This is a genomic window from Rhodococcus sp. UNC363MFTsu5.1 (assembly GCF_000686785.1).
GTDB classification, from domain to species: Bacteria; Actinomycetota; Actinomycetes; order Mycobacteriales; family Mycobacteriaceae; genus Rhodococcus_G; species Rhodococcus_G maanshanensis.
In genome coordinates this window covers 124,572-182,242 of the sequence record NZ_KK366015.1, presented here as the reverse complement: position 1 = coordinate 182,242, position 57,671 = coordinate 124,572, and the positions used below count along the sequence as shown (strand labels likewise).

Genomic DNA, 57,671 nt, shown 5'->3' with positions numbered 1-57,671 from the left:
AGATCTGCTGAATGTGAAGTGGCCCAGGCCGTTTTCGGCGAACAGGTCGGGGAGTTCGCGCAGCACTGCGGTCCACAGTTCTTCCGGATCGGTGCCCTCCTGCGCCTCCATGCGGATCTGCATGTGGCTCGGCGAGACCTGCTCGAGCTGAATCAGCCGTATTCCGCCGACCCGCCTGCGCAGGGCCAGCAGGATGAACTGTGCGAGCGCCACCGGTCGGCCGTCAGCCGTTTCGAGAATGTCCCACGTTCGGCCCTGGACACGGAACGCGGGGTAGCGACTGCCGCAGGGGCACGGGTCCGGCCGCTGCAGGACGGAGTCGGCGAGTTCGTACCGGAGAATGGGTTGCGTGCGCCGGTACAGGACCGTCAGCAGCACGGCGTGGGAACGCTCACCGGGAGGCGTGGGGCGGTGCAGCGAATCGACCGGCTCGAAGATCACCGAATCCGTGTGAACGTGGTGCCAGCCCTCGGTGCAACTGTGGCTGAGCCCGGGCGCCTCGGTGCACGCATACGTATCGACGGTCACGGCGCCGAAGGCCGATTCCACCTTCGTGAACTGATCCTCTGGCAGGCCTTCCCCGAGTAGCTGGATGAACCCCGGGTCGATCTTCAGGCGCCCGGCTTCCTTCTCGTTCGCCAGCATGTAGACGGTTCCGGCGCATCCGACGAGTCCGGCGGGCCGGAACTCGTTGAGCGCGTCGACGATGTCCGGCAGCGGGTCTCCGGCATGGATGGCCCGCCGTTTCGTCTCGGTGCCGTCGGAACCGGACTTCCAGACCGAGTACATCGCGAAATGCCCACCCGTGGGGATGACGCTCGCGATCCGCCTCCTTCCGCGCAGCAGACGCACGATGACGGCCGATCGCACGAGGCGGCGGATGAGCTGACGATTCATCTCCCCGCCTGCCACCGCACTGGCCGTGTGCATTTCGTCTCGGCTCATCAAGAAGACGCCGGGACGGCCCGACGAACCGGATGTTGTCGCGACGAGGTACTTCCCGAGGAAAGCCTCTCCGACCCGAGCGGAGTCGGCGATGAACTCATCCGTCTCGGCGCGCGTGATCGCCGGGTCGGTCACCCACTCGTCGAAATGTTCCATCAGCGTTGGCTTGTCGGTGACCGGAAGGATCTCGACATCCGAGACATTCTCGGGCAAGCCGTCGTACAGCTTGCGGAAGTAGGGCGAATTCGCTCGCGCGAAGGCGACGGCCTCGGCGAGGCGGAGCCGTTGCAACTCGTCGACGGAGGGCTGTTCCGGGTTGGTCCGTCCTGGCAGCAGCTTCGTGAATACGTTGCCCACCCCCGCGGGCAATGTTCGTCCACCCATCGGCACAGCCCTGCCCCTCCAGTCCGCATTCCTACAAAATGAGTGTGGCGCTACGCCTTGAGTTCGTCGCCGAGTAGCGCGCCGCCCGCCACCGAATCCCGCGCCAGCGCGTTCAGGAACGACTTGGCCCAGCGGTCCACGTCGTGCGCGAGCACCTGCCGGCGCATCGCGCGCATCCGGCGTCGACCCGCCTCACGGTCCTGGGTGAGCGCCGCGACCATCTCGTCCTTGACGCCGTCGAGGTCGTGCGGGTTGGCCTGATATGCCTGACGCAATTCGGCTGCGGCGCCGGTGAATTCACTCAGCAACAGCGCACCGCCGAGGTCGCTGCGGCAGGCCACGTACTCCTTGGCCACGAGGTTCATGCCATCCCGCAGCGGGGTCACCAGCATGACGTCGGCGGCCACGAAGAAGGCGATCAGCTCCTCGCGGGGGATCGGCCGGTGCAGGTAGTGCACGACCGGCCTGCCGACCTGACCGAACTCGCCGTTGATCCGGCCCACCTGCTGTTCGATGTCGCCGCGCATCTGGATGTAGCTCTCGACCCGCTCACGGCTGGGGGTGGCGAGCTGGACCATGATGTTCTGGGCCGGATCCATCCGGCCCTCCTCGAGCAGCTCACGAATGGCGTTGAGGCGGACGTCGATTCCCTTGGTGTAGTCCAGCCGGTCGACGCCGAGCATGACCTTTTCCGGGTTGCCGAGCTCCTTGCGGATCTGCTTGGCACGGTCCCGGATCGACTTCTTGCGGGAGAGCTCGTCGAGCTGGCCCGAGTCGATGGAGATGGGGAACGCGCCGACCCGCACGTTGCGGAAGCCGACCTGGACGACACCGAGCTTGGACCGGACCCCGACGTTGCCCCGCGACGTCGGCTGGCCCGCCAGCCGCCTCGCCAGGTACAGGAAGTTCTGTGCGCCGCCCGGCAGGTGGAAGCCGATGAGATCGGCGCCGAGCAGGCCCTCGACGATCTCCCGCCGCCACGGCATCTGCATGAACAGCTCGACCGGCGGGAACGGGATGTGCAGGAAGAACCCGATGGTCAGGTCAGGGCGCAGCATCCGCAGCATCTTCGGCACCAGCTGGAGCTGGTAGTCCTGGATCCACACCGTCGCGCCGTGTGCGGCTGCCGCCGAGGTGGCCTCGGCGAACCGGCGGTTGACCTCGACGTACGCGTTCCACCACGAGCGGTCGTAGACCGGCTTGACGATCACGTCGTGGTACAGCGGCCACAGGGTGGCGTTGGAGAAGCCCTCGTAGTAGTCGGCGACCTCCTCTGCGCTCAGGCGCACGGGGTACAGCTCGATGCCGTCCTCGACGATCGGGCCCAGATCGGTGTCGGGCACGCCCGGCCAGCCGACCCAGGCGCCCTTCTTACCGCGCAGGATCGGCTCGAGTGCGGTGACGAGGCCACCCGGACTGCGCTTCCACCTGGTGCTGCCGTCGGGCAGGGTCTCGAGATCGACGGGCAACCGGTTGGCAACGACAACAAATTCCGAGGCGGAGCCCACAATCTTCCTTTGTTCGGATGCCGCCGCGACCGCGGCCGGCGCCGGCTGACTAGTCGATCTTGGCCGAGGGGCCGATGCCGAGCATAGACAGCAACATCCGGCATTCGTCGGCATCTGTCGCATATGCCGCGACAACTCGCTGTGCCTGGCGGGCGGTCTCGTCCGCTACCGGCTCGAGCTCCTCGTCGGCGATGTCGTTCTCGGTGGTCGTCTTCGCGGCCATGTCGCTTGTTCCTCTCGGGCGGAGTACGCCGGCTACGGCAGGTCGTACTTGTCCGCGACTCTATGAGAACCGGGCGGTCCGGCGCTACTTCCACGTCAGTTAGGGTGTACTAACTTCAGCGGCATCGGATCGCCGCACACGATCGGGAGGCTTGATGGTGCGCACATCTGCGCGCGGCGGCGGTGCCGCCAATAGGCGCGGCGGCGGTGCCGGCATTCTCCGGCGGACCGTCGCCAGGAACAGGGGACGGCTGGCGATCGGTACGGCGCTGCTGGCCGTGCACCAGATCGCCGAGACGATGGTGCCGATCGCCATCGGCATCATCGTCGGCCGCGCGATCACCACCGGTGACACCGGAGCGCTCGTCGTCTCCGTGCTGGGGCTGGCGGCGCTGTTCCTGGTGCTGACGGCGGCCTGGCGGATGGGCGCCCGATTCATCGTGTTCGCGATGCAGAACGAGGCACACCTGCTCCGGGTGGAGGTGGCAGGCCGGATCCTGCACCCCAGGGGTGTGCGGACGGACCTGCGCTCGGGGGAACTGCTCACCGTCTCGACCTCCGATGCGGATCGGGAGGCCTGGATCCTCGACGTGATCCCGCGCATCGTCGCGGCGCTCGTCGCGGCGGTGGCCTCCGCGGTGACCCTGCTGGTGATCGACGTCCCGCTCGGGCTCGCCGTCCTGATCGGCACGCCGGTGATCCTCGGTCTGATGCAGCTCGCGGCGCCGCTGATCACCCGTCGTGCCACCGCGGCGCAGGCGGCGACCGCCCGCGCGTCGGGCTCGGCCACCGACCTGGTGAGCGGGCTGCGTCCGCTGCGCGGGCTCGGCGCGGAGCGGGCCGCGGCGGCGCGCTACCGCGGTGCCAGCGCCGACGCGCTGCGTTCGACGCTGCACGCGGCCAAGGCCACCGGGGTCTTCGTCGGCACCTCGGTGACGGTCAGCGCGCTGCTGGCCGTCGGCGTCGCGGGCGTGGCCGGCTGGTTCGCGCTGCAGGGTCGGATCTCGATCGGCGAACTGATCACCGTGGTCGGGCTGTCCCAGTTCATCATCGAGCCGCTCGGCACCCTCGCGCGGATGCCGGGCTTCCTCGCCACCGCGAGGGCCTCCGCTGATCGGCTCGCGCTGGTGCTCGATGCCGACCCGATGGTCCCTGCCGGGTCGCAATCGTTGCCGCCCCTGGTGACGCTGGAGCTGGCCGATGTCGACTACCGGTCGCTGCGCGGGCTCGACCTCCGCGCGCACCCCGGCGAGCTGGTGGGGGTGCTGGCGCATCGCCCGCAGGACGCGGAGGCGCTGGCGCACCTGCTGTCCGGGCATGTCGCGCCCGACGACCACGGCGGCACCGTGACCGTCGGCGGGGTTCGGTTGGCCGACATCGAGCTGGCGCAGGCGCGCGGCGCGGTCCTCGTGGAACCGCACAACTCGGACCTGTTCGCGGGGACCGTCGGCTCCAATGTGGTGGCGGGCAGCCCGGGCGCGGACCACACCGAGGTACGCCAGGCGCTGACCGCCTCCGCGGCGATGGACGTCGTCGACGCGCACCCCGACGGACTGGACCTGCCGGTCACCGACCGCGGCGCGAGCCTGTCCGGCGGGCAGCGGCAGCGGGTGGCGCTGGCAAGGGCGCTGCTCTCGCAGGCACCCGTGCTGGTGCTCCACGATCCGACCACCGCCGTCGACGCGGTGACCGAACAGGCCATCGCGGAGGGCATCTCCCAGATGAGGCACGAGGCCCCCGAACGGGCGCACACCACCGTGCTGATCACCAGCAGCCCCGCGCTGCTGGCGGTCGCGGACCGGGTGCTGGTGCTCGACGAGGGCCGCGTGGTCCGCGAGGGCACCCACGCCGACCTCGCCACGGCCGACGAGAACTACCGAAAGGTGGTGCTGCGATGAGCGTCACCGCAGAGCACCGACCCCTGCTCCCGATCGCGACGGCGGGGGAGAGCTGGGCATGGCTGCGAGCCGAGTTCGCGCGCGTCCGGCGCCTGACGGGCCTCACCCTCGCAGTCGGGACGGTCGGCGCGGCCGTGTCCCTTGTACCGATCTACGTGTTCGGGATCCTGGTCGACCGGGTGTCGGCGCAGGCGCCGACCGAGATCATCGTCGGGGTGGTTGCGGTGATCGCCGTCGCCGCTCTGCTCGGCGGGCTGTTCGCCGGCTGGGGCTCGGTGCTGATCAGCCGGCTCGGCGAGGGCATGCTGGCACGGCTGCGGGAGCGGACGGTCGAGCGGGCGCTGACCCTGCCGATCGCGACGGTCGAGCGGGTGGGCAAGGGCGACTTGCTGTCCCGAGTCGGGGACGACATCTCGGTGATCGGCAAGGCCGTCTCCGATGTGGTGCCGAACCTGGTCTCGGCCGTGTTGCTGGTGGCGCTGAGCATGATCGCGATGCTCGGCATCGACTGGCGACTCGGGCTTGCCGGTGCCGTTGCGCTGCCGATGTACGCGCTCGCGCTGCGCTGGTACCTGCCGCGGTCGGGCCCGATGTTCGCCGCGGAGCGGGTCGCGATGGGGGAGCGGTCGCAGGCGCTGATCAGCAGCATGCAGGGCGCGCGCACAGTCCGCGCCTACGGGCTCGAGGACGCGCACCTGGCGGAGATCGACAGGGCGTCCGGTAAGGCCAGGGACATCGCGACCGGGGTGTTCACCCTGTTCACCCGGTTCGCGGGCCGCGGCAACCGGGCCGAGTTCGTCGGGCTCTCGGTGATCCTCGTGGTGGGATTCGCGCTGGTGAAGGGCGAGATGGTGACCGTAGGCGAGACCACGGCCGCCGCGCTGCTGTTCCACCGGCTGTTCAACCCGATCGGAATGCTGATGTACACCTTCGGCGAGATCCAGTCGGCAGGCGCCAGCCTGGCGCGACTGGTCGGCGTGGTGAACATCCCGGCGGAGAGCGCGGCCGCATCGGGGGCGGTGCCCGCCTCGGCGGAACTGCGCCTGGCCGGGGTCCGGCACAGCTACGACGGAACCAGGGAGGTGGTGCGCGGCATCGACCTTCGCATCCAGCCGGGGACGCGCGTGGCGCTGGTCGGTTCGACCGGTGCCGGAAAGACGACAGTCGCGGCGATCGCGTCCGGCTCGGTCATCCCCACCGCGGGCGAGGTGTCCATCGGCGGGGTCCCGCTGGCGGAGCTCGGCGAGAGCCTGCGCGAGCAGGTGGTGATCGTGAGTCAGGAGGTGCACGTCTTTGCGGGCCCGCTGATCGAGGACCTGCGCCTGGCCCGGCCGGACGCGACGGCCGAGCAGGCGCGGGCGGCGCTCGCCACCGTCGGCGCGCTCGGCTGGGCGGATGCCCTCGACGACGGGCTCGACACCGTGGTCGGCGAGGGCGGACACACCCTGACCGCGGCCCAGGCGCAGCAGTTGGCCCTTGCCCGCCTGGTGCTGGCCGATCCCGCGGTGGCGGTGCTCGACGAGGCCACCGCCGAGGCGGGCAGCGCGGGGGCGCGGGACCTCGAGGTGGCGGCGGAGGCGGCGACCAGGGGCCGCACCACGCTGGTGGTGGCCCACCGGCTCACGCAGGCGGCCACCGCCGATCGGGTGCTGGTGCTCGAGCAGGGCGAGGTCGTCGAGGAGGGCACCCACGGCGAACTGGTCGCGGCGGGCGGGCGGTACGCGCAGCTGTGGTCGGCCTGGGCCGGGCGTTAGGCGACGTCAGCGCGGGGCGGGGCGGGCCGCCCCGCGGTGGAAGCCCTTCCTGTCGTAGAGCAGGGTCACCGTTGCGCCGAGAGCCAGCCCGATCACCAGGCCGATCAGCGTCATCATCACGGCGTGGGCGAGGTCGCCGCCCGCGCCGCTCGTGAAGTAGAGCAGGGCCCTGACCCCGAGGAACACCTGGTGCATGGGCTCGAAGTTCGCCAGCCAGCCGTAGATCGGTGGGGTGGCTTCGATCGGGATGGTGCCACCCGAGGACGGCAATCCGAGGATGACGAACAGGATGAGGTTGACCAGCAGCCCGACGGTGCCGAACACCGCGAGCACCGACAGCGCGGTGATGCCGACCGCGGCGATGGCGAAGGTCCCGTACATCCACAGCGCGAGTTGGTTGGGGATCGGCATGCCGAGGGCATGGCTGATGGCCAGGTACAGGCCCGAGACGAGCGGGGCGAGCAGGACCATCACGGTCCATTTGGCCAGCAGGGTCCGGAACCGCGAGATCTCGACCGCCGGGTTGTGCACATACCGCGGACCGAATTCGGTTGGCGCGAAACCCAGCATCCCGTCGGCCAGCGAGTTCACGATCATGCCCCCGGTGAACCCGGCGAGCACCAGCAGGAGCGCGTAGTAGAACGCGGACAGGCCGTTACCGGTCCCGTCGGGCAGCGGGTTGTGCGCTGTGGTGAGCACTTTGATCGGTTCGGCCAGGCTCAGCCGCGCGGCGCCCGAGAGCGCCGGTGCGTCCGCGATCGCGGCGAGCTGGGCGTTGACCTGCTCGGTCAGCTGCGCGCCGACCTTGTCGTTGACCGCGTTGAGGGCGGGCCAGGTGATGCCCGTGACCAGCCCGACGCCGAACGTCCCGGCGCGGGGATTGGTGTAGACGGTGATGATCGGCTTCTCGACGTCCCCAGGGATGACGCCGGCCTTGGCCAGGATCAGCAGTCGCTTGGTGAAATCGCTCGGGATGACGATCGCGCCGTAGATCTCGCCGGAGTCGAGCCGGGACTGGGCCTGCGCGATCCCGATCTGCTGCAGGTCGACCTTGTCGGCTGGGACATTCGCCACCAGGCCCTCGGTGATCTGGTTGCCGAAGTTCTCCGGCTTGTCGCCCTCGGGGCTGGGCACCGTGTCGCCCTCGTCCTGGTTGACGATCGCGAGGGGGAAGTCGTGCAGGTTCTTCCGCGCGTCGAGGATCCCGCCCAGGTACAGCGCCGCGAGCAGGGACATCATCAGGGACACCACGACGAGCGGCGCCAACCAGAATCGGGGCGTGCGCACGATGTGCCTCGGACGGTCGGTCGCACCACGCCCAAGCGATGTCACAGTCGCCACTCCTCCTCCGCCGATACCCGTGTGCAGATTGTCGCAGCAACGACGGAGGCCGGCAGCGCATCGCGCCGCCGGCCTCCTCGATTCGATCCGGGTGTCGCCGCCGCTAGCGGGCGGCCACCGTCTCCTCACCCTCGAGCGCATGAGCGGGCAGCTCGCGCTGCAGCTTCTCGCCCTCGATGTCGACGTTCGGCAGGATCCGGTCCAGCCAGGCCGGGAGCCACCAGGCCTTGTCGCCGAGCAGGGCCATCACCGCGGGGATGATCACCATGCGGACCACGAAGGCATCGAAGAAGACCGCCGCCGCCAGGGCGAAGCCGATCGACTTGATGAACGAGTTCGGCTCCGCGATGAAGGCCGCGAACACCGACATCATGATCAGCGCGGCTGCGGTGACCACCCGAGACCCGTGGGTGAACCCGATCGTCATCGCGTCCTTGGCCGAGGCGCCGTGCACGTATTCCTCGCGCATCCGGGTCACCAGGAACACCTGGTAGTCCATCGCCAGGCCGAAGACCACGCCGATCAGGAAGATCGGCATGAAGCTGACCAGCGGCTGCGGGTTCCCGACCAGCCCGCCCCAGCCGTTCTGGAAGATCGCGACCGTGGCACCGAAGGTGGCCGCGACGCTGAGCAGGAAGCCGAGGGTCGCGGTGAGCGGCACGAGCAGCGACCGGAACACCAGGGTCAGCAGGATGAACGCCAGGCCGACCACCACGAGCAGGTAGGGGATCAGGGCGTCCTGCAGCCGGTCGGAGATGTCGGTCTCGAGCGCGGTCTGACCGGTGACGCCGTAGTTGACGCCGATCTGCTCGTGCATCCCGGCCTCGCCGTCGCGGATGGACTGCATCAGGTCGACGGTCTTCGGGTCGGTCGGTCCGCTGGCAGGCGTGACCAGGATCTGCGCGGTGTCGCCCGCCTGGTTGACGCCGACCACCTGGGCGTTGGCCACATCGGGCTGCTCGGAGATCGTCGTGACGACGTCGCCGAACGCCTGCGTCGCCGGGACGGTGGCGTCGCGTGCGTCGACGACCACCACCAGCGGGCCGTTGCGGCCGGGGCCGAAGCCGTCGTCGATCAGGTCGTAGGCCTGTCGGGCGCTGGTCGCGGGGTCGGCGGTGGCCTGGCTCGGCAGGGCCAGCTTGAGGCCCGCCGTCGGCACCGCGAGCACGGCGAGCAGCAGGACGCCGCCGATCAGGGGGACCAAGGGGACACGGGCGATCCAGCGGGCGTAGCGCATGGACGCTCCCGGCTGCATCGAGCCGGACTCGGGATCCTTGGCCTTGACGAACGGGATCCGGCCCGCGAACACCTTGCTACCGAACAGCCCGAGCATCGCGGGCAGGAAGGTCAGCGCGATCAGCACCGCGATGAACACGGCGAAACCGGCGGCCATGCCCATGTCGGTGAGGAACTTGATACCGACCACCCGCAGTGCGACGAGCGCGATGACCACGGTCAGTCCGGCGAAGACCACGGCCGATCCGGCGGTGCCGACCGCGCGTCCTGCCGCTTCCTCGCGGTTGTCGGTGACGGTCAGTTCGTGCCGGAAGCGCGAGACGATGAACAGTGAGTAGTCGATCGCGACGGCCAGCCCGATCATGATCGCCAGCGTCGGCGTCATCGATCCGAGTTCGGTGAATCCGGTCGCGATGGTGATGCCGAGGCTGCCGATGCCGACGCCGATGATCGCGGAGATCAGCGGCAGACCGGCGGCGACGAGCGAACCGAAGGTGATCATCAGGACGACCGCGGCCACGGCCATACCGATCAGCTCGGTTGTCCCACCGGGAGCCTCCTGGACCTGCGCGGCGCTGCCGCTGAGCTGGACGTCCAGCCCGGCGTCCCGGCCGACCTGGGCGGCGGCGTCGATCTCGGCGGTCAGTTCGTCGGTGACGTCGGTGACCTCGCCGGTGAAGGGGACGTCGACGTAGCCGACTGTCGCGTCCGCGCTGAGCGAGGACAGGGCCTGTGCGTCGGCGAGCGCGCGGTCGAGCGGCTTGCCGGACTGCTGTGCCTGCTGGGTGACCATCTCGATCAGGCCGTCATGGGCCACGACGGGGTTGACAAGGGCTGCACTCCGCTCGCCCGCGGCCGGCGGGGTGGCGGGGTCGGCCTTCGCGGCGGGCTCGACCTGCTCGATCTCGCGTACCCGGTCGAGCACCGCGTCCATCGCGGCCTCGTTCGCCGGGTCCGTCAGCGCCTGGCCGTCGGGTGCGGCGAAGACGAAGCGCGCGCTGAGCGAGTTGAAGGGATCGTTGCCCGCGGCCTCGGGGAAGCGCTCGGCCATCAGGTCCTGCGCCTGCTGCGCGGGGGTGCCCGGGATCGAGAACGAGTCGTTGGTCGGCCCGGAGAGGGTCGCGGCGCCGACACCCATCAGGACGAGGAGGGTGAGCCAGATGGACAGGACCGTGCCTTTTCGCCGATAGGCGAACTTGCCGATCCGATAGAGATAGGTGGCCATGGAGGACCCTTCGTTCGAGGTGGGACGGGTCGGTCAGTTCTGCGTGGCGTGGGGAGGCTGCGGGATGCCCGCGCGGAGTTGGCGGAATGCCTCGGAGACGAGCCCGCCGGGGGTCTCGTAGTCGGAGGTGCCCTGCATCCAGAGTTCGATCGCGGCGCGTGCGGCGGCGCCTGCGGCCATCTGGAGCAGGTTCGGGTACAGGTCGCGCTCGACGTCGGTGCCGGTGCGTTCGGCGATCGCCTCGCCGAAGATGCGGGTGACGCGGCCGTGGATTTCGGGCCTGCGGGCGAGCAGCGCGGGGCTTTCCTCGACGAGCGCCATCACGGCGAAGGTGTCGGTGAGGTCGCGCTCGGGATCCATCACGATGCCGACGACCAGCGCCTCGAGCGAGTCCCAGATGGGCTCCTCCGCCGGGCGTTCGCGGAGCTTGCGCACCCACTCGGTCACTTCGGTCTCGAAGCGGAAGAGGATGGCCTCTTCCTTGGACGGGAAGTAGTTGTGAAAGGTGCGCGTGGAGACGCCCGCCTCGGACGCGATGGCGTCCGCCGTCACGCCGTCGACGCCGAGCGTCCTGGCGAGCCGGACCGCGGCGTCGCTCAGTGCCTGTCGGGTGGCGGCCTTCTTGCGGTCGCGTAAGGGCAGTTCTTGGATCACTCCATCGAGTGTACGAATTTTGCAGACCTCTGCAAGGTTGCAGAGGTCTGCAAAATTTGTGTGGTTGCCCACACTCGACGCGGCTCGGTGACGGCCGTCACCGAGCGGGGTCGTCAGCTCAGGTAGCCGCCACCGTGCGGGAAGAACTCCTTGCCGGTCATTTCGGTGCCGTCGTCGAGGCGAACGCGCTCGATCGACAGGCCCCGGTTGCGGCCGCTCCACGCGTCGGGCCCAGCGACGATGACCATGCCGTCGCCCTCGTGGATGAAGACCCGGCCGGGGGTGCCGCCGTAGCAGCCCTTGGACACCGAGGACTCGAGGACGCGGATGCGCTGGCCCTTGAAGTGGGTGAACGCGTTCGGGTACGGGTCGGACTGCGCGCGGACGAGTCGCTCGATGACCTCGGCGGGCCAGGTCCAGTCGATCAGGCTGTCCTCCGCGGCGCGCTTGTGGAAGAAGGTGGCCTGCGACCGGTCCTGCGGCGTCCAGTCCGTGCGGCCGGACTCGATCAGGTCGAGCGCGTCGACGGTGATCGGGCCGATCATGTCGACGGTCCGGTGGAACAGGTCGGTGACCGTGTCCTTCGGGCCGACCGGGGTGCTGCGCTGCAGGACGATGTCGCCCGCGTCGAGCTCCTCGTCCATCAGGTGCGCGGTGAGGCCCACCTCGGGCTCGCCGTTGATCAGGGCCCAGATCAGCGGGGAGAACCCGGTGTACTTCGGCAGCAGCGAGTCGTGGATGTTGAGGGTGCCGTAGCGGGGGGCGTCGAAGACGTCCCGCGGCAGCCAGGTGCGCCAGTTGTTGGCCACGATGATGTCGGGGTCGGCCTGCTTCAGGGCGGCCTTGAAATCCTCGTCGGGCTTGTTGGCGATGTGCACCGGCACCCCGTGCTCGGCGGCGAGGTCGGCGACCGAATCGGCCCACATCCGCTCGTACGCGTGGTCGCTCTTGGGGTGGGTGATCGCAAGTACCACCTCATGTTTGGAATCCAGCAGCGCCTGCAGGGTACGGTGACCCCAGGTCTGGTATCCGAGCGTGGCGACTCTCAACGGGTTCCTCCTGGACGAGCGCGACATTTGCCGTCGAGTGATCGACGCGGGGCTAGCTTAGGCTATCCATAGCGCTGGCACCGGGCCGTGTCCCGGTTCTCGCCAGAAAGGCTCGTCGATGCCCCTCGCCACGATCAATGGGATTCAGCTGAATTACCAGGTCAAAGGCTCAGGAGACCTGGTCGTCATGATCATGGGGACCGGCAGCCCCGGTCGGGTGTGGGACCTCCACCAGGTTCCCGCGCTGCTGGCCGCGGGATATCGCGTGTGTACCTTCGACAACCGTGGCATCGCCCCGACCGACGAGTGCGCGGACGGCATCACCATCGAGGACATGGTCGCCGACACCGCGGCGCTGATCGAGCACCTCGGGGGCCCGGCGCACGTGATCGGCACCTCGCTCGGCGCGCGCGTCGCGCAGGAACTCGCGCTCTCGCGTCCCGAGCTGGTTCGCAAGGCCGTCTTCCTCGCCGCGCACGGTCGCCGGGTCGCGCTGCAGACGGCGCTGTCTGAGGGGGAGCGGGAACTCGACGCGCAGGGCATCACGCTGCCCGCGAGCTACCGGGCCGCGATCACCGCGGTGCTCAACCTCTCGCCCGCCTCGCTGGTCGATCAGATGGCGGCCCAGGACTGGCTGGACATCTTCGCCTTCTCCAAGGCGGAGACCAGCCGCGGTGTGCGAGCCCAGCAGAACCTGGACGACTTCGGCGACCGCCTCGCGGCCTACCGTCAGATCACCCGGCCCTGCCTGGCGATCGGGTTCGCCGACGACCGGTTGGTGCCGCCGTACCTGGCGGCCGAGGTGGCCAAGGCCATTCCGGGGGCGAACTACGTGGAGCTGCCCGACTGCGGCCACTACGGCTACCTCGAGCGCCCCGACGCGGTGAACTCCGCGATCCTGGACTTCCTCACCGGCTAGCCCTTCACGAGTTGGGCGAGGCGGTCCCAAGCCGGGGACGAGGCTCCCGGCTGGGACATCGTCGCCAACCGGGCGATGGTCGGGTTGTGGACGGGGCGCGCCTCGGATCGGCTGTCGTGGTTGGCGAACCAGGTCCGGGTTCGGTCCGCGAGGGCGGGGAGACGAGGATCGTCCGGCAACCAGTCGTAGGCGGCGTCGTGGTCGAGGTAGAGGGCCCGGAAATCGGGATCGGCTATGAGCTCGCGCTTTTCGGCGATCCACGCGGCGGCGTCCTCCGGTGACGCCGTTTGCATGAGGATCCAGCCGTCGCGTTCGAGGCGCAACTGGCGCTCGCTGACGCCGAGTTCACGCAGATCGTCGAGATGGTCGGCGACTTCCGGGGAGACGAAAAGCCTGTCGCCGCCGCGCAACTGGGCGAGGTGATCGCGGGTTCGCCGCAGCTGCGCGATGCGGTCCCGGAGATTGTGATCGATCTCGGCGATCGCTGCGGTGAGCGCCTCCGCGCCGGCGTCGAGGAGATCCTTGATCCGGGCCAGCGGCACGCCCGCATCGGCCAGCGTCCTGATCTTGACGAGGTCGATGGCATCTTGGGCGGTGTAGCGCCGGTAGCCGGACGAATCGCGATCGGGCTCGGCGAGCAGGCCCCGCTCGTGATAGTGACGAATGGCTTTGGTGGTCACCCCGGCGTAGTCCGCGAGCTGGCCGATTGTGATCATGCCGGGCATCCTTCCATTGGGCGATCGGGGCGCGGGAACGGTCAGGCCCGTCGGGTCAGGCGGCCGCCGCCGTTGCGGAAGCGCGCCTTGCCGTCACGGACGTCGTGGTAGGAGATGAGCAGCAGTCGCAGGTATCCGTCGAACGCCTCGAGTGGGTAACCGGCGGGTGCGAACAGGCCGGGCCGGACCGGCACGTAGCGCTGCGGAGGGGCGGAGGTCATGCCGCCCGCGAATTCGGTGAAGATCCGCTCTTGCGATTCGTCCGCCGGCTCGTAGGTCACCCGCTCCTCCAGCTGACCTTCGACGATGCTGACGTCGATGCGGAGCTGATCGGAGCGGTAGGTGCCCACATAGGGGGTGAGGTCGACGTCCTGCTCCAATTCGGTGATCAGCGTGGGGATCTGGACGCCGAGGTGCTCGCTCAGGAGCCACTGCAGTATCTGGTCCTGCAGCATGATCGCCCCCGAGGTGTTTCCGAAAGCGGCGAAGACCAGGTCGTGTTCGGGCACGACACACAGAATGGACACACCGCCGGGCGACGCGCCCGACATGGCGAGGACGGTCGTCTCGCCGAACGGATACAGCACCCAACCGAGGCCGATCGGCGGGACGTTCGGGCTGGCCATGTCGTGGGCGACCTGCTGCATCAGCGTGGTGGACTCAGGCGAGAGGACGCGTGTGCCCGACGGGGACACGCCGCCCGCGAGGTGGGTGCGTCCGAAGGCGAGCAGGTCGGCGACGGTGCCGATCGGCGTGCCGCCTGCCGGTCCCCAGGTCTCGGGCAACGCGAACATGCCGGTGGGCTCGGCCGCCATCGTCTCGAGGTCGTTGAAATGGCCGACCGCGGTGCTGCGGAGGATGGCCTGCTCGGCCGAGGTGCTGGAGTCCGCCATGCCGACCGGCGCGTAGATGTCGCGCTCGAGCAGGTCGGGGAAGGACAGGCCGGTCACCACTTCCAGCAGGCGTCCGGCAACGATCATGCCGCCGTTGGAGTAGCTGAGCTGCTCCCCGGGTTCGAACAGGGTGCCGCAGCTGCTCGCGAGGCCGTCGGCGTAGGTCCTCAGGGCGTCGCGGCCCCTGGCGTCGGGGAAGAACAGGTCCGCGTCGATGCCGTTGGTGTGCGAGATCAGGTGTCGGACCGTGATGTTGTCCGTCGCGCCCGGTGCGGTCAGGGCGAAGTCGGGTAGGTACTTCACCACCGGCGTGTCGAGGTCGAGGAGTCCGCGCTCGACCTGTTGGAGGACCAGCGTCGTGGTCAGGACCTTGGTGACGGAGCCGAAGAGGAATCCGGTGTGCTCGAGCATCGGTGCGCCGGTGGCGACATTCGCGGTGCCGTGCGCGACGACGACCTGTTCGCCTGCGTGGTAGATGCCGGCGACGAAACCGGGGACGTTGTCGGACTCGCAGTAGGCGGCGGCCTGCTCGCGGATCTGGGCTTCGACGGTGTGCAGTGCGTTGTTGTTCATGCGATCCATCGTCGAACCTTGCCCCAGGGGCAAGGTCAAGCCCCGCACCGAAATCCCGGCCGAGCACCGGGTAGTTTGCCTACCCTAAGGGTAGGTAGCCTATCCTAAGGTCCGAAATCACGGCGACGACCGGCGCCGCGCGACGAAGATCGGACCTGTATGTCTTCTCCCTCGGACTCGACGGCACTCCCGCACGCCACCGGACAGTGGCTTCCCGTCACCGCTGCCCAGTCCGAGGTGTGGGTCGCGCAGCGGCTCGCGCCCACCAGCCCGGCCTACAACATCTCGCTGACCATCGAGGTGAACGGGCCGCTCGACATCGCCCGCGCGGTCGAGTCCGTGTACATGACGATCCGGCGGGCCGAGGCGCTGCACGTGCGGTTCGCGGTCGGGCCGGACGGGGAACTCCGTCAGCAGCGGCTGGACCCCGAGGCGTGGACGCTCCGGATCATCGACCTGCGCGACCGACCCGACCCGGCCGCCGCGGCCCGGGCCTGGGTCGAGAACGACATGCAGACCGTCGCCGAACTGGAGAGCGACGAGGCCCTGTTCACCCAGACGATCCTGCGGATCGACGACGAGGTGACGTGGTGGCACCAGCGGTACCACCACAGCATCATCGACGGCTACGGCATCGTGCTGCTGGTCGGCGAGGTCGTCGGGCGGCAGGAGCATCCCGAGCTCCTCTTCGACGAGCAGGACTGGTCCCTGCAGACCGCGATCGAGGCGGACGCCGAGTACCGCGGCTCCGGTCGATACGAGGCGGACCGGGCGCACTGGCTGGAGTGGCTTGCCGACGCGCCCGAGCCGCCGGTGTTGCTGCCCCCGTCCCCTGACCCCCTCGCGCCGCCGATCAAGGCCAGCGTCGAACTCGACCAGGAGACCGTCGAGGGGCTGTACCGGTACGCCGACGCCCAGGGCATCCGGCGCACCCGCATCCCGTTCGCGATGCTCGCGGCCTACTTGCACCGGGTCAGCGGCCAGACCGACCTGATGCTGTCGGTGCCGTTGACCGGCCGCACCGGCCGCGCGCTCCGGAACCTGCCGTCGATGGCCTCGACCATCCTGCCGATGCGGCTGCAGGTGAACGGGGACAGCACGTTGGCCGCGCTCGCGGCGCACATCGACAAGGGGTTGATCGGCCTGCTCCGGCACGGTCGCTACCGGGGCGAGGACCTCGCCAGGGAGATGCGCGCGCTCGACCCGTCCCGCCGGGTCTTCGGTCCCGGCGTCAACATCGTGTTGTTCGAGCACTCGTTGACCTTCGGCGGCAGCCCCGCGTTCGCGCGGAACATGGTGACCGGTGCCATCGGTGAGCTCGACTTCACCGTCCAGCGCGGGCAGGAAGGCGAGTCGATCCGGATCGACCTGCGCGTCGGTGCGGGACTCGAGGACGACCTCGAACGGCACCGCGTGCAGCTCACCCAGTTCCTCGGTCAGCTCGCCGCCGCGCCCGACGCCCCGATCTCGCGATTCGACGTGATGTCGGACGTGCAGCGGCGGCAGGTGCTGGTGGACTTCAACGACACCGCCCGGCCGCAGCCCTCGCACACCGTGCCCGAACTGTTCGCGGCGCAGGTCGCGGCAACCCCGGACCGGGAGGCGCTGATCGCGGGCGAGGTCCGGCTCACCTATCGGGAGCTCGGCGCGCGCGTGAACCAGCTCGCGCGGCACCTCACCGAGCGTGGACTGGCACCGGAAGAAGTTGTCGCGGTGGGCGTTCCGCGCTCCGCAGAGATGGTCGTCGGGCTGCTCGCTGTGATGACCGCCGGCGGCGCCTTCGTGCCCCTCGACCCGGCCTGGCCGCAGGACCGCCGCGACCAGGTGCTCGCGGACGCAGGCGCACGGCTGGTGCTCACCGGACCGGGCGGGGTGCAGGTCCCGCCGGAGTCGGCGGTTGCGGTGGACCTGGCCGATTGGGCGCACGCGGGTCAGTCGGCGGATCCCCTCGACGCCGAGATCGCGGGTCAGTCACTGGCCTACGTCATCTTCACCTCCGGTTCCACCGGCAGGCCCAAGGGCGCGATGATCCGGCACGAGGCGATCTGCGCCCGGTTGCTGTGGCAGGTCGAGGAGGTGCTCGGGTTCGGCGTCGACGACGCCTCGCTGTTCAAGGCGCCTCTCTCCTTTGACATCTCGGTCAACGAGATCCTGCTTCCGCTGGTCTCCGGTGGCCGGCTCGTGGTCGCCGAAGCGGGCGGCGAGCGCGACCCGCACTACCTGCTCGATCTCATCGAACGCGAGCGGGTCACCTTCGTGTACCTGGTCTCGTCGATGCTCAGCGTGCTGCTGGACCTGGCCGAGGGCGGCCGCTCGCTCGACGGCCTCCGGCACGTCTGGTGCGGCGGCGAGGTGCTCACCCCGGAACTGTTCGACCGGTTCCGGCGCCGGCTGAGCACCACGCTCTACCACGGCTACGGTCCCGCCGAGGCGACCATCGGTGTCTCCCATGTGATCTACCGCGACCGGGCCGAGCGGATCGCATCCTCGATCGGCAGGCCGAACCCCAACACCCAGCTGTACGTGCTGGACTCGCAGCTGCGGCCGGTGCCGCCGGGAGTCGGCGGCGAGCTGTATGCCGGCGGCTACCTGCTCGGCCGCGGCTACGTCGGCGCTGCCGCGCTGACGGCCTCGAGGTTCATCGCCAACCCGTTCGCCGAGGACGGCTCCCGGCTCTATCGCACCGGTGACCTCGCGCGGTGGGCGGAGGACGGCAGCCTCGACTTCATCGGCCGCGCCGACAACCAGGTGAAGATCCGCGGCATGCGCCTCGAGCTCGAGGACGTCGAGGCCGCCCTCGCGTCGCACCCGGGCGTCCGCGACTGCGCGGTGCTGGTGCGCGAGAACAACGGGTCCAAGTACCTTGCGGGCTACGTGGTCTCGCACGCGGACCACCCGGCGCTGACCTCCGACGAGGTGCGGGCCTGGGCGGCGGCCAAGCTGCCCGAGTACATGGTGCCCACCGCGGTGCTGCTCCTCGACGAGTTCCCGCTGACCGCGAACGGCAAGCTGGACCGGCGGGCGCTGCCGGAACCGGATCTGCGCGCCGCGCTGCCCGGGCTGGCGCCGCGCACCGAGCGCGAGCAGCAGCTGTGCGCCATCATCGCCGGGGTGCTCGGCGTCGACAGTGTCGGCGTCACCGACGACTTCTTCGCGCTGGGCGGCGACAGCATCGTCGCCATCCAGCTGGTGAACCACGCGCGCGGCGCCGGCCTGAACTTCAGTGCCCGCGAGGTCTTCCAGCTGCGCACCGCGGAGGCCCTCGCCCGCGAGATCGAGGGCCGCGCCGAGGCGTTGGTGGACCGGCTCGACGTCCCGCTCGGCGAGGTCCCCGCGACGCCGATCATCGCGCACACCAGCGAATCCGGCGAGGCCATCGCCCGGTTCCACCAGTCGGTGCTCGTGCAGACACCGATCGGGTTCCACGAGGACGCGGCGCGCGCGGCACTGGCCGCCGTGATCGAGCGCCACGATGCGCTCCGCGCCGCGCTGGTGCGCGGTGAGCGTTGGACGCTGTCGGTGCCCGAGACCGCAAGCGAGACGGCCCCGCTGCGCCGGATCGACGCGGAACACCTGACCTCGGCCGAGCTCGAGGCCGTGGTTTCACGCGAAACAATCGATGCCGCAGCGCGACTCGACCCCGACGCGGGCGTGATGCTCGCGGCGGTCTGGTTCGACGGCGGGGCGGACCGCCCCGGTCGGCTGCTGCTGGTGGTCCACCACCTGGTGGTGGACGGTGTGTCCTGGCGGATCCTGCTCGAGGACCTGGCCAGGGCGGGATCGGCGGCGACGGCTGGCATTCCGGTCGAGCTGGCCCCGGTGGGCACCTCGCTGCGCCGGTGGTCCCAGCTGCTGTCCGAGCGGGCCGAATCCGGTGCGTTCGACGGCGAACTCGACCACTGGCTCTCGGTGGCACGGACGGCGGACACCGCGCTCGGCTCGCGCGCGCTCGATCCGGCGCTCGACCGCTGCGGCGCAGCCGAGTCGATCACGGTGAGCCTGGCGCCCGAGTTCACCGGCCCGCTGCTCGGGGCCGTACCCGCCGCGTTCGGTGGTCAGGTCGGCGACGTGCTGCTCACCGGGCTCGCGGTCGTGCTGGCGGACTGGCGAGGACAGGCCGGTTCCGGTGCCGGTTCATCCGACACGCAGGTGGTCATCGACCTCGAGGGTCACGGACGCGAGGAGGACGCCGCGGGCAGGCCGGTCGACCTGGGCCGCACTGTCGGCTGGTTCACCAGCCTGTACCCGGTCCGGATCGACGCGGGTGCGCTCGCGGACGGCCTCGACCCGGTCGCGCTCGGCGCGGCGGTGAAGGCGGTCAAGGAACAGTTGCGGGCGGTGCCGGGCAACGGGATCGGCTACGGCGCGCTGCGGTACCTGAGCTCCTCGGGTGTCGAGTTGGCAGGCGGCGTCACCCCGCAGGTGCTGTTCAACTACCTGGGAAGGGTTTCCGCCTCCGAGGGGGCGGACTGGCTGCCGATCGCGATGGACGGCGCCAACGACCCCGACGCGCCGATGGGCCACGCCATCGAGTTCAACGCGATCGCGGAGGACGGACCCGACGGGCCCACGCTCCGCACCACCATCACCTGGGCGCCCGGGTTGTTCCCCGCGGCGCGGATCGCCGCGCTGTCGGAGGCCTGGACCGCGGCGCTGCGTGCGCTCGCGGCGAGCGCCCCGTTCGGCGGCCACACCCCCTCGGACTTCCCGCATGCGCGGCTGAGCCAGGCGGACGTGAGCCAGCTCGAGGCCGCGGCCGCCGACCTGGTCGACGTGCTGCCGATGACCCCGCTGCAGGAGGGCATCTACTTCCACAGCGCGTTCGAGACCGAGCACTCCGATCCCTATGTGGTGCAGCAGATCATCGAGCTGACCGGGCCGGTGAACCCGCAGGCGCTGCACGCCGCGCTGCAGACGGTCGTGGACCGGCACGCGGCGCTGCGCACCGGGCTGCGCGCGGTGTCCGACGGCCGGGTGGTGCAGGTGGTCTCCGGCGACGCCCGCGTCCCGATGGAGACGGTCGACCTGCGCGGACTGAGTCGCGACGAGGCCTCGTCCCGGGTCCGGCAGATCCTCGCCGACGAGCGGGTGCGTGGCTTCGACCTCGAGCAGGCGCCGCTGCTGCGGTACGTGCTGGTGCAGCGGGACGGGGCGAGCGAAGCGGCGGGCGATACGACTGCGGACGAGCACCTGCTGCTGCAGTCGATCCACCACATCGTCGCCGACGGCTGGTCGGTGCCGGTGATGCTCCGCGAGCTGATGGCGCTGTACGCGCCCAAGGGTGGTTCGGCACCCGCGGCGCTGCCCGCCCCGGAGCCGTACCGGAACTACCTGGGCTGGTTGGGCTCCCGTGACCGGCAGGCATCGATCGAGGTGTGGCGTGCCGCGCTCGCAGGCGTCGACGAGCCGACCGGGCTCGGCAGGGCCGAGCGTGGCACCGAGGTCGGTGTCCGCGAGGTCAAGGTCAACCTGTCCGCGGCGCAGACCGCGGACCTCATCGCGTTCGGACGCGCTCGCGGCCTGACGCTGAGCACCCTTGTGCACGGCGCTTGGGGCCTGCTGCTCGGCCGGCTCACCAAGCGCCGGGACGTGCTGTTCGGCTCGACGGTCTCCGGTCGGGGCGGCGACCTGCGCGGCATCGAGACCATGGTCGGTCTGTTCATCAACACGGTGCCCGCCCGGTTGCGCTACCGCGCCGAGGAATCCGTCGCCGCCGCGCTGACCCGTTGGCAGGACGAGCAGTCGAGGCTGCTCGAGCACCAGTACATCGGCCTGAGCGAGCTGCGCAGGCTGACCGGGCTGCAGGAGCTCTTCGACACCCTGGTGGTGTTCGAGAACTACCCGATCGGTGAGGGCGCCGTCGCCGATCCGACCGGCACGCTGGAGATCACCGGCATCACCTTCGAGGAGAATCCGCCGTATCCGGTGACGCTGATCGTCGCGCCCGGCGACGAGCTGCGGCTGGAGGTCAAGTATCAGGCCGCGGTGGTCGACGCGGCCACCGCCGACCGGTTGGCCGACGGCATGGTGTCCTTCCTCGGCGAGCTGGTGCGCGACGGCGACCAGCCGATCTCCGCGCTGGCGCTGGTGACCGAGGCCGAGCGGGACGAGCTGGAGGCGAGCTGGGCCGCCTCCATCGGATCCGTCGAGGCCCGTACCCTCACCGACCTGCTCGACGAGCAGGTCGCGCGCACCCCGGACGCGGTCGCCGTCGAGTTCGAGGGCCGGTCGCTGACCTACGCCGAGCTGCACGCGCGGTCGAACCGGCTGGCGCGCGAGCTCGTCGATCGCGGGGTCGGACCGGAGTCGCTCGTGGCCGTCGCGCTGGGCCGTTCGCTCGAGCTGATGGTCGCGCTGCTGGCAGTCGGCAAGGCAGGCGGCGCCTACCTGCCGCTCGATCTCGACTACCCGGCCGACCGGTTGTCGTACATGCTGGCCGATGCCGAGCCGGTGTGCGTGCTCACCGACGGCGAGCCGTTCGAGACCGGGCTGCCGGTGCTGACGGTGGATCTGTCCGAGCCCATGGGGGATTCGGATGTGCCGCCTGCGGTTGCCGGGGCCGTGGCGGGCAATCCCGCGTACGTCATCTACACCTCGGGTTCGACCGGCAGGCCCAAGGGCGTGCTGGTGTCGCACGAGGCCACCGTCAACCGGCTGCTCTGGATGCAATCGGAGAACCCGCTGACGGTGGGGGACCGGGTGCTGCAGAAGACGCCGTCGAGCTTCGACGTCTCGGTGCCGGAGTTCTTCGGGCCGTTGATCGCCGGGGCCACCGTCGTGCTGGCCAGGCCCGGCGGGCACAAGGATCCGGGATACCTGGCCGGACTGATCTCCGAACGCGGCATCAGCCGTGCGCATTTCGTGCCGTCCATGCTCGACCTCTTCCTGGCCGAGCCGGGCGCGGCCGCATGCACCGCGCTGCGGGTCGTCGCCTGCTCGGGTGAGGCTCTGTCCGCCGCGTCGGCCCGGCGCTTCGCCGAGGTGCTGCCCGGCGTCCGCCTGGACAATCTCTACGGGCCAACCGAGGCCGCGGTCGAGGTGAGCTACTTCTTCGGGGCACAGGCGCTGTCCGCGACGGCGCACAGCGTGCCGATCGGTGCGCCGGTCGCCAACACCCGGCTGTACGTGCTCGATCAGTACCTGAACCCGGTGCCGCCGGGTGCCGAGGGGGAGCTGTACCTGTCCGGGCCGCAGCTCGCCCGCGGCTATCTGGGCCGCGCCGCGCTGACCGCGGACCGGTTCGTGGCCGACCCGTTCGTCGCAGGCACCCGGATGTACCGGACCGGCGACCTGGTGCGGTCCGCGGACGGTGAACTCGAGTACGTCGGCCGCGCCGACGACCAGGTCAAGCTGCGCGGCTTCCGGATCGAGCTCGGCGAGATCGAGGCCGCGCTGCTGGCCGATCCGTCGGTGGCCCAGGCCGCCGTCCTGGTGCGCGAGGACCGTCCCGGCCAGCAGCGCCTGGTCGCCTATGTGGTGCCCTCCGGGCCCGTGAGCACTTCCGGCCCGCAGGGGGACCAGAAGTACGCACAGGCGCTGGCCGCCTCCTTGCCGGAGTACATGGTGCCCAGCGCGTTCGTGGAGCTGGACGCGTTGCCGCTCAGCCCGAGCGGCAAGCTGGACCGCAAGGCCCTGCCCGCGCCGGACTTCTCAATCGCGGTGTCGGAGGCCGCCCCGAGCTCGGGCACGGAGGGACGCATCGCCGCCCAGTTCGCCGAGGTGCTCGGCCTGGACCGGGTTGGCCCGGGTGACGACTTCTTCACCCTCGGCGGCGACAGCATCCTGGCGATCCGGCTGGTGAACCTGGCCCGCCGCGACGGTGTCACGCTCACCCCCCGCCAGATCTTCGAGCAGCGCACGCCTGCCGCCATCGCGCGGTTGGTCGGCGAGGCGGCCCCGATCGCGGAGGCGGCCACGCCCGACGCGTTCGTCGCGGACGGCATCGGCGAGGTCATCCCGCTGCCGGTGGTGCACCGGCTCTCCGAATGGTCCGGCGGCACCGACCGCTTCAACCAGGCCGTGCTGCTGTACACCCCGGCAGGCGCCGAGGAGCGCGGACTGACCGCGGCGCTGCAGGCGCTGCTCGACCACCACGACGGCCTGCGCGCCCGGTTGACCCGGCACGCACCCGGCGTCTGGTCGACGGTGACCACCGAACCCGGTTCGGTGAGCGCCGCCTCGATCTTCACCGCCGTCGACGCCCGCGACCCGGAGTCGCTGCGCGCCATCGTGACCGAGCACTCCGAGGCGGCGACCGACCGCCTCGACCCCGAGTCGGGTGTGATGCTGCAGGCGGTGTGGTTCGACGCCGGACCGGAGATCACCGGCCGCCTGCTGATCGTCGCGCACCACCTCGTGGTCGACGGGGTGTCCTGGCGGATCCTGCTCGAGGACCTCGCGATGGCGAACGTGGCGTCGGCATCCGGCCAGGATGCGGCGCTCGATCCCGTCGGCACCTCCCTGCGCGGGTTCGGCCGGATCGCCGCCGAGCAGGCCCAGGGCGCCGAGCGCCTCGCCGAGCTGGCGCACTGGTCCGGCGTGACCGCGCCGGGAGCGGCTCTGGTGCCGGAGGTCAGCGGTCACGCGACCATCGGAACCGGCTCCCAGCAACGGATTTCGCTGTCCGTGGACGACACCGCCGCCGCGTTGACGACCGTCCCCGCGCTGGCGAACGCCGACGTGACCGACGTGCTGCTCAGCGCGCTGCGGATCGCCGTCAGCCGCTGGCACCGCGACACCGGCCGCGCCGCGTCCGACCTGCTGGTCGACCTGGAGCGGCACGGCCGCGAGGAGCTGGCGCCTGGCGTTGACCTGTCCCGCACCGTCGGCTGGTTCACCAGCATCAGCCCGGTCCGGCTGCGGGCGGGCGACCGGCCGCTGGACGTGCTCAAGGACGTGAAGGAGCGGCTGCGGGACGCGCCCGACGGCGGCATCGGCTACGGCATGCTGCGGTACGCGAACGCCCGCACCGCCGCCCTGCTCGCTGCCCGCGCGGAGTCGCAGGTCCTGTTCAACTACCTGGGCAGGATGCCGTCGGCAGATCTCGGCATCGCGGTCCCGTGGGCCCCGGCCCCCGAGACCGGTGCGCTGTCAACCGATCCCGATGCCGACATGGGCGGCCCCTACCTGCTTATCGTCAACGCGATCTGCGAGGACACCGCCGAGGGCCCGGTGCTGACGGCGAACTTCGGCCGCTCCGAGCTGGGGCTGACCGAGGCCGACGGTGAGGCGCTGAGCCAGGGCTGGGCGCAGGCGCTACGCGAGCTCGTCGAGACCGCGGCGCGCCACGACGGTCCCGGTGTGCTGACGCCGTCGGACGTGCCGCTGGTGACGCTGACCCAGGCGGAGCTGGACCTGATCGCCGAGCGCAGCCCCGCCGGGGTCGACGCGGTGTGGCCGCTGTCCCCGCTGCAGGAGGGCCTGTACTTCCAGGCCACCTTCGACGAGGGCGCCGACATCTACACCGCGCAGTTCTCGCTGGACTTCGAGCACCGGCTCGACATCGAGCGGCTGGCCTCGGCGCTGCGCACTCTGCAGCGCCGGAACCCCACGCTGCGTGCGGGATTCCTCAGCGACGGCCTGACCGCGCCGGTGCAGTTCATCACCGCGGACCTCGACGTCCCGATCGTCGAGTTCGACCTGCGCGAGCTGACGGAGGCCGAGCGTGAGGCCCACGCGGCCGAGCTGATGGCCACCGACCGGCTCACCCCGTTCGACCTGACGGCGCCGCCGCTGTGGCGGGCGATGGTGATCCGCCTCGACGACGACCGCGACCGTCTGGTGGTCAACCGGCAGTTCCTGCTCTGGGACGGCTGGTCGAACGGCATCGTCGTCAGCCAGCTGCTCGCGCTCTACGAGGCGGCCGGCGACGACAGCGGGTTCCCGACCCCGACGGGTGGTTTCGACGACTACCTGGGCTGGCTGCGCGACCGCGACAGCGAGACCGGTCGGGCGGAGTGGCGGCGCGCGCTGGCCGGTCTCGAGGAGCCGACCCTGCTCGGGTCGGCCGTGGCCGGGGCCCCCGCGCTGCCCGGCCGCCGCGACACCGTGCTCACGGCCGAGCTGAGCGAGCGGCTGCGGGCCAGGGCGTCGGCCAGCGGGGTCACCTTCAACGCCGTCCTCAGTGGCGCGCTCGCGCTGGTGCTCGGCGCCGCGACCGGCCGCGACGATGTCGTGTTCGGCATCACCGTCGCAGGCAGGCCCCCCGAGGTCGAGGGCCTCGACACGGTGGCCGGCCTTTTCCTCAACACCGTCCCGGTCCGCACCACCCTGCGTCCGGCGGAGCGGGTGGAGGACCTGTTGCGGCGCAGCCAGTCCGAGCGACTCGGCCTGATGCCGCACGACTATCTCGGACTGGCCACGATCGGGCGCGAGTCCGATCACCGCCAGCTCTTCGACGTGCTCTACGTGCTGCAGAACTTCGTCGACGAGAACCAGGTGTCGGCGCTCAACAGCGCACACGACATCAGCGGCGGCGACAGCGTCGACCACACCCATTACCCGCTGACCGTGGTGGTGACGCCCGGCAACCGGGTGAAGATCAAGTTCGAGTTCCGCCCCGAGGCGGTGGCCGAGACGACGGTCGAGTCGATGCTGGCCCGGTTCGTCGGGCTGCTCGAACTGTTCGCCGACGACGTGTCCGCACCGGTCGGGTCGCTTGACCTGTCGCTGCCCGGCGAGCGCGCGGCGCTGATGGCGGGCTCTACCGAGCGGGAGCTGCCCGAGTCCACCATCGCGGACCTGTTCGCGGAAGCGGCCGCGCGCACCCCGGATGAGGTCGCGCTGGTGTTCGGCTCGCAGTCGGTGACCTATCGCGACCTCGACGGCCGGATCAATGCCATGGCCCGGCTCCTGCTGGCGCACGGCGCCGGTCCGGAACGGATTGTGGCGCTTGGCCTGCCGCGATCGGTTGAGATGGTCGTCGCGCTGTTCGCGGTGCTGCGTACCGGGTCGGCGTACCTGCCGCTGGAGCTGGACCACCCGGCGGAGCGACTGCTCGGGATGCTCGACGATGCCGGGCCGGTGGCGCTGGTGACCACCGTCGCGGTCCGCGAGACCCTCGCCGGTTTCGAGGGCACGGCGATCGTCCTCGACGGCGACGCGAGCCGGGACCACGGCACCGGACCGCTGACCGATGCGGAGCTGGGCGGCTTCGCCCCTGGCACCCCGGGGCGGCTGGACCACCCGGCGTACGTCATCTACACCTCCGGCTCGACGGGCAAGCCCAAGGGCGTGGTCACCGGGTACCGCGGCCTGACCAACATGCAGTTCAACCACCGCGCGGAGATCTTCGACCCGACGATCGCGATGACCGGGAGCCGACGCCTCCGGATCGCGCACACGGTGTCGTTCGCCTTCGACATGTCGTGGGAGGAGCTGCTCTGGCTCGTCGAGGGGCACGAGGTGCACATCTGCGACGAGCACCTGCGCCGGGACGCGGAGGCTCTGGTCGCATACTGCAATGCCAACGCCATCGACGTCGTCAACGTGACGCCGACCTACGCGCAGCACCTGTTCGAGGAGGGCCTGCTCGGCGACGGCCCGGGCGAGCATCGGCCGCCGCTGGTGCTGCTCGGCGGCGAGGCGGTACCGGACTCGGTGTGGAGCAGGCTGCGGGACACGGAGGGGACGTTCGGTTACAACCTCTACGGCCCAACCGAATACACGATCAATACGCTCGGCGGCGGCACGTCGGACTCCGCGACGCCAACGGTCGGCAAGCCGATCTGGAACACTAGGGCCCACATTCTCGACTCGTGGCTGCGTCCGGTAGCGGACGGGGTGGCGGGCGAGCTGTACATCGCGGGCATCGGCCTGGCCCGCGGTTACCTGGACCGCTTCGGCCTGACCGCGGAGCGTTTCGTGGCCGACCCGTTCGCGGCGGGCGGCCGGATGTACCGCACCGGTGACCTGGTGCGGCGCGGCGCCGACGGCAACATCGACTTCCTCGGCCGTACCGACGACCAGGTGAAGATCCGCGGTCACCGCGTCGAGCTGGGCGAGATCGAGTCGGTCCTGGCCGGCCTCGACGGGGTGCGGCAGTGCGCGGTCATCGCGGCGCCCGGCCCCGGCGGCGTCAAGCGGCTGGTCGCCTACGTCGTGCCCTCCGGGCCCGTGAGTGATTTCGGCCCCCATGGGGGCCAGAAGTACTCACAGGCGCTGCGCGCCTCCCTGCCGGACTACATGGTTCCCGCGGCGTTCGTGCCGACCGACACCCTGCCGATGACGGTGAACGGCAAGCTCGACGTGCGAGCGTTGCCGCCGGTGCCGGACGCGGTCGGCTCGGGCTCACGCGCGCCGGCCGATCACATCGAGCAGGCGCTGTGCGAGCTGTTCGGTGAGGTGCTCGACGTCAGCGAACTCGGCACGGCGGACAGCTTCTTCGACCTCGGCGGGCACTCGCTGTTGGCGACCCGGCTGATCAGCCGGGCCCGGTCGGCGCTGGCCACCGAGCTGACCATGCGGGACCTCTTCGAGGCGCCGACCGTTGCGGAGCTGGCGGAACGGGTCCGGGCACGGGGCCAGGCGGTGCGCCCGGTGCTGGCACCGACGGTCCGGCCCGAGCACCTGCCGATGTCGTACGCGCAGCAGCGGCTCTGGCTGATCCAGCAGATCGAGGGGGAGTCCGCCGCGTACAACTTCCCGATCGTGTTGCGCCTGAAGGGCGAGCTCGACGCCGGGCTGTTCGCGACCGCGCTCGCGGACGTGGTCGGCAGGCACGAGTCGCTGCGCACCGTGTTCGGAGAGGTCGACGGTCTGCCCGTGCAGCGGGTCCTCGACGAGGCGACCCCGGAGCTGACGGTGGTGGACGGGACCGAGGCCGAGATCGCGGACCTGGTCCGCGGCGCTGTGCTGCGGCCCTTCGACCTGACCCACGAGATCCCGGTGCGCGGCACCGTGATCCGACTGGACGCGCACGACCACGTCCTCGCGCTGGTGCTGCACCACATCGCCACCGACGAGTGGTCGGACCGGCCGTTCCTGCGCGACCTGATGCTCGCCTACGCCTCGAGGGCGCACGGGCAGGCGCCGCAGTGGGAGCCGCTCGCCGTACAGTACGCGGACTACACGCTCTGGCAGCGCGAGCTGCTCGGCGACCCAACGGACCCGGATTCGGTGCTGAGCGAGCAGCTCTCGTACTGGGAGCGGACGCTGTCCGGTGCGCCGGAGGAGCTGACGCTACCCACCGACCGTGCCCGGCCTGCGCGGCCGAGCTTCGCGGGCGGAGCGGTCGAACTGGACCTGGATCCGCATACCACCGCGGCGCTGCGGGCGCTGGCGGCCGACAGCGGCGCGAGCATGTTCATGGTGCTGCACGCCGCCGCCGCGGCGCTGCTGCACCGCATCGGCGCCGGCGATGACCTGCCGCTCGGTGCGCCCATCGCGGGTCGCACCGAGCAGGGCCTCGACGAGATGGTGGGATTCTTCGTCAACACGCTGGTGCTGCGCACCGACGTGAGCGGCAACCCGACGTTCGGCGAGCTGCTGGCCCGGGTCCGCGAGCTCGACCTCGCAGCGTTCACCAATGCCGACGTCCCGTTCGAATCCGTTGTCGAGCGCCTGAACCCGGCCCGCACGCTGGCAAGGAACCCGCTGTTCCAGGTGATGGTCGGCTACCACAGCCGGGCCGCCGACATCACGGAGCTGGGCGGGCTGACCCTCGAACCGGTGCCGCTGCAGGAGCGGACCGCCAAGTTCGACCTGGTGTTCAACTTCACCGAGTACTTGGACGAGGATCGGATCGCGCTGCGCCTCGAGTTCGGCGCCGACCTGTTCGACCGGTCCACCGCCGACGCGATCGCGCACCGTCAGCTGGCGCTGCTCGATGCCGTCGCACAGGAGCCGTCGATGCCGATCGGCGCGGTCGACGTGTTCCTCCCGGGCGAGCGGAACCTGGTGCTGGTGGACTTCAACGACACCGGCAGGCAGGTGCCGGAGGAGACCCTCGACGCCTCGTTCGCGCGCTGGGTCGCGGCAACGCCGGGCGCGGTGGCCGCGCTCGACGAGCACGGCAGCGCGACGTACGCCGAGCTCGACGAGCGGTCCGACCGGATCGCCGCGGTGCTCGGCGGCCGCGGCGTCGGCGCGGAATCGGTGGTGGGCCTTGCCGTTCCGCGTTCGGTGGACATGGTCGCCTCGGTGCTGGCCGTCCTCAAGCTGGGTGCGGCCTACCTGCCGCTCGACCTGAGCCACCCCGCGGACCGGATCTCGTACCTGCTGGTCGACTCGAACGCGAGGGTGCTGCTGAGCACAGCCGCGGAATCCGCGCGGATCGAGGAGGTGCCGGGCCTGCGCCGGGTGCTGCTCGACGAGCCGGACGTCGTCGCGGAGCTCGCCTCGGCGGGGAGGCCGCCGACCGCGGTGCCCGCGGGCATCGACCACGCGGCCTACGTCATCTACACCTCCGGGTCCACCGGCAGGCCGAAGGGCGTGGTGGTCTCGCACGAGGGCATCTCCAGCCTGGTCGCCACCGCCGAGGACCGGATGCGACTGGTGCCGGGTTCGACTGTGCTGCAGTTCGCCTCGGTCGGGTTCGACGTGGCGGTGTTCGAGCTGTCGATGGCCCTGTGCACCGGGTCGCGTCTGGTGATCGTGCCGGACCGCTCGCGGGTCGCGGGCCCAGAGCTGACCGACTTCATGCACGAGCATGAGGTCACGCACGCGATCATCCCGCCCTCGTTGATGGCCGCGCTCCCGCCGGGCGCCCTGGTGCCCGCGGGCTGCACGGTCCTGGTCGGCACCGAGACCGTGCCGCCGGACCTGATCGGACGGTGGGCGGAGCGGCTGAATCTGCTGGCCGCCTACGGCCTCACCGAGGCGACGGTGAACAACACCCTGTGGCAGGCGCAGCCGGGCTGGAACCAGGCCGTGCCGATCGGCATCCCGGACCCCAACGAGCAGGCGTTCATCCTCGACGCGCGACTGCGGCCGGTTCCGGTCGGCGTCGCGGGGGAGCTGTACATCGCAGGCCGCGGGCTGGCCCGCGGCTATCTCGGCAAGCCTGCGTTGACGGCGGGGCGTTTCGTCGCCAATCCGTTCGGCCCCGGCCGGATGTACCGGACAGGTGACCTGGCGCGCTGGCGGGCCGAGGGCAATATCGACTTCCTCGGCCGGGTCGACGACCAGGTGAAGATCCGGGGCTTCCGCATCGAGCTCGGCGAGATCATCGCTGCGCTCGCGGACAGCGAGGGCGTCAACCAGTCCGCGGTCGTCACCGACCGGGACGGGTCGATCGCCCGGCTGATCGGGTACGTGGTGCCGTTCGAGGGTGCGGTGGTCGATCCGGCCGCGGTGCGCGCCCACGTGGCGTCGTCGCTGCCGGACTACATGGTGCCCAGCGTGGTCATCGTGCTCGACGGACCGCTGCCGCTCACGCCGAACGGCAAGCTCGACCGTAAGGCGCTGCCCGCGCCGGACTGGTCGGAGCTGACCGGCGACGTCGCGCCGCGGACCCCGAGGGAGCGGGTGATCGCGGACCTGTTCGCGGAGATCCTGCACCTGCCCTCGGTCGGTGTGCACGACAACTTCTTCGACCTCGGCGGTCACTCGATGGCCTCGATGCAACTGGTCGGCCGGGTGCGCACCGAACTCGGTGCCCAGCTGAGCATTCGGGAGGTCTTCGACGCACCGACCGTCGCGGAGCTCGCCGAGCTGACCGAGGCGGACAACGGTGAGGGCAGGCCTGCCCTGCTCGCGGGGGCGCCCCGCGACGGTGCGGCGCCGTTGTCGCCGCCGCAGCGCAGGCAGTGGCGGATGTATCGGGAGTCGCCGACCGCCAGCCACGCCCTCTCGCTCTACCCGGAGCGTCGACTCGACGCCGAGTCGCTGGCGTTGGCCCTCGACGACGTGGTCTCGCGGCACGAGCCGCTGCGCACGGTGTTCTTCGAGCGCGAAGGAGGGGTGTTCGGCCAGGAGGCGGTGCGCCCTCAGGTCGGGCTGGTCGATGTCGGCGACGGCGATCTGCACGCGCGGGTCTTCGAGTTGGCCCAGCAGCCGATGGATCTCACCGAGCAGGCGCCGCTGCGGGTTCAGCTCGTGGAGGACTCGTCGGGTCGTCAGGCCCTGCTGCTGGTGATGCACTACCTGGCCGTCGACGAGTGGTCCGTGGTGCCGTTGCTCGGGGAACTGCTCGCCGGCTATCTGGCGCGGCAGGCGGGACACGCGCCCGAGCTGCCGCAGCTGCCGGTGACCTATGGCGACTACGAGGCGTGGTCGCGGCAGGTTCTCGGCGACCCCGCGGACGAGTCGAGCAGGCATGCAAGGCAACTTGCGTACTGGCGGGAGCGGCTGTCCGGACTGCCCGAGGCCATGAGCATGCCGGGTGTGAGGCCGGGTGGTCCCCGCCGCGGCGACGTGGTGCCGCTGCCGATCGACGAGTCGCTGCATCGCGAGATCGACGCGCTCGCCCGTCGGACCGGAACTTCGATGTTCATGGTGTTGCAGTCGGCACTGGCCGTCGCTCTCGCCGAAGCCGGTGTGGGCGAAGATCTTCCGATCGGAGCCCTGGTGGCCGGCCGGACCGAGGAGGCGCTGTCCGGGTTGATCGGCTGCTTCTTCAACACGGTGGTGCTGCGGACGGACACCTCGGGTGAGCCGACCTTCACTGAGTTGCTGGCCCGGGTCCGGGAGAGCAACCTGTCCGCGCTCGAGCATCAGGATGTCGGATTCGATGACGTGGCAACCGATCTCGGCGGCGATGCGCTGCGACCCCAGGTGATGGTCGTGCACCACGAACAGGCGCGCCTCGGCGAGCTGGACGGAGTCTTCGGTGGCCTGCTGCCGGTTCCGGTCGGCGAGCCGGTGTCGGACCTGGCGCTGAGCTTCTACGAGCCGGTGGGCGATGGCCCCGTGCACGCCTATCTCGGCTACCGGACGGACGTGCTCGAGCCCGCGGTCGTGTCCGCGCTGGCGGATCGGTTGCTGGCCCTGCTGGCCGCCGCGTGTGCCGACGCGGATCGCCGGATCGGGTGACCGAGTGAAGGCCCGCCCCGGGCCCCAAATTAGGGTAGGCTGCGCTACTATTCAGCGCGGCCCGAATGTTGGACCCCGAGCTATGTCAGCAACAAGTAGCACTGCCGCCGGCCGAACCGGCGAGGATGGATGACGCGTCATGGATACGACTCTCTCGGCCGCTGACCGCGACCAGTCGCCGACCTACGACCTGGTCGGCGTCGGCTTCGGGCCGTCCAACCTGGCGCTGGCCATCGCCATCGAGGAGCACAACGCGAAGTGTGCCCCCGGGGACCGGATCGAGGCGCGCTTCCTGGAGAAGCAGGACCGCTTCCGCTGGCACCCGGGCATGCTGCTGGACGGCGCGACCATGCAGATCGCGTTCCCGAAGGACCTGGTGACCTTCCGTAACCCGGCCAGCTCGTTCAGCTTCTTCTCCTACCTGTTCGACAAGGGCCGGCTGGTCGACTTCGTCAACCACCAGACCTTCTTCCCGACCCGGCACGAATTCAACGACTACCTGCAGTGGGCGGCAGGCCGGGTCGACGCCGACGTGCGATACGGCACCGCCGTCACCGGCGTTCGTGGCCTGCCCGCCGCGGATGGCGCGGTGGACGAGTTCGCGGTCGAGACGGCCGACGGGCAGGTCATGCGGACGCGGAACCTGATCGTCGGGGCCGGGTTGCGCGAGCGGATCCCGGAGTGGGCGACGCCGTCGGCGCGCTGCTTCCACAACCATCAGTTCCTCTTCCGGATCGACGAGCTGCCCGAGTTGCGGCACCAGCGCTTCGTGGTGCTCGGCGCAGGCCAGAGCGCGGCCGAGGTGGTCCAGTACCTGCACCGCAACTACCCGCAGGCCGAGGTGCACAGCGTGTTCTCCCGCTACGGCTACAGCCCGGCGGACGACAGCCCGTACGCGAACCGCATCTTCGACCCCGGCGCCGTCGACGAGCTGCACGGTGCCGACAGCACCGAGCGCGAGCGGATCCTGACCCTGCACAAGAGCACCAACTACTCGGTCGTCGACATCGAGCTGATCAACGAGCTGTACACCACGGAGTACCAGGAACTGGTGCGCGGCCAGCGGCGCCTGTTCATGCGCCGGGCCTCCGAGATCGACGGCGTGGTCGAGACAGAGGAGGGCATCGAGGTGAGCGTGCGCAGCAACCTCGACGGCCTGACCGACTCGCTGATGTGCGATGCGCTGGTGCTGGCCACCGGGTTCACCCCCACCCCGCTGAGCAACCTCATCGGCGACCTGGCCCCCGAGGGCGGGGTCGCCACCGAGGTGGACCGCGATTACCGGCTGGTCACCCCCGAGAACGTCCGCGGTGGCATCTATCTCCAGGGCGGCACCGAGAAGACGCACGGCCTCACCTCGTCGCTGCTGTCCAACGTCGCCGTTCGCGCCGGTGAGATCCTGAATTCTGTGCTGGAAAATCGCCCCGACCACGGCGATCTTGATAGGGTCGAGGCGTCCGCTGGGGCGGAAACCCCAGCGCGGGAAACACCGATGAACGAATTTGCGACAAGCGAGGCCAGATGAGCACCAATCCCTTTGACGACGAAGACGGCCGTTTCTATGTGCTCGTCAACGACGAGGACCAGCATTCGCTGTGGCCGACGTTCTCGGACGTCCCGCAGGGGTGGCGTGTGGTGTTCGGTGAGGACAGCCGCCAGGCGTGCGTCGAGTACGTCGAGGCCAACTGGACCGACATGCGCCCGAAGAGCCTGCGTGAGGCCATGGAACGCGACGCTGCCGAGCGCGGAAACCAGAGCTGACAACCCGGCGCCACCGGCGCCGGCGCACTGACTACGACGCCCGATTCTGACCCGACCTCCGTCGGCTCAGGGTCGGGCGTTTCAGCGTTCCCGTGCGGCGCAGAATCCGTGGCCGCCGCATGGTCCTGGCGATCCACTCGCCGAGCGTCACCCCGGCGGCGAGCGCGCATCCGATGCCGAACGCCGAGAGCAGCGCGCTGAACCCGTCCAGCAACTCGTTGTTGAGCAGGGCGTACAGGCCCCGGTAGAGGGCGAGACCCGGCAGCAGCGGGGTGATGCCCGCGACCGCGATCACCTGCGGCGGCGTCAGCGCTCGGCGGGCCAGGATGCCGCCGACCGAGCCGACCACGGTCGCCGCGATGGCCGAGGCGATGACCGGGCCGATGCTCACGCTCAACGCCAGGCTGTAGACGAGAATGCCGGCGGCGCCGCCGATACCCGCGACGGGCAGCGCCCGTCGCTCCGCGTAGCAGGCCACCGCGAAGAAAAGCGAGGTGAACGCGCCCGCGACCACCTGCACCGGGATCTGGGCCAGCGCGGGCGGCGGGACGGTGGTCAGCACCGGCAACGTCGAACCGAGCGCGCCCGCGATCCGCAGCGAGATCGCGACGCCCGCGATGATGCCGCCGGTCATCATGAGGACCTCGAAGAACCGTGCGACGGCGGTGATCGGTGCGCCGGTGATGGCGTCCTGCACCGAGCCGACCAGCGACAGCCCCGACAGCAACACGATCACCCCGGCCGCGATGATCAGCGACGGCCGGATGGTGATGCCCAGCTGGTCGCTGAAGGTGTACAGCAGGCTGGCTGGCGCGGCGGCGATCAGTCCGCCCATCACGTGCTGGAAGAAGAACGGGAGCCCGACGGCGTTCAGCCTGCGGTTGACCCGGTCGATGACCATGGTGGTCAGGAAGCTGACGACCGCCACCAGCAGGTTGCCGCCGAGCAGCACCGAGGCGGATGCCGCCATCGACGCCCACGCCAGCGTCGCCGTCCAGCGGTTGTAGGGATGTGGCGCGCGGGTGATCCGGGTCAGCTCGTCGTGTGCGTCGTCCGGGTTGACCGCCTCGGTCCGCAGTCGGCGGGTGAGCCGGTCGACCGCGGCGAGCCGGGTGAAGTCCAGCGCCCGGTAGTGCACGATCCGCATGGTGGCTGCTGGTGGCATCGTCGGTCCGCGGTGCGCGCTGATGCGGATCGCGTTGTAGGTGACGTCGACGTCGCAGCGCGCGAGCCCGTAGCTCGCGGCGACGAACTGGACCTGCGCGGTGGTGTCCATCGCGGAGGTGCCCGACGCGAGCAGCACCTCGCCGGATCGGAGGGCGATGTCGAGGACCTCCGCGACCTTGGCGTCGTCGGTGAGGTCGATCGGCTGCAGGGGCGCGGGGGCCGAGGTCTGGTCGTCGACCACCGCCCGTTCTTCACCGATCAGCCTGTTCAGCGAGGTGAGTGCGTCGCGCAGGCGCCCCCTCGCCACGTCAGGACACCGCGTCCGCTTCGCTCAGATCCGTTGCCGCGAAGGCAGATTCGAGGTCGGTGTGCCGGAAGATCGACGTCACCTGGTCGTGTACCACGCGGAAGGCGGTGGCGACCGTCGACTTCTCGTCGGGCTTCGCGGCCCAGCTGGCCTCCTCCTCGACCACGACGACGCCCTCGTGCACGAACATGCGTCCGGCGATCAGGGTCAGCCCGGACTCGGAGGCCCACTCGCGCAATGCGGTCAGGCCCTGCCCGGCACCTTCCGGGCCTGCCACCTCCACGTCGTCGCTCGAGAGCGCGAGGAGGGTGTCGATGTCGGAATCGTTCAGTGCGTCGTGCCACGCGAGGACCGTGGCGATCTCCGAGGTGCTCATGCGTCCACGCTATCGGTTTCCGGCCGCGGAGGGCGTGCATGGGGCCTGCGCCTTTTCGGCTGCGACCGCCGGACCCGCGAACTAGGCTTTGAGGCGCTGACGCTGGAGCGCCGGTGCTCGCATTCGTTCCGGAACGAGGCGGCAAAGATGGTGGTGAATCGTCGAAGGCCGATCTCCGTGGTCGCGTGCGTCGCGATCTCCCTGGCGCTGGTCCTCACGTCATGCTTCTCGACGACGGGGGAGCCGGGCGTCAACGCAGGCCCCGACGGCACCCCCGCCGCGTATCGGGAGCCGGTGAGGCTGTCGAGCGAGGACGGCGTGCTCGAGGTGCGGCTGTCGGCGCGCCAGGGCACGGTCGCCCTCGACACCGCCCCGGGGCCGGTCTCGAATTTCCTGCTGTTCGGGTACGAGGTCATCCGGGGGACGGCCTCGGACGGCGAGGCGAAGGGTGAGGACGTGTACCCGGCGCCGACGCTGCGGGTCGACCCCGGGGAGCGCCTGATCATCCACTACGACAACGACCTGCAGGGCCTGACGATCGAGGACTTCTACGATCCGGCCTTCACCCCCGCGGGCGGCCAGGTGCCGATCTACCCGCCGTCGCTCGCGTCGGCGCCGCTGAACCTGCACACCCACGGGCTGCACGTGAGCCCCGACGGCAACGCCGACAACGTGCTCCTCGACATCCCCGCCGGGATGGGTAACCGCTACGACTACGCGGTCCCGGAGGACATGCCGAACGGAATGTACTGGTACCACAGCCATCGCCACACCCTCACCGCACAGCAGACCTATCTGGGGCTCGCGGGCATGCTCGAGATCGGGCGCCCGGACGGCAACCTTCCGCTGGTGACGCAGAACGAGATCCCGATCCGCGACATGGCGCTGCAGTACAACTTCGTCTTCGACCGCAAGGGCAGTGGACGGCAGCTGAACGACCCGGACTGGCCGCAGTACGTCAGCACGCTCACGCCCCCGAAGGGTTCGGAGCTGGCCGACGGCACGTATTCCCCGAGCCTGGCCCCGGTGAACTTCCCGGAGACGACGAAGGGTTCCCGGTACGTCACCAACTGGTACGCCGGGCCGCTGTCGCCTGCCAACCACCGCGGCCAGAACCAGTTTGTCCCCGGCAATCTGCAGACCTTCACCAGCGACACGGTGACCGTCCCTGCGGACCCGTCGCTGCCGGAGAACCAGCGGGACGTGCAGTTCACCATCAACGGGCAGTTCCAGCCGGAGCTCGACCTCGCGCCCGGCCAGACCGAGGTCTGGGTGCTGGCCAACATCAGCGACTTCGCCTACATGCCGGTCCGGCTCACCGAGACGGCGACGGGAAAGCATCCGGCGTTCGCGATCGTCGGGCAGGACGGCAACCCCTTCACTCGGGTGGAGCCGCCGGTCGGCGGCGACGGCACCCGGCTCGTCATCCCGCCCGGCTCGCGGTTCGCGATCGCGGTGACGATGCCGAAGACCGGCGACCTCGTTCTCGACATCCCGCCGTTGGAGGGTGCGAAACCGGTGACCAATCCGGGCGTGCTCTACACCAACGACGGCTCCGAGAACCCACCGGCGGTGCTGGGCACGGTGACCGTGGACCCGTCGGTGATCAGCTACGCCGACGGCTTCTTCACCTTCCCCACCCAGACGCTGCTGCGCGTGACGCCCGCGAGCGGCGAGGGGCGGACGACTGCGTTCGCACCCGGCCAGAACCTGGACGCCTACACCTCGTTCGTGGACACTTCGGTGATGACGCCCGACGTCAAGCGCACGCTGACGGTCTCGGGCGGGTTCGGCAACGAGAAGGCCTCGGCCAGCGATCCGAAGGCGTTCACCTACGAGTTCGACGACAACACCTTCCCGAACATCCCCCTGCTCCAGCCACGACTCAACTCGGTCGAGGAGTGGACGATCACCAACCTCAACAATGACGAGCACCCGATGCACATCCACGTCAACGACTTCCAGGTTATGGAGGTCGTGGATCCGGTTGCGGGTACCAGGACCGGCGTGCAGCCGTGGGGGATGGACAACGTCAACGTCCCAGCGCCGGTGACCGACGAGAACGAGAGCGCGCTCGAACCGGCGTCGGTGACGCTGCGTACGAAGTTCACCGAGTACATCGGCACCTTCGTGATCCACTGCCATCGCCTCAACCACGAGGACAACGGACTGATGGCGCTCGTCAACGTGATTCCCGAGGTGTCGACGTACGCGGTGGCGGTACCCGGCTCGCCCGGCACACCTGCGACGGTGCAGGTCCACGACGGCAACGGTGACAGGGTGATCGCCGCCGTCACGCCGTTCCCGTCCTTCGAGGGCACCCCGACGGTGGCGATCGCCGACGTGAACGGCGACATGGTGCTCGATCTCGTCGTCGGTACCGGCGCGGGCGCGGAGCCGGAGGTGGTGGCATACGACGGCGCCGATCGCGCCGCGGGTCCGTTCAGCGCCGAGCTGACCCGGTTCGCCCCGTTCGACAAGGGATTCCACGGCGGGGTGACCGTCGCGGGCGCCGACATCGACGGAAACGCCTTGGCCGACAACATCATCGTGGGAACCGGCCCCGGCGTCGAGGCGCAGGTGAAGGTGTTCTCCTCGACGCTGCCCGCAGCGAAGGGCGAGGCACCGCAGGTGTACTCGACCTTCACGCCGTACCCGGGGTCCGAGGCGGGAGTGTCGGTCGCGACCGGGCTGGTGGATACCGCCTCGGGCCGGGCCAGCATCGTGACCGCGCCCGGCCGGGGGGAGGCACCGCGGGTGAAGACCTTCCGGTACGACCTGTTCGAGCCGACCGCGGCCGCGGCGGCGAAGGGCGGCCACGGCGGGCACGGCGGCACGGGCGCGAACGGCGGCGGCACCGATGAGCCGGCGATGACGTCGGAGTTCCTGGCCTTCGACGAGGGCTATCGGGACGGCGTCTCGCTCGCGACGGGCTGGGTGGCAGGCGCCGAGGGCGGCGCGAAGAGCATCGTGACCGGCATGGCGGGCGGGGCGGGCACGGTGCGCGTGTGGTCGAGCGGCTCACGGCTCGACGGCGAGCCCGGGATGTACCTCGAGAGCCCGGACCACCACTCGGGCCCAGTGGATTTCCGGCAGATCGCCTCCTTCGAGCCGTTCGCGGGCGGCGGGGTGCAGGTGGCCACCACCAGCACCACCGCAGGCGCGGATCTGCTCGTCAGTGGCGCGGGTGCGGCGGGATCCGAGGTCCGCAAGATCGGGCTGGGCCGGGCGGACCCGCAGTCGACGACGCTGACACCCTCGCCGCTCGGGGAGCTTCCCCCGCTGCCTGCGGCGGGCGCGGTTCCGCTGGGCGGGCGGTAGGTCCGCGATCGAGACCGAAAACTCTTGACCGAGTCCAGAACAATGCGCCATTGTATGGAGGTGCCCTCCGCGAGGGAATACGCAGCGCATTTGCGCACGGCAGAGCTTCGCGTGACCCGGCCCCGGGCCACGGTGCTGGAGGCCGTGCACACGCACCCGCACGCCGACACGAAGACGATCTACCGAGCCGTGCGCGCCGTCCTGCCCGAGGTCTCCCGCCAAACCGTGTACGACGTGCTGCAGGCCCTCACTGAAGCCGGCCTGGTGCGGCGGATCCAGCCTGCGGGCAGCGCCGTGCGGTACGAGGCCCGCGTCGGTGACAACCACCATCACTTCGTCTGCCGCACCTGCGGGGTCATCGCCGACGTCGACTGTGCGGTCGGCGCGGCCCCCTGCCTCACCGCGCCCGGCGACCGCGGCTTCGTCGTGGAGGAGGCCGAGGTCACCTACTGGGGATGGTGCCGCGACTGCTCGGCAGCACAGGTTTCGCGATCAGGTTTGCGATCGAAGTCCGATTCACCCACTCCTGGAAGGAAGGACCGTCGTGTCCAACAGTGAAAGCGAATGCCCGGCAATGGGCTCCCCGACCCCGCAGGAGCACCGGCCCAGGACCAACAGGGACTGGTGGCCGAATCAGCTGGACCTGCAGGTTCTCCATCAGCACTCGCCGCTGTCCGACCCCATGGGCGAGGACTTCGACTATGCGGCAGAGTTCGCGACGCTCGACGTGGACGCGCTGAAACGGGACGTCATCGAGTTGATGACGGCGTCGCAGGACTGGTGGCCAGCCGATTTCGGACACTACGGGCCGCTGTTCATCCGGATGAGCTGGCACGCGGCGGGCACCTACCGGATCGCGGACGGCCGTGGCGGTGGCGGCGAGGGCGCCCAGCGCTTCGCCCCCCTCAACAGTTGGCCCGACAACGCGAGCCTCGACAAGGCGCGCCGGTTGCTCTGGCCGGTCAAGCAGAAGTACGGCAGGAAGCTCTCCTGGGCGGATCTCCTCATCTTTGCCGGCAACTGTGCCTACGAATCGATGGGATTCAAGACGTTCGGCTTCGGTTTCGGCCGCGAGGACATCTGGGAGCCCGACGAGGTGTTCTGGGGGCCGGAGGACACCTGGCTCGGCGACGAGCGCTACACCGGCGACCGGGAACTCACCGGTCCCTTCGGTGCCGTGCAGATGGGCCTGATCTACGTGAATCCGGAAGGGCCCAACGGAAACCCGGATCCGCTCGCCGCGGCCGTCGACATCCGCGAGACCTTCCGCCGGATGGCGATGAACGACGTCGAGACCGCCGCGCTGATCGTCGGCGGCCACACCGTCGGCAAGACCCACGGCGCGGGACCGGCCGATCTCGTCGGGCCCGAGCCGGAGGCGGCGCCGATCGAGCAGCAGGGCCTCGGCTGGAAGAGCTCGTTCGGCACCGGCGTCGGTGGGGACGCGATCACCAGCGGCCTCGAGGGCACCTGGACGCCCACCCCGATCAAGTGGGACAACAGCTTCCTCGAGACCCTGTACGGCTACGAGTGGGAGAAGACCAAGAGCCCGGCCGGTGCGTGGCAGTACATTCCGAAGGACGGCGCAGGGGCGGGCACCGTCCGCGACGCGCACGATCCGTCGAAGTCCCACAGCCCGGTGATGCTGACGACGGACCTCTCGCTGCGCCTCGACCCGGTCTACGGGCCCATCACCCGGCGCTGGCTGGATCACCCCGAGGAACTCGCGGAGGAGTTCGCCAAGGCCTGGTACAAGCTGCTGCACCGCGACATGGGGCCGGTCTCGCGCTATCTCGGCCCGTGGGTTGCGGAGCCGCAGCTGTGGCAGGACCCCGTCCCCGAGGTCGATCACGACCTGGTCGGGCCGGACGAGATCACCGCGCTCAAGGCCACGGTCCTGGGTTCGGGGCTGTCCATTCCCCGGCTGGTCGGTGCGGCATGGGCGTCGGCTGCCTCCTTCCGCGGCACCGACAACCGCGGCGGGGCCAACGGGGCGAGGATTCGGCTTGCGCCGCAGAAGGACTGGGAGTCCAACAACCCGGCAGGCCTGGCGGAGGTACTGCAGACGCTCGAGCGGATCCGGGACGACTTCAACGGTGGGCGCTCCGACGGCAAGCGGATCTCGCTGGCCGACCTGATCGTGCTGGCGGGCTGCGCGGCGGTGGAGCAGGCGGCGAAGAATGCCGGGCACGACGTCACGGTCCCGTTCTCGCCGGGCCGCACCGATGCAGCCCAGGAGCAGACCGACGTGGAGGCGTTCGAGGTGCTCGAGCCACGGGCCGACGGGTTCCGCAACTACCTGCGCGCCGGGGAGAAGCTGCCCGCCGAGCGACTGCTGCTGGACAAGGCGAACCTGCTGACGCTGACGGCCCCGGAGATGACGGTCCTCATCGGTGGGATGCGTGCACTGAACGCGAACGTCGGGCAGTCCGCGCACGGCGTCCTCACCGATCGGCCGGAGGTCCTGACCACCGACTTCTTCGTGAACCTGCTCGACATGGGCACGGAGTGGAGGGCATCGGCCGAGTCCGAGAACGTCTACGAGGGCCGCGCTCGCGGCACGGACGAGGTCAAGTGGACGGCCACGGCCGTCGACCTCGTCTTCGGTTCGAACTCGCAGTTGCGCGCGCTCGTCGAGGTCTATGCGAGCGACGACGCGCAGCCGAAGTTCGTGGCGGACTTCGTCTCCGCGTGGGACAAGGTGATGAACCTGGACCGGTTCGATCTCGCCTGATACCGGCACGGCGCCCCGCGAGCCGACACGGCTCGCGGGGCGCCCGCGTTCTCCCGATCCCGTCAGATCATCGCGCGGTGGGCGCCCTGCGGCTCGCCGCCGAGTTGGGTCAGCGCCGACGAGTGGAAGATCGAGCCGGGCACGTGGATGGCGTGCGAGAGGCCGGCGTGTGCGTCCCGCCAGAAGCGCTGCATCGGCGTCTTCATCTGCAGCGCACCGCCACCCGACCGGGCGAAGATCTCATCGACCGCGCGTACCGCCCGCCACGCTGCGGCGGTCTGGGTCCGGCGGCCGATCGCGCGCTGCTCGAAGGTGACCTCCTTGCCGCTGTCGGTGAGGTCCCAGAACCGGTCCACCGTCTCGAGGATCGCCGCCCGCGACGCGGCGATCTCCGCGGCGGCCTCGCCGATCGCGAACAGCACGTACGGATCGTCCTTGATCGCCGTGCCGGACACCGTGATCCGCTCGCGCTGTGCGTTCAGATGGCTGGCCAGCGCGCCCTCGGCGATACCGATCAGCGACGAGGTGATGCCCAGCGGGAAGATGCACGAGAACGGGAAGTTGTACAGCGTCTGCGTGCGCCCGGCCTCCTTCGGTGCGGTGCCGTCGAAGACCTTCGCCGCGTCCAGGGTTCGGTGCGTCGGGATGAAGGCGCCCTTGACGATCAGGTCCTTGCTGCCGGTACCCCGCAGGCCGACGACGTCCCAGCTGTCCTGGTCGATGTCGTAGTCGCTGCGCGGCAGCAGCACGTGCAGGATCTTCGGCGGCATCAGCCGGTTGCCGTCCTGGTCGCCGACGGCGGCGCCGATCATCACCCACTGGCAGTGATCGGTACCCGAGGAGAACGACCAGCGGCCGCTGAGGATGTAGCCGCCGTCGGTCGGGACCGCGACACCCATCGGCGCGTAGGGCGAGGCCATCCAGGTGTCGGGGTCCTCACCCCACACCTCCTGCTGGGCCTTCGGGTCGAAGAACGCCAGCTCCCAGGGGTGCACGCCGACGATGCCGCTGACCCAGCCGGTGGCGCCGTCCATCGCACCGATCGCCATCGCGGTCTCGGCAAACTCCCGCGGATGCGCCTCGAGGCCGCCGTGATCCTTGGGCTGCAGCATCCGGATCACCCCTGACTCCCGCAGCCGCTTGGCCGAGGTATCGGAGAGTCGCATGAGCTTGTCGCCCTCGACACCGTTGGCGCGGATCTCGTCCGCGTACTGCTCGATCCGCTCGTGAACCTGACCCATGACTTCCTCGTCTCGGTAGGAGTTGCCGGCTGATTGCGTTCAAAACTAGAACATGTTCCAACGATGCGGAAGGGGAACGAACTCTTTGGTTTCTTTTCCTGCGGAACCGGACCTCGCCGTGTGTTGGCGACAGGTTCTTCAGTTTCCGCTGGTAAAGGCCGTGATCCGGAGCCTTGCGGATCCCGTTCGCGATGAACGGTCGCCAGGATTTGGGTGGCGTGAATCACCGATACAGGAGATTCGGCGAATCCAGTGCAACCAAACTAGAACTCATTCTAGCCTTGTGTGATGGACGTGACCTACGAGGGGACCAAGAGGGAAGTCGTTACCGGCAAGGGGGTGTTGCGCTACCACGAGGCAGGGGAGGGGCCGCCGCTGATCCTGTTGCACGGCTCGGGCATCGGAGTCAGCGGCTGGCGGAACTACCGGGGAAACCTGGCCGTCTTCGCCGAGCACTTCCGCTGCTACATCCTGGAGTTCCCCGGATTCGGCGTGAGCGATCCGGTGGAAGGGCATCCCGTGCTCACCGCGGGTTCGTCGGTGATCCGGTTCATGGACGCACTCGGTATCCCATCGGCTGCGATGATCGGGAACTCGATGGGTGGCGTCGTCGGCGTGAACCTGGCGATGAGACACCCCGAGCGGGTCGGCAAGCTTGTCACCATCGGCGGGGTGGGTCCGAACATCTTCAGTCAGAACCCGAGTGAGGGCACACGGCTACTGCAGGAGTTCGCCGACAGCCCGAGCCGCGAAAGGCTGGTCCGCTGGCTCGAGTGCATGGTCTACGACCCCGCCGTGATCACGGAGGAGCGGGTCGAGGAACGCTGGGAGACCGCCAACGATCCGGTGTCGCACGAGACGCTTGCGGCGATGTACGGATCCAAAGCGTTTGCGGCGCAACAGCAGGCGATGGTCGCATCGGATGCACCGCCGTACTGGTCGATGATGCACAAGGTGCAGTGTCCGACCCTGCTCAGCTGGGGCCGAGACGACCGGCAGTGCCCACCGGACATGGCCATGGTGCCGATGAGGCTGATCCCCGATGCGGAGTTGCACGTGTTCCCGAACTGCGGTCACTGGGTGATGGTCGAGGCCAAGGAGGCCTTCGAGCGAGTCGCCATCGAGTTCCTGCTGCGGTGAGGGTGTTCCTGCCGCAGCGGCACCCAGAGCTGGCATAGGTGGCGGGCGAGCAGTTCCGATGTGTACATCTCGAAGATCGGTTCGTCGTCCACCACCAGCCCCCGAGTTTCGATTTCGTCGAGAATGCTCGACCACGCCGCACCCACGCCCTCCGTGGTGTGCGGCACATCGAATGCCGCGTAGGGCCCGCCGCGGAGGTTGCCGTCGCCGACCGCGCCGTCGAGTTCGAGATCGTCACTCACGACGATCGCCGCGTCGTAGCGGCACTCGTCGGGCGGTGTCGCGGAGGGATCGTCCCTCGGAACTCCACACAGGACTGCCCCGTCCTGGAGCAGGCCCCGGCCGGATGCCCACTGCTTTATGTCGGACATCGCCCGGGCGTTGCCCAGCCCGAACGGCCCGGTTACGCGGACAAAGGCGATTCGACGAGTCGAAATGTGTTGAAGCGTCATGCGCATGATTTCTCCCAATGTTGTGCGGCGGGAGCGAAAGTATCACGCTATAAAACTAGCCTGACCAGCATTTTTAGTACTTTTTACGAGGTGGTGAGTTGGGCCTGTCGGCGGCTGCATAGCGACCGGCGAGCTCGACCCCGATGCGCGCCAACTCGTCTCGCACCGATCGCGGCTCGAGCACCTCGACGTCCGCGCCCCAGCCGGCGAGGTTGCGGGCGATGTCGAGCGGGGTCGGGGCGGCGAGTCGCACCCGGGTGCGGCCGTCGTCGGTCTCGCCGTCGGTGTGGCAGTGCCTGCCGAAGTGGTCGCGCAGGATCCGTACGAACCGGGTCTCGATGAGCACCGTCGCCCAGGTGGCCCCGCGCCGCTCCTCCATCCTCCCGACCACCTGCTCCCACGCGCCGGCGAGTTCGAAGTCGGCGGGCCGGTCGGCGGGCTGATCGGTCGGCTGGGCCTCGGCGATCCGGTCCACCCGAAAGGTGCGCTGGCCGTGCTCGGTCCCGGCGATCAGGTACCAGGTGTCGTCCTTGTCGACCAGGCCCCACGGATCGACAAGGCGTTCGCTCCGCTCGCGGGCGCCGTTGACGTAGGTCAGCCGGACCTTGCGCCTGCGGACCACCGCGGACTGCAGTTGGTCCACCATCGCCGGTCGTCGGCGATCGCGCTCGCCCCAGCGGGTCGGGTCGATCATGGTGGCTCCTGCGGCGGCCTCGGCCTCGGCCCGAAACGTCTGGGGCAGAGCACGTACGAGCTTGCGGAGCGCGGCCTTGGCCTCGCTCGAGACCGCCGCGGCCGGTCCGACGAGCAGGAACAGGGCCTGCGCCTCGTTGGACGACAGGCCGGACAGGTCCGTGCGGGCGCCGCCGACGAGTGCCCAGCCGCCACCACGTCCGGGCTGCGGGTACACCGGGATGCCTGCCGCGGACAGCGCCTCCAGGTCGCGGCGGGCGGTGGCGACAGACACCTCGAGCTCGTCGGCCAGTTCGGCGGCCGTCACCCGGCCGCGGGACTGCATGAGCAGGAGGGTGGCGACGAGTCGGTCTGCGCGCATGTTTTCAGTTTCCCCGTAAAAGTGCTCAGTTGGTGAGCACTTTGATCGGAATGATGGTTCTCGTCACCAACCGAACGAGGGAAGGAACCACCGATGTTGCGAGGACTCACCACCGTCAGCTTCTTCGCCGACGATGTCGCGGCCGCCAAGGACTGGTACACCGAGGTGCTCGGCACCTCGCCGTACTTCGCGCGTGAGATCGACGGGGCGACCGCATACGTCGAGTTCCGCGTCGGCGACTTCCAGCACGAGCTCGGCATCATCGACGCGCGGTTCGCGCCGCACGCCCGCACGGACGAGCCCGCAGGCCAGTTGACCTACTGGCACGTCGACGACGTCCAGGCGAGCTTCGATCGACTGCTCGCGCTTGGCGCCACCGTGCACGACAAGCCGACCGAGCGCGGGCCCGGGTTCGTCACCGCCTCCGTCGTCGACCCGTTCGGGAACATCCTCGGTGTCATGTACAACCAGCACTACCTCGACATCCTCGGCTCGAAGGAGGCGTGAGATGGCCACCGTGAGCACCCCCGACGTGGCAACCTTCGCCCCGCGGACAGCCGCCGATTGGCGTGACTGGCTGACGCGAAACAGCCAGTCCGAGAGGGAGATCTGGCTGATCATCCACCACAAGGACAGCGGCACGCCGAGCCCGCGCTACCACGAGGCCATCGAGCAGGCCCTCTGCTTCGGCTGGATCGACGGCCTGCACCGCAAGCACGACGCGGACAGTTCCCGGCTCCGGTTCACCCCGCGCAATCCCCGCAGCACGTGGAGCCGGGTGAACCGGGAACGCGCGGCGAACATGATCGAGCTGGGTCAGATGACCCCGCACGGCCAGGCCCTGATCGATGTCGCCAAGGCCACAGGGACCTGGCAGGTGGTGCCCGACGACGGCGCCGCGCTGCCCGACGACCTGCGGGACCCGCTGCACCGCAACGGGGCCGCCCGCGCGAACTTCGAGGCCTTTCCGCCGTCCTCGAAGCGGCTGATCTTGGAGTGGATCGCGACGGCGAAGCGGCCGGAGACGCGGCAGCGTCGGATCGATCGGACGGTCGCGCTCGCGGCGGTGAACATCAGGGCCAATCACCCAGGGGTGCGGGTCGGCGACGGTGCCCTCCCGCAAAGCGTCGCGGTGTGACACGCTGATGAGATGCGCGCCAGTTCGGGCGGGCGACTCGCCGCCCTGCGGTTCGCGGCGGCCGTCCTCGGCGTCACGGCGTCGCTGATCGCGTGTGGCGGCCAGGAGGAGAACCCCGCGGGCAACACGGTGCCAACGGCGGACACGCCGCAGGCCGACATCGCGCGGACCTTCGATATCGGTGGTGGGCGGCAGATGTACCTGGAGTGCCGCGGCACCGGATCCCCGACGGTGGTGCTGGTGCCCGGCGCCGTCGCCGCCGCGGACACCTGGAGCGAGGTCGCCGATCGGTCCGGTGACATGGTGCCGAGCGGGTCAGCGGTGTATCCGGAGGTCGGCGCGTTCACCCGGGTCTGCTCCTACGACCGGCCAGGGACCGCACGCGCGGGCGACGAGTTGACCCCGTCCACGCCGGTGTCCCAGCCGACCACCCCTGAGCGGGACGCCGCCGACCTGGGCGCGTTGCTGACCGCGGCCGAGGTGCCTGGCCCATACGTGCTCGTCGGGTGGTCGTACGGGGGACCGGTCGCGAGGGTCTACGCGGGCACCCACCCGGACGAGACGGCCGGTCTGGTCCTGGTCGATGGCATGTCGGAGTACCTCGAGAGCGAGCTGACCCCCGCCGAGTTCTCGGTGTTCCTCCGGATGAACGAGCTGGACAACCAACGCCGCACCGCCCAGTGGGCGGACGTCGAGCAGCTCGATCCCGCCGCGACCTTCGCGCAGTTGCACGCCGCCCCGCCGGTTCCCGACGTGCCGGTCGTGGTGCTCAGCGGGGACACTTTCGACCCGGACGCCTTCCGCGCCCGCCTGCCTGCCGACGCACCCGCCGACTATCCGGAGGTGTTCTGGCGGGCGCAGCTGGCGTCGCAGGACAGGCTCGCCCTGCTGTTTCCCGGCGCGCAGCACATCACGAAGACGGACAGCGGCCACAACATCCACAACGAGTCGCCGCAACTGGTGGTCGACGCGATTCGTGACGTCGTCGACCGTGCGGTGGGAAACTGACGCGCGGATCAGTTCACGACGGCGCCGCTGGCGGCGTCCACGTTCACGTCGTAGTCCCAGCCCTGGGTGTTGCGGATGTGGACGTGCCACACCGTCTTGCCGTCGTGCTGATTGGTTTCGGAGGAGACGATCGTGCCGCCGGGGACGGTCGCGAGAGCGGTCTGTTCGGCCTGTTCCTTGGTGACCGTCACCGCCGCGTTCGGTGCGCCGGTCATCGACGTGCGGTCGTCCTCGTCGTGATCCTCCTGGTCGCGATCCACCACGGCGCCGCTGGCTGCGTCGACGTCCACGTCGTAGTCCCAGCCCTGGGTGTTGCGGATGTGGACGTGCCACACCTGCGTGCCGTCGTGTTTGACGAGTTCGGAGGAGACGACCACCCCGCCGGGGACGGTCGCGAGGGCGGTCTGTTCTGCCTGTTCCTTGGTGACCTGCGGCATCGCCGCGGTGCCCGTTGGCATGGACATCGACATCGGCATGGAGGTCGCCGCGGCGCTCGTCGTCGGGGTGGTGTCATCGTCGTTCGAGCCGCAGCCCACCACCAGCAGTGCCGAGGCGATGGCAAAGGGGATCAGGCTCGCACGTCGTGCAGTCTTCGTGGTCATCGGTTGGTCCTCGATCCTGTTGAAGGGTGAACTCTCTCTGTTTCAGGGCAGCGTCCAGAACTGCCGCGTCACGAGATAGAAGACGACGACCCAGAACGCCATCGCCCCGGCGACGACGGCGATCCCGCGCAGGTTCGACCTCAGCTCCGGCGCGTCAGGGGGTGGCCGCAACCAGCGCCCCAGCAGCCGGTTCACGTAGCGCGGCATGGTCACGAAGGTCATGGCGAAGCTGGACAACAGGTTTCCGACGAGTAGGCCCAGCCACAGCGGCATTTTCAGCGGGGCGAGCGCGAGGGCGATCAGGACGACGGTGGGATAGAGGCCGACCCAGACGGCTATCGAGGTCTTGACGTCCGAGGGTGGCGGCGCCTCGTTTCCCTTCTCGTCGAAGGCGAACCAGCTCCCGAACGAGTTGTCGATGGTGCGGGAGGAGAACTCGTGGAACTTCTCACCCTCCGCGAGCAGCTGCTGTCGCTTGGTCGAGGTGAGCCAGGTGAAGAGGTTCGCTGCGTTGTCGTAGCGGTAGAGTGCGGTCCACTCATCCTGCACGCCCTCGATGGGGCGGAAGAGTTCGGAGCCGCGAAATCCCTCGAACTTGCGCTCCGCCAATCGCATCCGGTTCTGCCACTCGATGAAGGCGTCGATGCTGTCGGGTTTCACGCGATGGGTCACGACGACCGTCACGAGCTGATCGGTCGGGCGCGATCCACCGGTGATCACCTGTTGGGTTGCCGGGCCGTCGAGGTACTGCTGCCCCCGGTCGAGCCACCCCTGGCGGGTGGCGCTGTTGAGCCAGGCCTGCACGTTCGCGACGGAGTCGAACCGGTAGACCACCACCCAGTCGGGCTGCACCGCGGTGGGCGCAGCGATCTGGGCACCGAGGAAGCCGGCGTACTGCGAGGCCGCGACGTTGATCTCCTCCTGCCAGGCCTTGAACGCCGCCTCGGATCCGGCACGTACCCGTTGGCCGATGATGACGGTCGCGGTGTCGCGGACGTGCTCGGCCTCCACCGTCGCCTCCCTATGCGTGTACCGATGTGGCGCCGGTGCGCGACTCCACGATCCGGCGGTAGATGCGTTCGGGGGTGAGCGGCAGCTCCCGGAATCGCACGCCCGTCGCGTCCTCGACGGCATTGGCCAGCGCAGGCGCCACCGGGTTGATGCAGCACTCCGCCATGCCCTTCGCGTGCATCGGCCCTACCGAGTCCGTCGACTCGACCAGCAGCACCTCGGTGCGGGGCACGTCGGCGTAGGTGGGGATGCGGTAGTTGCGCAGGTTCGGGTTGGTCATCACGCCGTCGCCGTCGACGTGGAAGTTCTCGGTCAACGCGAAGCCGATGCCCTGCGCGACACCGCCCTCGATCTGCCCGCGCACCTGCGCCGGGTTGATGATCACCCCGGCATCGGTCGCCTGCACGCTCCGCAGGATGCGGATCTCGCCGGTGACCCGGTGTACGGCGACCCGGAAGCCGTGGGTGTTGGACACGACGCTGCGCGGCGACCCGTACGCCTTGCGGGCGGCGGTGAATCGGATGCCGCGGGCGCGGGCGGCCTCGACGAGTTCGGAGAGCGGCACTCGGACGCCGTCGCAGGCCACGGCGTCATCGTCCATCGCACAGGCCGCGACCTCGACCCCCGCGTGCGCGGCGGCGAAGGCGAGTATCCGGTCGCGCAGGGCGTTCGACGCCCGCACCACGGCGTTGCCTGCGACGGACAGGCCCGCGCTGGCAAACGCGCCGGTGTCGAAGCCCGTTCGGTCGGTGTCGGACTGGACCAGGCGCACCCGCGAGGGGGTGGTCCCGAGCTGGTTCGCCGCGATCTGCACGTGCGCGGTCGGGGTTCCCTCTCCGAATTCCACTGTGCCGACGGCGAGCTCGTAGATGCAGTCGTCGCCGAGCGTCGCCCACGCCTCCGAGACGTGATCGGTCGGCGGCGCGGTCTCGTGCAACGAGCTCGCGGTCCCGGTCCCGACGAGCCAGTCCTCGCCGGGTGGCGCCTCGGAGCCGTCGCGGCGCAGGGCCTCGTCGACGAGGTCGATGCACCGCCCGACGCCGTCCTCGGCGAACACCACGTCGTCGGGTCCGTCCTCGAATGCGACGAGGGCGTCGCCGGGCCGCACGATGTTGCGGCGGCGCAGCTCGAGCGGATCCATCCCGAGCGCGATCGCCAGCTCGCCCATGGCGGATTCGACCGCGAAGGCGGGCTGGGTCATGCCGTAGCCGCGCAGCGCCCCGCTCGGCACGGTGTTGGTGTACACCGAGTAGCCGTCGAACCTCTTGTTCGGGCAGTGATAGAGCATGACCGCCGCTCCGCCGGCGAAAAGTGTTTCACCACCGTGGTTTCCGTAGGCGCCGGTGTTCGAGACGTTGCGGACCTGCACTGCGGTGAGGGTGCCGTCGGACCGGGCGCCCAGCCGGACCGTGAGCCTCATGGGGTGCCGGGGTGAGGCGGTGGTGAACTCCTCCTCGCGGGTGTACTCGAAACAGACCGGCCTACCGGTGTCGAGTGTGGCGAGGGCGGCGAGGTCCTCGGAGATCACCTCCTGCTTGCCGCCGAACGCGCCGCCGACCCGCATGCAGAACACCCGCAGCTGGTCCGGGCGCAGGTCGAACAGGTGCGAGAGCTTGACCTTCGCGATGGACGGCGACTGCGAGCTGGTGCGCACGTGCAGGCGGCCGTCCGCCATCCACGCGATGGAGCCGTGCGTCTCCAGGTGTGCGTGTTGCACGCGCGGCGAGAAATACGTGCCCTCGTGGATCACGTCGGCCTCGGCGAAGCCGGCCTCGACGTCGCCGACGTGGCCGTGCAGCTCGAGCAGGATGTTGTGCACCGGGTCCCGCACGAACGGATCGTCGGAGCCGTGCAGCTGCGGGGCGCCGTCGGCCATCGCCTCCTCCGGGTCGAACACGGCAGGCAGCGGCTCGTATTCGACCACCACCCGGCGGCAGCCCTCCTCGGCGGCGCCGACCGTGTCGGCCAGCACCGCGACCACCCGCTGGCCGACGAAGCGCACCGTGTCGTCGAGGATGTAGGTGTCGTCCGGGTCGACGAGGTGGTCGGTGTGGATGGCGGTGGTGAAGCGCTTGCGGGGGACGTCCTGCCAGGTGTAGACGCGGTGCACGCCGGGCACCGCGAGCGCCGCGGTCTTGTCGATGGAGACGATGCGGGCGTGCGCGTGCGGCGAGTGCAGCACCTTCACGTGCAGCATGCCGTCGATGTCGGTGTCCATGGTGAACTCGGCGCGGCCGGTGACCACGTCGGTGGCGGCGGGGGTCCCGACGCTGGTTCCGACGGCTCGGCCGGGGAGCGCATCCTCGATGCCTGCGACCCCGTGCACGGCGTCCTCGATGGCCCGGTAGCCGGTGCAGCGACACAGGTTGCCCTTGAGTGCGCGGGGCAGGTCCTGCTTCTGGGCGTCGGTGAACGTCGCCGCCGTCATGATCATGCCCGCGGTGCAGAAGCCGCACTGGAAGCCGGGAGCGTCGCGGAAACCGCGCTGCACGGGGTGCAGGTCGTCGGGGGAGCCGAGTCCCTCGATCGTGGTCACCTCGCGGCCCTCCGCCCGGAACGCGGGGGTGATGCAGCTGTGCACCGGATCGCCGTCGAGCCACACCGTGCAGGCGCCGCAATCACCTGCGTCGCAACCCTTCTTCACGCCGTGGTGGCCGAGCTCCCGCAGATGGGTCCGCAGACACTGGCCGGGTCGTGGCTCCCTGTCGAAGGCCTTGCCGTTGACGGTGTAGGTCATCACCGGTCTCCCGACTCGAACTCGACGCGGATCTCCTCGGCGAAGTGCCGCGCGAGGTGGTGCCGGTGCTCGGGGGTGCCGTTCGGGTCGTCGAACCAGATGTCGGCGGGGAGGGCGTCGATGTGCCCGCGCAGGGTCTCGGCATCGGGGAGGGTGGCGAACGTCAGGCGTACCGGACGCGTGGTGCCCGCGGTGATGGTGAGGGCCAGGTCGGCGGTGCCGGGCGTCTGGGTGGCGATCATGAACACGGTGGAGCGCCCCAGTCGGGTGAGGGTGAAGCGGCGGTGGGTGTGGCGTTTGCGCAGCGCGGCGGCCGGGATGTCGATGCGGCGCAGGACTTCGCCTGGCGCCAGCACGTTGCGGTGGTCGCCGGTGACGAACTCGGCTGCGTCGACCGTGCGCTGTGATCCGTCGGGTGCCCACAGCGTGTAGGTCGCCTCGAGCGCGACGGTCATGGTGATCATCGGTCCCGCGGGCAGCGACATGCAGATGTTGCCGCCCACTGTCGCCGAGTTCCACACCTTGAACGAGGCCAGGAACGCCTCGCAGCTCGTCCTCAGCAGCGGGGTAGCGCGCCAATCGATCTGCGGCGCAAGATCATACAGATCACGAATGGTGCAGGTGGCGCCGATCTCGAGGCCGGACTCGCTCGGGACGAGGGCATCCCAGCCGAGTGCTGTGAGATCCACCAGCCGGCGCAGTTCGGGCTGGGGGACCGAGAACAGCCATGTCCCCCCGGCCAGCCAGGCATCGCCCTCGCGCCACTGCGCGCCGGGGCGGTCGGGTGGTCGCCGCACGACATCACTGATGGTGTTGAGATCCATGGGACCGCTCCCGTCAGGGAATGTGTCGTGCCAAACATACGCCGACCGGGTCGGCGCGGGTCGGCGTTTGAGGCACCGGGAACCCGTCCCCTGCGCGCGGCCGATATGATGGGCGCGCTTTGTCCGCCTCCTTAGCTCAGTGGTAGAGCACTCGCCTTGTAAGCGAAAGGTCGTCAGTTCAATCCTGACAGGGGGCTCCACGGGATCCGGCGTTCACCAGCAGAAACAGCTGGTGGGTGTCGGATTGCTCGTTTCTGGACCCGGGGTCGGTGTCGCGCCTGATACTGGACGAGACCTGGCAGCCCGGCGACGTGGAGTAGGGCGGTGGCGGCATGACATGGGCGCTACCCACGATCGCCGGGGTCCTGCTCGTCTTCGCGGCGCTGTCCCGGCGGGTCGAGGGCACCCCGATCACGGCCCCGATCGTCTTCACCGCCGCCGGCCTCCTGTTCGGGGGAGAGGCCGCGGGACTGATCGATGTGGACGCCACCGCCGAGATGGTGAAGTTGCTCGCCGAGGTGACGCTCGCGCTGGTGTTGTTCTCCGACGCCGCCCGGGTGGACCTGTCCGCGCTTCGCGCCGAGATCTCCCTGCCTGCCCGGCTCCTCGGTATCGGCCTCCCGCTGACCATCGCGGCGGGCTTCGGCGCCGCGGTGGTCGTGCTCGGCGACCTCGCCTGGCCAGAGGCGCTGCTGCTCGCGGTGATTCTCGCCCCTACTGACGCCGCGCTCGGGCAGGCAGTGGTGACCCTCCGGACCCTGCCGCTGCGGGTGCGGCAGGGACTGAACGTCGAGAGCGGGCTCAACGACGGCATCTGCGTGCCGTTCTTCCTCGTTGTGCTGGCCATCGCGCAGGCGGAAGCGGGTGCGATCGGCGGCGGTGCCGCGGTCCGCCTGGTCACCGAGCAGATCGGGTTCGGCATCGCGGCGGGCGTCGGCGCGGGCGCGATCGCCGCAGCGATGCTGGTCGTCGCACGCCGTCGCGACACGATCGACCCGTTGTGGGCGCAGATCGTCCCCGTGGCTGCGGCCGTGCTCGCCTACACCGTGGCCGTGCCACTGGGCGGCTCGGGTTTCATCGCCGCGTTCGTCGGCGGCCTGACCTTCGGCGCGATCCGTCGCCGCGGCGGCGGCGGGGAGGAGGGAGCGCGCCTGCTCGACGAGGCGGGCGACCTGTTCAGCGCCGTCACCTTCATCGTCTTCGGCGCCGTGCTACTCGGCCCCGCCCTCGGGCACCTGTCCTTGGCCGTGCTCGGCTACGCGGCGCTGAGCCTGACCGTCGTCCGCATGGTGCCCGTCGCGCTGTCGCTGGTCGGCACGCACCCGCGCGCACCGACCGTCGCGTTCCTCGGCTGGTTCGGTCCCCGCGGACTCGCCACGATCGTCTTCGCCATCCTCATCCTCGAGGAACCGGGGCAACTGCCGCACGAGGATCTGCTCCTGACGACGGCGGTGATCACGATCGGGGCGTCAGTGCTGGCCCACGGGCTCAGCGCGGCGCCGCTGGCCGACCGTTATGCCGCCTGGTTCCGCCGCCACCCGCGCGGCGAGGACGACCTCGTGCGGCCCGGGTCGCCGTGAGAACCTCCGACTCGCTCCAGTGCGGTGGCGTCGCCAGTGCGGCGGGCAGGCGGGTGGTCGCGTCGCCCTTCGCGGCATTGATCTGGAACTGGGTCAGGAAGATGCTGTCGGTCAGGTCCGCGCCCCGGAGATCCGCTCCCCGGAAGTCGGCGCCGATCAGATCGGACGACCGCAGGTCGGCCTTTCGCAGGTCCGCGCCGATCAGGTACGCCCCCCGCAGGTTCGCCCCCCGCAGGTTCGCGCCGCACAGCTTGGCGCCGATGAGGTCGGCGCCCCGGTGTTCACGCTTGCGGCCCGGCACCGCCCCGCGAACCAGCTCGCTGACCCGGAGCAGCAGCACGTTCACCTCCTGGCGGTGGCGATCGACGTCGATCCCGGCCACCGACGCGGCGTCGCCGTCGGTCAGCTCCACCGTCCGGTCCCAGGCGTCGCGCAGCTCGGCGTGGACCGGTTCCGCGGCCGCGGTCGTCAGCGACTCGTTCAGGTACCAGAGCAGCTCGTGGAGCTGCCGCATGATCGGGAAGACCTCGAACATCGCGTCGGCCCCGGCCGGGTCCCGCCGCCAGTCGCGCCCACCGAAGGTCTGCTGGGACACCTTCTGCCCGGCGCCGAAGCAGTCGTAGACGGTGCAGCCCGTGAACCCCCGGTGTCGGAGGTCGGTGTGGATCCCGCACCGGAAGTCGTCCAGGAGGTTCGTGCACGGCCGGCCTGCGGTCTTGTCGACCGCGAAGTCCGCGGACTTGGCGAAGGGCAGCGCCACGCAGCACAGCGCAAAGCAATTGCCGCAGTCGGCGTTCAGACTCGGGGCGGTCGGGGTGGGGAGCTTTTCGGCAGGCACGGCAGGCGATCTCTCGGTCGGGTGATTGCCAAGGAAGTCTAGTTTCCGCGCGGGGCCGCCCATCCGCCGAATGCGCGTTCCAGCTCGAGCGCGGCGGCGATCGTGAGGTGGTCGTTGCCCATCCCGCCGACGATCTGGACGCCGAGCGGCAGCCCGGCCGAGCCCAGCCCGAGCGGCGCCTGCGTGACCGGCAGCCCGGCGAGGCTGAACGGGGCGACGGCGTTGGTCCGCCACGGCTGGCCGGTGGACGCGCCGTGGCGCGGCGCGACCGTGGGCATCGTCGGATGCAGCAGCAGGCCGTCCCCGATGAGCGCCGTCACCTCGTCCGCCATCGTGTGGGCGGCGGCGGCCAGCCTCCGCACCAGCCGCTGGGGCAGCAGCTTCTCGAGGACCTCGCCGATCACCAGCGAACGCATCGGCGCGGTGTGCCGGCCCCGCAACGCGACCAGTTCCGGCAACGACAGGGGATGGGCGCCCTGGCCGCGCATGATCTCCGCAAAGCTGATGCCCGTCTCCTCGGCCAGGACGATGGTGGTGAACAGGCCGATCTGGCGCAGCGAGGTCATCGTGACGTGTTCGACCTTCGCGCCCGCCTCCTCCAGCGCGGCGGCGGCGCGGTCCCGCGCGCGCAGCATCTCGCGACCGGCGCCCGGCAGGAACGCGTCGTCGACGAGGGTCACCCGGACACCGGCCAGCGAGGCCGACGCGGGGTCGCGCAGCGGCACCTCCCGCACGAGGGGGTCGACGCCGTCCGGTCCCGCCATGATCTCCAGCAGGGGCATCAGGTCCTCGGCGCGGCGCGCCAGCGGGCCGTTCGCGCACATCCGCGCGACCCCGTAGGGCGGTGGCCAGGATCCGGTGACGGGTAGCAGGCCGGTCGAGGGCCGGTGCCCGAAGACCCCGTTGCAGAACGCCGGGATGCGAATCGACCCCAGCGTGTCGGTGGCGATCCCGATCGGGGACCCGCCGCTGCCGATGGCGGCACCCTCACCGCCGGAGGAGCCGCCCGCGCTGCGCCGACGGTCGTAGGCGTTGTTGGTGCGCCCGTAGACCCGGTTGTTGCTCTCGATCCACATGCAGCCCTCTGACGTGTTCGTCAGGCCGAGCACGATCGCGCCCGCATCGAGGACGCGCTGCACCACGGGTGCGTGCGCCGCCGGGCGGATGTGTTTGCGCGCAACGACTCCCGCGGTGTTGGGCATGCCGGCGACGGCGAGCGACTCCTTGACGGTCACGGGAACACCCGCGAGCGGCGGGAGCGCGTCAGGCCCCTCCGCGGACAGCCGCGCATCGACGTCGTCCGCCTCCCGCCGGGCCGCCTCGTACCGCTCGACCACCACCGCGTTCAGCGACGGGTTGACCCGCTCGAGCACCGCGATGTGCGCCTCGACCACCTCGCGCGAACTGAGCGAACCCGCCCGGATCGAGCCCGCCAGCGCGACGGCCGATTCCTCGGTGATCTCCACGTACCCCCCTGATCCTGCGGTTTCGACGAGCCTGGCCGGCTCGTGCGTGACAGTTTGACATGGCATGTCAATGTGCATCGAGGCGGTGGGCGGCTGGTCGCAATGGTCTCGTGGGGCTACTTTGAAGTTGGTGGTGACACCGGGTATGCGAAAGACGCCCTGAGCAACGGAACCCGCTTGGAGCCATTTCCTTGGAGCGATCGCGTGGAGCGCGCTATGGCCTACACATTCACCTACAGACTCCTTCAGATCACGCTCGTGGTCTTCGGCGCGGTGATGGTACTGCTCTATCCGCTGGCAGTGGTGTGGCCATCGGGGTGGGCGTGGCATTCTGGTGCGCCCTACCAGTCCGACTACTTCATGATGATCGTCGGTCTGTACGTGACGTTGGGCGTCTTCCTGTGGAACGCGGCGCGGCGGCCAGAGGACAATCTCAGCCTGATCTGGTTCACCGTGTGTTCCAGCGTCGTCCACGCCGCAATAATGGCGGTGCAGTCCTTTGGCAGTGGCGACCATATGGGGCATCTGTGGGGAGATGTCCTGGCGCTGCTTCTCGCGGCCATCGTGCTGGCGGTCCTCGTACTGTCATCCGGGCTCAGACAACGTCCTCCGGACCGACTCGCAGA

At 69.9% G+C, this 57,671-nt stretch carries 35 protein-coding genes and 1 tRNA gene (2 of these 36 cut by a window edge); 16 read left to right on the top strand and 20 right to left on the bottom strand.

Features of this window, described 5'->3' with window-relative positions; all coding sequences use genetic code 11:
• The 3 genes in view from BR31_RS0125975 to BR31_RS32035 are tightly spaced (at most 50 nt apart) and all read right to left on the bottom strand, a layout consistent with a single transcriptional unit that may run on beyond the window.
• Positions 1-1,329, bottom strand: the 5' portion of a protein-coding gene (locus tag BR31_RS0125975) for a phenylacetate--CoA ligase family protein (protein ID WP_156042635.1). Its footprint begins 60 nt before the window's first position; only the first 1,329 of its 1,389 coding nucleotides appear in the window; its start codon is at positions 1,327-1,329; its stop codon lies beyond the left edge, outside the window.
• A 50-nt stretch (positions 1,330-1,379) separates the two neighbouring features.
• Positions 1,380-2,837: an alpha,alpha-trehalose-phosphate synthase (UDP-forming) gene (locus BR31_RS30270; protein ID WP_037178413.1), complete on the bottom strand. Its 1,458-nt coding sequence runs from the start codon at positions 2,835-2,837 to the stop codon at positions 1,380-1,382.
• A gap of 49 nt (positions 2,838-2,886) precedes the next feature.
• A complete protein-coding gene (locus tag BR31_RS32035; protein WP_169310548.1) occupies positions 2,887-3,060 on the bottom strand; it encodes a hypothetical protein in 174 nt (57 codons plus the stop codon).
• A 154-nt stretch (positions 3,061-3,214) separates the two neighbouring features.
• Between BR31_RS32035 and BR31_RS0125960 the strand changes: the two genes are divergently transcribed.
• Both BR31_RS0125960 and BR31_RS0125955 read left to right on the top strand, forming a co-directional pair.
• Complete coding sequence (locus tag BR31_RS0125960; protein ID WP_051637751.1) at positions 3,215-4,957, top strand: ABC transporter ATP-binding protein; 1,743 nt, start codon at positions 3,215-3,217, stop codon at positions 4,955-4,957.
• Positions 4,954-6,711, top strand: a complete 1,758-nt coding sequence (locus tag BR31_RS0125955; protein WP_027503490.1) for an ABC transporter ATP-binding protein — start codon at positions 4,954-4,956, stop codon at positions 6,709-6,711. The genes BR31_RS0125960 and BR31_RS0125955 overlap by 4 nt, the downstream gene beginning before the upstream one ends.
• 6 nt (positions 6,712-6,717) lie before the next feature.
• Here the strand turns inward: BR31_RS0125955 and BR31_RS0125950 are convergent, their stop codons facing one another.
• The 4 genes from BR31_RS0125950 to BR31_RS0125935 form a co-directional block, all read right to left on the bottom strand.
• Positions 6,718-7,950: a YhgE/Pip domain-containing protein gene (locus BR31_RS0125950; protein WP_231496707.1), complete on the bottom strand. Its 1,233-nt coding sequence runs from the start codon at positions 7,948-7,950 to the stop codon at positions 6,718-6,720.
• A gap of 205 nt (positions 7,951-8,155) precedes the next feature.
• The gene (locus BR31_RS0125945; protein WP_027503488.1) at positions 8,156-10,513 is read right to left on the bottom strand and encodes an MMPL family transporter; all 2,358 of its coding nucleotides are present in this window, start codon (positions 10,511-10,513) and stop codon (positions 8,156-8,158) included.
• 33 nt (positions 10,514-10,546) lie between these two features.
• Positions 10,547-11,167 carry an acyl-CoA-like ligand-binding transcription factor gene (locus BR31_RS0125940; RefSeq protein WP_027503487.1) on the bottom strand — a complete coding sequence of 207 codons (621 nt, stop codon included), beginning with the start codon at positions 11,165-11,167 and terminating at the stop codon, positions 10,547-10,549.
• 113 nt (positions 11,168-11,280) lie between these two features.
• The gene (locus tag BR31_RS0125935) at positions 11,281-12,216 is read right to left on the bottom strand and encodes a methionyl-tRNA formyltransferase (RefSeq protein WP_027503486.1); all 936 of its coding nucleotides are present in this window, start codon (positions 12,214-12,216) and stop codon (positions 11,281-11,283) included.
• Positions 12,217-12,334: 118 nt separating this feature from the next.
• Between BR31_RS0125935 and BR31_RS0125930 the strand changes: the two genes are divergently transcribed.
• Positions 12,335-13,135 (top strand): alpha/beta fold hydrolase, encoded by an 801-nt coding sequence (locus tag BR31_RS0125930; protein ID WP_027503485.1) that lies wholly within the window; start codon positions 12,335-12,337, stop codon positions 13,133-13,135.
• On the opposite strand, the gene BR31_RS0125925 is transcribed toward BR31_RS0125930, so the two are convergent.
• The gene (locus BR31_RS0125925) at positions 13,132-13,851 is read right to left on the bottom strand and encodes a MerR family transcriptional regulator (RefSeq protein WP_037178411.1); all 720 of its coding nucleotides are present in this window, start codon (positions 13,849-13,851) and stop codon (positions 13,132-13,134) included. The two genes, BR31_RS0125930 and BR31_RS0125925, sit on opposite strands and share 4 nt — an antisense overlap.
• Positions 13,852-13,892: 41 nt before the next feature.
• On the bottom strand, positions 13,893-15,317 hold the full coding sequence (locus BR31_RS0125920) for a serine hydrolase domain-containing protein (RefSeq protein WP_197023718.1): 1,425 nt from the start codon (positions 15,315-15,317) through the stop codon (positions 13,893-13,895).
• Positions 15,318-15,476: 159 nt separating this feature from the next.
• Between BR31_RS0125920 and BR31_RS30265 the strand changes: the two genes are divergently transcribed.
• The 3 genes from BR31_RS30265 to BR31_RS0125905 all read left to right on the top strand — a co-directional run bounded on the left by BR31_RS30265 (position 15,477) and on the right by BR31_RS0125905 (position 34,049).
• Positions 15,477-32,288, top strand: a complete 16,812-nt coding sequence (locus tag BR31_RS30265; RefSeq protein ID WP_037178410.1) for a non-ribosomal peptide synthetase — start codon at positions 15,477-15,479, stop codon at positions 32,286-32,288.
• 139 nt (positions 32,289-32,427) lie between these two features.
• Entirely contained in the window at positions 32,428-33,813 is a 1,386-nt protein-coding gene (locus BR31_RS0125910) for a lysine N(6)-hydroxylase/L-ornithine N(5)-oxygenase family protein (protein WP_027503482.1), read from the top strand.
• Positions 33,810-34,049 carry an MbtH family protein gene (locus tag BR31_RS0125905; protein WP_027503481.1) on the top strand — a complete coding sequence of 80 codons (240 nt, stop codon included), beginning with the start codon at positions 33,810-33,812 and terminating at the stop codon, positions 34,047-34,049. Before BR31_RS0125910 ends, BR31_RS0125905 begins: the two co-directional genes overlap by 4 nt.
• A 31-nt stretch (positions 34,050-34,080) precedes the next feature.
• Here BR31_RS0125905 and BR31_RS0125900 read toward each other — a convergent pair whose 3' ends face one another.
• Both BR31_RS0125900 and BR31_RS0125895 read right to left on the bottom strand, forming a co-directional pair.
• On the bottom strand, positions 34,081-35,523 hold the full coding sequence (locus tag BR31_RS0125900) for a threonine/serine exporter family protein (protein ID WP_081830689.1): 1,443 nt from the start codon (positions 35,521-35,523) through the stop codon (positions 34,081-34,083).
• A 1-nt stretch (position 35,524) separates the two neighbouring features.
• A complete protein-coding gene (locus BR31_RS0125895; protein WP_027503479.1) occupies positions 35,525-35,899 on the bottom strand; it encodes a nuclear transport factor 2 family protein in 375 nt (124 codons plus the stop codon).
• 147 nt (positions 35,900-36,046) lie between these two features.
• On the opposite strand from BR31_RS0125895, the gene BR31_RS0125890 reads away from it, so the two are divergent.
• Genes BR31_RS0125890 through katG form a run of 3 tightly spaced genes read left to right on the top strand, consistent with a single transcriptional unit; the run spans position 36,047 to position 41,954 of the window.
• A complete protein-coding gene (locus BR31_RS0125890; RefSeq protein ID WP_027503478.1) occupies positions 36,047-39,220 on the top strand; it encodes a multicopper oxidase family protein in 3,174 nt (1,057 codons plus the stop codon).
• A gap of 54 nt (positions 39,221-39,274) precedes the next feature.
• Positions 39,275-39,778 carry a Fur family transcriptional regulator gene (locus BR31_RS30260; RefSeq protein ID WP_197023717.1) on the top strand — a complete coding sequence of 168 codons (504 nt, stop codon included), beginning with the start codon at positions 39,275-39,277 and terminating at the stop codon, positions 39,776-39,778.
• A 16-nt stretch (positions 39,779-39,794) separates the two neighbouring features.
• Positions 39,795-41,954 (top strand): catalase/peroxidase HPI, encoded by a 2,160-nt coding sequence (katG, locus tag BR31_RS0125880; RefSeq protein WP_081830688.1) that lies wholly within the window; start codon positions 39,795-39,797, stop codon positions 41,952-41,954.
• Between the two features lie 62 nt (positions 41,955-42,016).
• Here katG and BR31_RS0125875 read toward each other — a convergent pair whose 3' ends face one another.
• Entirely contained in the window at positions 42,017-43,195 is a 1,179-nt protein-coding gene (locus BR31_RS0125875; RefSeq protein ID WP_027503476.1) for an acyl-CoA dehydrogenase family protein, read from the bottom strand.
• Positions 43,196-43,483: 288 nt separating this feature from the next.
• Between BR31_RS0125875 and BR31_RS0125870 the strand changes: the two genes are divergently transcribed.
• A complete protein-coding gene (locus tag BR31_RS0125870) occupies positions 43,484-44,335 on the top strand; it encodes an alpha/beta fold hydrolase (protein WP_027503475.1) in 852 nt (283 codons plus the stop codon).
• On the opposite strand, the gene BR31_RS0125865 is transcribed toward BR31_RS0125870, so the two are convergent.
• On the bottom strand, positions 44,269-44,787 hold the full coding sequence (locus BR31_RS0125865; RefSeq protein ID WP_197023716.1) for an AraC family transcriptional regulator: 519 nt from the start codon (positions 44,785-44,787) through the stop codon (positions 44,269-44,271). The two genes, BR31_RS0125870 and BR31_RS0125865, sit on opposite strands and share 67 nt — an antisense overlap.
• A gap of 73 nt (positions 44,788-44,860) precedes the next feature.
• Positions 44,861-45,841, bottom strand: coding sequence for a helix-turn-helix transcriptional regulator (locus BR31_RS30255; RefSeq protein ID WP_051637749.1), 981 nt, complete (start codon positions 45,839-45,841; stop codon positions 44,861-44,863).
• Between the two features lie 93 nt (positions 45,842-45,934).
• Here BR31_RS30255 and BR31_RS0125855 point away from each other — a divergent pair, with 93 nt between their 5' ends.
• Genes BR31_RS0125855 through BR31_RS30250 form a run of 3 tightly spaced genes read left to right on the top strand, consistent with a single transcriptional unit; the run spans position 45,935 to position 47,987 of the window.
• Positions 45,935-46,348, top strand: a complete 414-nt coding sequence (locus BR31_RS0125855; RefSeq protein ID WP_027503473.1) for a VOC family protein — start codon at positions 45,935-45,937, stop codon at positions 46,346-46,348.
• 1 nt (position 46,349) lies between these two features.
• Complete coding sequence (locus BR31_RS0125850) at positions 46,350-46,979, top strand: YdeI/OmpD-associated family protein (protein WP_156042633.1); 630 nt, start codon at positions 46,350-46,352, stop codon at positions 46,977-46,979.
• Between the two features lie 12 nt (positions 46,980-46,991).
• The gene (locus BR31_RS30250; protein ID WP_081830686.1) at positions 46,992-47,987 is read left to right on the top strand and encodes an alpha/beta fold hydrolase; all 996 of its coding nucleotides are present in this window, start codon (positions 46,992-46,994) and stop codon (positions 47,985-47,987) included.
• An 8-nt stretch (positions 47,988-47,995) separates the two neighbouring features.
• Here BR31_RS30250 and BR31_RS0125840 read toward each other — a convergent pair whose 3' ends face one another.
• From BR31_RS0125840 to BR31_RS0125825, 4 genes are read right to left on the bottom strand one after another with little or no spacing between them, the layout of a single operon-like run.
• The gene (locus BR31_RS0125840) at positions 47,996-48,589 is read right to left on the bottom strand and encodes a PepSY domain-containing protein (RefSeq protein ID WP_027503471.1); all 594 of its coding nucleotides are present in this window, start codon (positions 48,587-48,589) and stop codon (positions 47,996-47,998) included.
• A 42-nt stretch (positions 48,590-48,631) separates the two neighbouring features.
• Positions 48,632-49,600 (bottom strand): antibiotic biosynthesis monooxygenase, encoded by a 969-nt coding sequence (locus BR31_RS0125835; RefSeq protein ID WP_027503470.1) that lies wholly within the window; start codon positions 49,598-49,600, stop codon positions 48,632-48,634.
• Between the two features lie 10 nt (positions 49,601-49,610).
• A complete protein-coding gene (locus tag BR31_RS0125830; RefSeq protein ID WP_027503469.1) occupies positions 49,611-52,337 on the bottom strand; it encodes a molybdopterin-dependent oxidoreductase in 2,727 nt (908 codons plus the stop codon).
• A complete protein-coding gene (locus tag BR31_RS0125825) occupies positions 52,337-53,161 on the bottom strand; it encodes an FAD binding domain-containing protein (protein ID WP_027503468.1) in 825 nt (274 codons plus the stop codon). The genes BR31_RS0125830 and BR31_RS0125825 overlap by 1 nt, the downstream gene beginning before the upstream one ends.
• A 125-nt stretch (positions 53,162-53,286) precedes the next feature.
• Between BR31_RS0125825 and BR31_RS0125820 the strand changes: the two genes are divergently transcribed.
• Positions 53,287-53,361, top strand: a tRNA-Thr gene (locus BR31_RS0125820).
• A gap of 132 nt (positions 53,362-53,493) precedes the next feature.
• Positions 53,494-54,741, top strand: a complete 1,248-nt coding sequence (locus BR31_RS0125815; RefSeq protein ID WP_027503467.1) for a cation:proton antiporter — start codon at positions 53,494-53,496, stop codon at positions 54,739-54,741.
• Here BR31_RS0125815 and BR31_RS30245 read toward each other — a convergent pair.
• Together BR31_RS30245 and BR31_RS0125805 are read right to left on the bottom strand one after the other, a co-directional pair.
• Complete coding sequence (locus tag BR31_RS30245; protein ID WP_231496706.1) at positions 54,650-55,501, bottom strand: pentapeptide repeat-containing protein; 852 nt, start codon at positions 55,499-55,501, stop codon at positions 54,650-54,652. The two genes, BR31_RS0125815 and BR31_RS30245, sit on opposite strands and share 92 nt — an antisense overlap.
• Before the next feature lie 116 nt (positions 55,502-55,617).
• Complete coding sequence (locus BR31_RS0125805; RefSeq protein WP_027503466.1) at positions 55,618-57,045, bottom strand: amidase; 1,428 nt, start codon at positions 57,043-57,045, stop codon at positions 55,618-55,620.
• A 216-nt stretch (positions 57,046-57,261) separates the two neighbouring features.
• On the opposite strand from BR31_RS0125805, the gene BR31_RS30240 reads away from it, so the two are divergent.
• Positions 57,262-57,671, top strand: partial view of a DUF6632 domain-containing protein gene (locus BR31_RS30240; protein ID WP_051637756.1) — the 5' portion only. 25 nt of this gene lie beyond the right edge of the window; 410 of the gene's 435 nt are visible here — the first part of the coding sequence; it begins with the start codon at positions 57,262-57,264; its stop codon lies off the right edge, out of view.

What these genes read in the sequence shown, in the direction of transcription:
- BR31_RS32035 (WP_169310548.1), bottom strand. Translation starts at nt 3,060, where the DNA reads ATGGCCGCGAAGACGACCACCGAGAACGACATCGCCGACGAGGAGCTC.
- BR31_RS0125960 (WP_051637751.1), top strand. Translation starts at nt 3,215, where the DNA reads ATGGTGCGCACATCTGCGCGCGGCGGCGGTGCCGCCAATAGGCGCGGC.
- BR31_RS0125955 (WP_027503490.1), top strand. Translation starts at nt 4,954, where the DNA reads ATGAGCGTCACCGCAGAGCACCGACCCCTGCTCCCGATCGCGACGGCG.
- BR31_RS0125950 (WP_231496707.1), bottom strand. Translation starts at nt 7,950, where the DNA reads ATGATGTCCCTGCTCGCGGCGCTGTACCTGGGCGGGATCCTCGACGCG.
- BR31_RS0125945 (WP_027503488.1), bottom strand. Translation starts at nt 10,513, where the DNA reads ATGGCCACCTATCTCTATCGGATCGGCAAGTTCGCCTATCGGCGAAAA.
- BR31_RS0125930 (WP_027503485.1), top strand. Translation starts at nt 12,335, where the DNA reads ATGCCCCTCGCCACGATCAATGGGATTCAGCTGAATTACCAGGTCAAA.
- BR31_RS0125925 (WP_037178411.1), bottom strand. Translation starts at nt 13,851, where the DNA reads ATGATCACAATCGGCCAGCTCGCGGACTACGCCGGGGTGACCACCAAA.
- BR31_RS0125920 (WP_197023718.1), bottom strand. Translation starts at nt 15,317, where the DNA reads ATGAACAACAACGCACTGCACACCGTCGAAGCCCAGATCCGCGAGCAG.
- BR31_RS30265 (WP_037178410.1), top strand. Translation starts at nt 15,477, where the DNA reads ATGTCTTCTCCCTCGGACTCGACGGCACTCCCGCACGCCACCGGACAG.
- BR31_RS0125910 (WP_027503482.1), top strand. Translation starts at nt 32,428, where the DNA reads ATGGATACGACTCTCTCGGCCGCTGACCGCGACCAGTCGCCGACCTAC.
- BR31_RS0125905 (WP_027503481.1), top strand. Translation starts at nt 33,810, where the DNA reads ATGAGCACCAATCCCTTTGACGACGAAGACGGCCGTTTCTATGTGCTC.
- BR31_RS0125895 (WP_027503479.1), bottom strand. Translation starts at nt 35,899, where the DNA reads ATGAGCACCTCGGAGATCGCCACGGTCCTCGCGTGGCACGACGCACTG.
- BR31_RS0125890 (WP_027503478.1), top strand. Translation starts at nt 36,047, where the DNA reads ATGGTGGTGAATCGTCGAAGGCCGATCTCCGTGGTCGCGTGCGTCGCG.
- BR31_RS30260 (WP_197023717.1), top strand. Translation starts at nt 39,275, where the DNA reads ATGGAGGTGCCCTCCGCGAGGGAATACGCAGCGCATTTGCGCACGGCA.
- katG (WP_081830688.1), top strand. Translation starts at nt 39,795, where the DNA reads ATGGGCTCCCCGACCCCGCAGGAGCACCGGCCCAGGACCAACAGGGAC.
- BR31_RS0125875 (WP_027503476.1), bottom strand. Translation starts at nt 43,195, where the DNA reads ATGGGTCAGGTTCACGAGCGGATCGAGCAGTACGCGGACGAGATCCGC.
- BR31_RS0125870 (WP_027503475.1), top strand. Translation starts at nt 43,484, where the DNA reads ATGGACGTGACCTACGAGGGGACCAAGAGGGAAGTCGTTACCGGCAAG.
- BR31_RS0125865 (WP_197023716.1), bottom strand. Translation starts at nt 44,787, where the DNA reads ATGACGCTTCAACACATTTCGACTCGTCGAATCGCCTTTGTCCGCGTA.
- BR31_RS30255 (WP_051637749.1), bottom strand. Translation starts at nt 45,841, where the DNA reads ATGCGCGCAGACCGACTCGTCGCCACCCTCCTGCTCATGCAGTCCCGC.
- BR31_RS0125855 (WP_027503473.1), top strand. Translation starts at nt 45,935, where the DNA reads ATGTTGCGAGGACTCACCACCGTCAGCTTCTTCGCCGACGATGTCGCG.
- BR31_RS0125850 (WP_156042633.1), top strand. Translation starts at nt 46,350, where the DNA reads ATGGCCACCGTGAGCACCCCCGACGTGGCAACCTTCGCCCCGCGGACA.
- BR31_RS30250 (WP_081830686.1), top strand. Translation starts at nt 46,992, where the DNA reads ATGCGCGCCAGTTCGGGCGGGCGACTCGCCGCCCTGCGGTTCGCGGCG.
- BR31_RS0125840 (WP_027503471.1), bottom strand. Translation starts at nt 48,589, where the DNA reads ATGACCACGAAGACTGCACGACGTGCGAGCCTGATCCCCTTTGCCATC.
- BR31_RS0125830 (WP_027503469.1), bottom strand. Translation starts at nt 52,337, where the DNA reads ATGACCTACACCGTCAACGGCAAGGCCTTCGACAGGGAGCCACGACCC.
- BR31_RS0125825 (WP_027503468.1), bottom strand. Translation starts at nt 53,161, where the DNA reads ATGGATCTCAACACCATCAGTGATGTCGTGCGGCGACCACCCGACCGC.
- BR31_RS0125815 (WP_027503467.1), top strand. Translation starts at nt 53,494, where the DNA reads ATGACATGGGCGCTACCCACGATCGCCGGGGTCCTGCTCGTCTTCGCG.